The organism is Nostoc sp. 'Peltigera membranacea cyanobiont' 232 (assembly GCF_002245985.1).
In the GTDB taxonomy this organism is placed as follows: domain Bacteria; phylum Cyanobacteriota; class Cyanobacteriia; order Cyanobacteriales; family Nostocaceae; genus Nostoc.
Window position 1 is genome coordinate 1 of the sequence record NZ_NOLK01000017.1, and the last position, 57,671, is coordinate 57,671.

General features: G+C 41.7%; 46 protein-coding genes and 1 pseudogene (1 of these 47 running past the window's edge). 29 read left to right on the top strand and 18 right to left on the bottom strand.

The genetic code is table 11. The features are described 5' to 3' along the window. Nucleotides 1-79: 79 nt before the first annotated feature. Entirely contained in the window at nt 80-2,068 is a 1,989-nt protein-coding gene (gene htpG, locus CDG79_RS08080) for a molecular chaperone HtpG (protein ID WP_094341682.1), read from the bottom strand. Nucleotides 2,069-2,325: 257 nt separating this feature from the next. Continuing rightward, the gene (locus tag CDG79_RS08085; RefSeq protein WP_094341683.1) at nt 2,326-2,964 is read right to left on the bottom strand and encodes a class I SAM-dependent methyltransferase; all 639 of its coding nucleotides are present in this window, start codon (nt 2,962-2,964) and stop codon (nt 2,326-2,328) included. A 442-nt stretch (nt 2,965-3,406) separates the two neighbouring features. Between CDG79_RS08085 and CDG79_RS40850 the strand changes: the two are divergent. Next, a pseudogene (locus CDG79_RS40850) lies at nt 3,407-3,526 on the top strand (ATP-binding protein); the annotation flags it as partial. A 30-nt stretch (nt 3,527-3,556) separates the two neighbouring features. Continuing rightward, nucleotides 3,557-3,859: a hypothetical protein gene (locus tag CDG79_RS42160; protein WP_189524921.1), complete on the top strand. Its 303-nt coding sequence runs from the start codon at nt 3,557-3,559 to the stop codon at nt 3,857-3,859. Between the two features lie 108 nt (nt 3,860-3,967). On the opposite strand, the gene clpB is transcribed toward CDG79_RS42160, so the two are convergent. Together clpB and gloA are read right to left on the bottom strand one after the other, a co-directional pair. After that, a complete protein-coding gene (clpB, locus tag CDG79_RS08095; protein ID WP_094341684.1) occupies nt 3,968-6,610 on the bottom strand; it encodes an ATP-dependent chaperone ClpB in 2,643 nt (880 codons plus the stop codon). Nucleotides 6,611-7,159: 549 nt separating this feature from the next. Beyond that, nucleotides 7,160-7,579 (bottom strand): lactoylglutathione lyase, encoded by a 420-nt coding sequence (gloA, locus tag CDG79_RS08100; protein ID WP_094341685.1) that lies wholly within the window; start codon nt 7,577-7,579, stop codon nt 7,160-7,162. A 597-nt stretch (nt 7,580-8,176) separates the two neighbouring features. On the opposite strand from gloA, the gene eno reads away from it, so the two are divergent. Further along, nucleotides 8,177-9,466 (top strand): phosphopyruvate hydratase, encoded by a 1,290-nt coding sequence (gene eno / locus CDG79_RS08105; protein WP_094341686.1) that lies wholly within the window; start codon nt 8,177-8,179, stop codon nt 9,464-9,466. Nucleotides 9,467-9,568: 102 nt separating this feature from the next. On the opposite strand, the gene argC is transcribed toward eno, so the two are convergent. After that, the gene (argC, locus tag CDG79_RS08110) at nt 9,569-10,627 is read right to left on the bottom strand and encodes an N-acetyl-gamma-glutamyl-phosphate reductase (protein ID WP_094341687.1); all 1,059 of its coding nucleotides are present in this window, start codon (nt 10,625-10,627) and stop codon (nt 9,569-9,571) included. 356 nt (nt 10,628-10,983) lie between these two features. On the opposite strand from argC, the gene ribBA reads away from it, so the two are divergent. Continuing rightward, complete coding sequence (ribBA, locus tag CDG79_RS08115) at nt 10,984-12,657, top strand: bifunctional 3,4-dihydroxy-2-butanone-4-phosphate synthase/GTP cyclohydrolase II (RefSeq protein WP_094341688.1); 1,674 nt, start codon at nt 10,984-10,986, stop codon at nt 12,655-12,657. A 61-nt stretch (nt 12,658-12,718) separates the two neighbouring features. On the opposite strand, the gene CDG79_RS08120 is transcribed toward ribBA, so the two are convergent. The 4 genes from CDG79_RS08120 to CDG79_RS08140 form a co-directional block, all read right to left on the bottom strand. After that, nucleotides 12,719-13,597, bottom strand: a complete 879-nt coding sequence (locus CDG79_RS08120; protein WP_094341689.1) for an N-acetylmuramoyl-L-alanine amidase — start codon at nt 13,595-13,597, stop codon at nt 12,719-12,721. Nucleotides 13,598-13,891: 294 nt separating this feature from the next. After that, nucleotides 13,892-14,821, bottom strand: coding sequence for a leucine-rich repeat domain-containing protein (locus CDG79_RS08125; protein ID WP_094341690.1), 930 nt, complete (start codon nt 14,819-14,821; stop codon nt 13,892-13,894). Between the two features lie 561 nt (nt 14,822-15,382). Then, on the bottom strand, nt 15,383-15,805 hold the full coding sequence (locus CDG79_RS08135; protein ID WP_094341692.1) for a DUF488 domain-containing protein: 423 nt from the start codon (nt 15,803-15,805) through the stop codon (nt 15,383-15,385). A gap of 31 nt (nt 15,806-15,836) precedes the next feature. Beyond that, a complete protein-coding gene (locus CDG79_RS08140; protein ID WP_094341693.1) occupies nt 15,837-16,616 on the bottom strand; it encodes a hypothetical protein in 780 nt (259 codons plus the stop codon). 168 nt (nt 16,617-16,784) lie between these two features. Here CDG79_RS08140 and metH point away from each other — a divergent pair, with 168 nt between their 5' ends. From metH to CDG79_RS08225, 19 genes are all read left to right on the top strand, one after another. Continuing rightward, nucleotides 16,785-20,366 carry a methionine synthase gene (metH, locus tag CDG79_RS08145; RefSeq protein WP_094341694.1) on the top strand — a complete coding sequence of 1,194 codons (3,582 nt, stop codon included), beginning with the start codon at nt 16,785-16,787 and terminating at the stop codon, nt 20,364-20,366. 253 nt (nt 20,367-20,619) lie between these two features. Then, nucleotides 20,620-20,769 carry an endonuclease domain-containing protein gene (locus CDG79_RS44750; protein WP_262985782.1) on the top strand — a complete coding sequence of 50 codons (150 nt, stop codon included), beginning with the start codon at nt 20,620-20,622 and terminating at the stop codon, nt 20,767-20,769. Further along, nucleotides 20,726-20,896: an endonuclease domain-containing protein gene (locus CDG79_RS44755; RefSeq protein WP_262985780.1), complete on the top strand. Its 171-nt coding sequence runs from the start codon at nt 20,726-20,728 to the stop codon at nt 20,894-20,896. Before CDG79_RS44750 ends, CDG79_RS44755 begins: the two co-directional genes overlap by 44 nt. A gap of 711 nt (nt 20,897-21,607) precedes the next feature. Continuing rightward, entirely contained in the window at nt 21,608-26,431 is a 4,824-nt protein-coding gene (gene hpsA / locus CDG79_RS08155) for a hormogonium polysaccharide biosynthesis protein HpsA (RefSeq protein ID WP_094341695.1), read from the top strand. Nucleotides 26,432-26,455: 24 nt separating this feature from the next. Next, nucleotides 26,456-27,166: a hormogonium polysaccharide secretion pseudopilin HpsB gene (gene hpsB, locus CDG79_RS08160; RefSeq protein WP_094341696.1), complete on the top strand. Its 711-nt coding sequence runs from the start codon at nt 26,456-26,458 to the stop codon at nt 27,164-27,166. Between the two features lie 398 nt (nt 27,167-27,564). Next, entirely contained in the window at nt 27,565-28,590 is a 1,026-nt protein-coding gene (hpsC, locus tag CDG79_RS08165; RefSeq protein WP_094341697.1) for a hormogonium polysaccharide secretion pseudopilin HpsC, read from the top strand. A gap of 36 nt (nt 28,591-28,626) precedes the next feature. Then, a complete protein-coding gene (locus tag CDG79_RS45135) occupies nt 28,627-29,316 on the top strand; it encodes a pilus assembly FimT family protein (RefSeq protein WP_317616574.1) in 690 nt (229 codons plus the stop codon). Between the two features lie 223 nt (nt 29,317-29,539). Further along, complete coding sequence (hpsE, locus tag CDG79_RS08175) at nt 29,540-30,499, top strand: hormogonium polysaccharide biosynthesis glycosyltransferase HpsE (protein ID WP_094341698.1); 960 nt, start codon at nt 29,540-29,542, stop codon at nt 30,497-30,499. 17 nt (nt 30,500-30,516) lie between these two features. Beyond that, nucleotides 30,517-31,500, top strand: coding sequence for a hormogonium polysaccharide biosynthesis glycosyltransferase HpsE (gene hpsE, locus CDG79_RS08180; protein ID WP_317616575.1), 984 nt, complete (start codon nt 30,517-30,519; stop codon nt 31,498-31,500). Between the two features lie 15 nt (nt 31,501-31,515). After that, the gene (locus CDG79_RS08185) at nt 31,516-32,508 is read left to right on the top strand and encodes a glycosyltransferase (protein ID WP_189524922.1); all 993 of its coding nucleotides are present in this window, start codon (nt 31,516-31,518) and stop codon (nt 32,506-32,508) included. A gap of 27 nt (nt 32,509-32,535) precedes the next feature. Next, complete coding sequence (locus CDG79_RS08190) at nt 32,536-33,102, top strand: type II secretion system protein (protein WP_094341700.1); 567 nt, start codon at nt 32,536-32,538, stop codon at nt 33,100-33,102. Nucleotides 33,103-33,134: 32 nt separating this feature from the next. Next, a complete protein-coding gene (locus tag CDG79_RS08195; protein ID WP_094341701.1) occupies nt 33,135-33,776 on the top strand; it encodes a TIGR04282 family arsenosugar biosynthesis glycosyltransferase in 642 nt (213 codons plus the stop codon). A 384-nt stretch (nt 33,777-34,160) separates the two neighbouring features. Beyond that, nucleotides 34,161-35,003 (top strand): hormogonium polysaccharide biosynthesis protein HpsJ, encoded by an 843-nt coding sequence (gene hpsJ-B, locus CDG79_RS08200; protein ID WP_094341702.1) that lies wholly within the window; start codon nt 34,161-34,163, stop codon nt 35,001-35,003. Between the two features lie 126 nt (nt 35,004-35,129). Continuing rightward, nucleotides 35,130-36,038 (top strand): glycosyltransferase family 2 protein, encoded by a 909-nt coding sequence (locus CDG79_RS08205; RefSeq protein ID WP_094341703.1) that lies wholly within the window; start codon nt 35,130-35,132, stop codon nt 36,036-36,038. Nucleotides 36,039-36,570: 532 nt separating this feature from the next. After that, nucleotides 36,571-37,311 (top strand): DUF502 domain-containing protein, encoded by a 741-nt coding sequence (locus CDG79_RS08210; protein ID WP_094341704.1) that lies wholly within the window; start codon nt 36,571-36,573, stop codon nt 37,309-37,311. Between the two features lie 146 nt (nt 37,312-37,457). Next, nucleotides 37,458-38,099: a transcription antitermination factor NusB gene (gene nusB, locus CDG79_RS08215; RefSeq protein ID WP_094341705.1), complete on the top strand. Its 642-nt coding sequence runs from the start codon at nt 37,458-37,460 to the stop codon at nt 38,097-38,099. A gap of 344 nt (nt 38,100-38,443) precedes the next feature. Further along, on the top strand, nt 38,444-40,072 hold the full coding sequence (gene ftsY, locus CDG79_RS08220) for a signal recognition particle-docking protein FtsY (RefSeq protein ID WP_094341706.1): 1,629 nt from the start codon (nt 38,444-38,446) through the stop codon (nt 40,070-40,072). A 301-nt stretch (nt 40,073-40,373) separates the two neighbouring features. After that, nucleotides 40,374-40,520: a hypothetical protein gene (locus tag CDG79_RS42165; protein ID WP_189524923.1), complete on the top strand. Its 147-nt coding sequence runs from the start codon at nt 40,374-40,376 to the stop codon at nt 40,518-40,520. Nucleotides 40,521-40,958: 438 nt separating this feature from the next. Continuing rightward, nucleotides 40,959-42,347, top strand: a complete 1,389-nt coding sequence (locus CDG79_RS08225; RefSeq protein WP_094341707.1) for a PP2C family protein-serine/threonine phosphatase — start codon at nt 40,959-40,961, stop codon at nt 42,345-42,347. A gap of 554 nt (nt 42,348-42,901) precedes the next feature. On the opposite strand, the gene CDG79_RS08230 is transcribed toward CDG79_RS08225, so the two are convergent. Beyond that, a complete protein-coding gene (locus CDG79_RS08230) occupies nt 42,902-44,185 on the bottom strand; it encodes an ankyrin repeat domain-containing protein (RefSeq protein ID WP_094341708.1) in 1,284 nt (427 codons plus the stop codon). A gap of 297 nt (nt 44,186-44,482) precedes the next feature. Here CDG79_RS08230 and CDG79_RS08235 point away from each other — a divergent pair, with 297 nt between their 5' ends. Next, nucleotides 44,483-44,953, top strand: a complete 471-nt coding sequence (locus CDG79_RS08235) for a DUF4079 domain-containing protein (RefSeq protein WP_094341709.1) — start codon at nt 44,483-44,485, stop codon at nt 44,951-44,953. Nucleotides 44,954-45,024: 71 nt separating this feature from the next. Here the strand turns inward: CDG79_RS08235 and CDG79_RS08240 are convergent, their stop codons facing one another. Further along, entirely contained in the window at nt 45,025-45,696 is a 672-nt protein-coding gene (locus tag CDG79_RS08240) for a DUF1997 domain-containing protein (protein ID WP_094341710.1), read from the bottom strand. A gap of 178 nt (nt 45,697-45,874) precedes the next feature. Here CDG79_RS08240 and CDG79_RS08245 point away from each other — a divergent pair, with 178 nt between their 5' ends. After that, nucleotides 45,875-46,531, top strand: a complete 657-nt coding sequence (locus CDG79_RS08245) for an NAD(P)H-binding protein (RefSeq protein WP_094341711.1) — start codon at nt 45,875-45,877, stop codon at nt 46,529-46,531. Between the two features lie 484 nt (nt 46,532-47,015). On the opposite strand, the gene CDG79_RS08250 is transcribed toward CDG79_RS08245, so the two are convergent. Next, complete coding sequence (locus CDG79_RS08250) at nt 47,016-47,663, bottom strand: SMI1/KNR4 family protein (protein ID WP_143855445.1); 648 nt, start codon at nt 47,661-47,663, stop codon at nt 47,016-47,018. A 336-nt stretch (nt 47,664-47,999) separates the two neighbouring features. Here CDG79_RS08250 and CDG79_RS08255 point away from each other — a divergent pair, with 336 nt between their 5' ends. Then, a complete protein-coding gene (locus tag CDG79_RS08255; RefSeq protein WP_223278054.1) occupies nt 48,000-48,650 on the top strand; it encodes a glycoside hydrolase family 24 protein in 651 nt (216 codons plus the stop codon). A 14-nt stretch (nt 48,651-48,664) separates the two neighbouring features. Here CDG79_RS08255 and menH read toward each other — a convergent pair whose 3' ends face one another. From menH to metG, 5 genes are all read right to left on the bottom strand, one after another. After that, a complete protein-coding gene (gene menH, locus CDG79_RS08260) occupies nt 48,665-49,483 on the bottom strand; it encodes a 2-succinyl-6-hydroxy-2,4-cyclohexadiene-1-carboxylate synthase (RefSeq protein WP_094341739.1) in 819 nt (272 codons plus the stop codon). 231 nt (nt 49,484-49,714) lie between these two features. Then, entirely contained in the window at nt 49,715-50,116 is a 402-nt protein-coding gene (locus CDG79_RS08265) for a metal-sensing transcriptional repressor (RefSeq protein ID WP_094329730.1), read from the bottom strand. 117 nt (nt 50,117-50,233) lie between these two features. Then, nucleotides 50,234-51,442: an LPS export ABC transporter periplasmic protein LptC gene (gene lptC, locus CDG79_RS08270; RefSeq protein WP_189524924.1), complete on the bottom strand. Its 1,209-nt coding sequence runs from the start codon at nt 51,440-51,442 to the stop codon at nt 50,234-50,236. Then, nucleotides 51,442-52,071, bottom strand: coding sequence for a LabA-like NYN domain-containing protein (locus tag CDG79_RS08275; RefSeq protein WP_041565095.1), 630 nt, complete (start codon nt 52,069-52,071; stop codon nt 51,442-51,444). Before CDG79_RS08275 ends, lptC begins: the two co-directional genes overlap by 1 nt. Nucleotides 52,072-52,237: 166 nt before the next feature. Then, the gene (metG, locus tag CDG79_RS08280; RefSeq protein ID WP_094341714.1) at nt 52,238-53,842 is read right to left on the bottom strand and encodes a methionine--tRNA ligase; all 1,605 of its coding nucleotides are present in this window, start codon (nt 53,840-53,842) and stop codon (nt 52,238-52,240) included. A 379-nt stretch (nt 53,843-54,221) separates the two neighbouring features. On the opposite strand from metG, the gene CDG79_RS08285 reads away from it, so the two are divergent. After that, nucleotides 54,222-54,947 carry a lysophospholipid acyltransferase family protein gene (locus CDG79_RS08285; RefSeq protein ID WP_094341715.1) on the top strand — a complete coding sequence of 242 codons (726 nt, stop codon included), beginning with the start codon at nt 54,222-54,224 and terminating at the stop codon, nt 54,945-54,947. A gap of 96 nt (nt 54,948-55,043) precedes the next feature. Continuing rightward, nucleotides 55,044-55,871 (top strand): alpha/beta fold hydrolase, encoded by an 828-nt coding sequence (locus CDG79_RS08290; protein ID WP_094341716.1) that lies wholly within the window; start codon nt 55,044-55,046, stop codon nt 55,869-55,871. A 200-nt stretch (nt 55,872-56,071) separates the two neighbouring features. Here CDG79_RS08290 and CDG79_RS08295 read toward each other — a convergent pair whose 3' ends face one another. Then, nucleotides 56,072-56,875, bottom strand: coding sequence for a M15 family metallopeptidase (locus CDG79_RS08295; RefSeq protein WP_094341717.1), 804 nt, complete (start codon nt 56,873-56,875; stop codon nt 56,072-56,074). Nucleotides 56,876-56,977: 102 nt separating this feature from the next. Here CDG79_RS08295 and CDG79_RS08300 point away from each other — a divergent pair, with 102 nt between their 5' ends. Then, nucleotides 56,978-57,671, top strand: the 5' portion of a protein-coding gene (locus CDG79_RS08300) for an AEC family transporter (RefSeq protein ID WP_094341741.1). 224 nt of this gene lie beyond the right edge of the window; 694 of the gene's 918 nt are visible here — the first part of the coding sequence; it begins with the start codon at nt 56,978-56,980; the stop codon falls past the right edge of the window.

The following is a 57,671-nucleotide window of genomic DNA, read 5'->3' on the forward strand; positions in this document are numbered from 1 at the left end:
GGGGAAGCAGGGGGAGCAGGGGGAGAAGAATTAACCAATTCCCAATTCCCAATTCCCAATTCCCAATGCCCAATTCCCACTATTTACTAGCTTGTTCCGTCAGCTTAGTGAGTACCTCATTCGATCGCTCGACGAAAGATTTCATTCCCTCAGCGTCAAATCCTTTCTGAGACATCAACGCTAAATCATAGACGTGTTGACAAATCAAGTTCACTAACTGATCGGTAGGCGATTGTCCGTCACCTTGGATAATACTACCTTGGTTAAGATTTGCCAGATTTTGAATGAGTGGATGAGCAGTATTCACCAGCAAAATGTGATCTTCGGGAAACTCTGCTGTCCCCTGCTGCATCATGGCATTCATTTCTCGCAGACGGCGAAGAATCTCTGGTAAAAGCACGATCGCAGGTGGTGTACCTTGAGGATCGTCTGATTTCAACGCTTCGGTACGGATGTTGAGTTTGGGTTTGTTGAGCGATTTCTCAAATAACTCTTTAATCGTCTCACTGCGGGTTTTGTTTGTGTTAGGATCGACAATTTCCTTATCTTTATCTTGTTCCAGCAGAGTATTATCTAAATCTGAGTCTACCCGCGTAAACTTGACATCCTGATATTCCCGCTCTAGGAAGTTGATAAAGTGGGTGTCGATAAAGGAGTCCATAAATAGGACTTCCAAACCTTGATTTTTGTGCAGTTCTATGTATGTAGATTGGGTTGTTTCATCGGTGCTGTAGAAAACCCGGTTTTCGTTGCGTTCTTTGTTGCGTTCTAAATACTCTTTGAGTGTGGTGTAAGGAGCAGTGGGTGTTGAGTTCTCAGCACTGGGTGAAGGAGTCACATCTTGCCAAGCATCCCCGTCTGAAGACTGGACTTCAACCACCGGAGTTTCAGCCGCAACTTTTTCTGTCAGCTTGGCGGTGGTGCGGAAGACGATGATATCTTCGATTTGTTTTTTGAATTTATCGTCGTTGAGAACGCCGAATTTGACAAAAGTACCAAGATCCTTCCAAGCACTGATGTATTGTTCGCGGTTATCGCGGAAAAGTTCTTTGAGGCGATCGCCTACTTTTTTGGCAATGTAGTCACCAATTCGCTTCACAGTGCGATCGCCTTGCAAAGCACTCCGCGATACGTTTAACGGAATATCGGTACTATCAATCACACCCCGCATCGGCATCAAAAATTGCGGGATAATTTCTTCGCAGTTGTCACTAACAAAAACTTGATTGCAAAATAGCTTGATCTGCCCTTTGGTAACATCTACATCCGGCCTCATTTTGGGGAAATACAAAATCCCGTTGATGATAAAGGGATAGTCTGTATTTAGATGCACCCACAACAAAGGTTCTTCCTGAAAAGGATACAGATAGCGGTAAAACTCTAAATAATCTTCTTTGCTCAGATTACTTGGAGACTCTCGCCACGGTGCTTTTTGCTTATTTACTACCTCACCGTCGAGTTTTATTGGTACTGGCAAAAAGTCGCAGTAGGTCTTGACAAGATTCTTAATCCGTGCAGACTCTAGAAATTCCTCCTCTTCTCCTTCCAAGCTAAGGGTAATAGTAGTACCGCGAGTTGTCCGGGACGAATCTTCCAGGGTGAAAGCTGGGGAACCATCGCAAGTCCAGTGAACCGCCTGCGCCCCTTCTTGGTAGGAAAGGGTATCGATTTCTACCTTTTGCGCCACCATGAAGGAAGAGTAGAAACCAAGACCGAAGTGCCCGATTATGGGTTGATCTGATTTGCCTTCATATTTATGAATAAATTCTTCAGCACTGGAGAAGGCAACCTGATTGATATATTTCTTAACTTCATCTGCGGTCATTCCGATACCGTTATCGGAGATGGATAGGGTTTTGTTATCTTTGTCAATGGCAAGTTCAATTTCCGGTTCGCCGATTTCTCCAGCGTAATCTCCGGCGCGGGATACCATTTTCAGCTTTTGGATGGCATCTACAGCGTTGGATACCAGTTCCCGCAAGAAGATTTGGTGATCTGAGTAGAGCGACTTCTTAATGATCGGGAAAATATTATCAGTATGAATACTGATAGTGCCTTGTTCTAGCATAATTGGTAATTTTCGATGTTAGTATCTGAAATGATGATAGCGGCTAATACAGCCTATCCCTCCGCTTTCCAGGATAAACCCGGAGAACACAGAAGGACATGATACCAATTAGGATTTTAAAAGAATAGCTTAGGCGATGTCTACTACGGGCTGCGCCTACGCACCTTTTTTGAGCATTGTTTGCCCCCATTCTCTGATTCGGATTTCCCTACTCCCAATTTTTAATGCAGGTTTATTAGCCTACTTGAGACTGTCATCTAAGTATTATTAGTTTTTTCCAGCACCAAAAAATAGTGATACGGATAAGTCGGATCGATAAATTCTTGCTTGATAGTTAAGCCAGCATTAGCAACAGAGTTTAAAATCCGCTCTTTGGGATATCCTTTCAAACCCATTTCCCAGTAATGCTCGTCACATACTGGCGTTGTACTCCAGAATTTTGGCACATTGAATAATAAATGCCTTGGTCTACCTGAGAAAGAGGTTTTGACCTGAAATGACAAGTATTGAGTGCAATAAGGAATCGAAATCACCAAAAATTTCTTTGTTGCTTCTGCCAGTTTTTTCAGCGCTTCTTCTGACTGTTCGTAAGGAAAGTGTTCCAGCACTTGAAACAGAGCGATCGCATCAAATTTATCTTTCGGTAAAGTAAAATCTGTGGTCAAATCCAAAATTATTTCTGGTTTAAGGTTGGGATCGACATCAGCAGTAGTGACATTGTATCCATTGTTCTTCAAGATGTCTGTTAACAGAGAATTAAAAATCCCAATTTCTAGAACGTTTTTTACCTGATTACCCAGCGAAAAAATTAGACGCAACTGGTGGTGATAACTAATCAGCCGATTTTTAGATAAATATTCCGAATTTCTAATATCTAACGAAGTGATAAGTTGCATAAACAATGCCTACCTAATCTGATGGACTGACAAATATAGTGGGTATACAACTACAGGATTCCCCGGAAAACAGTGAAAATAACAACACCTTGCCCCGACGATTGAAACAATACTGGTGATTTATTTTACTTTTTACTGATTTAGAGCTTACGCATAAGAGATCCCCCAACTCCCTTAAAAAAGGGGGGATTTCAAAAGCCACCTTTTTAAGGCTACGGTTTACACATAAGTCTTTTAGAGTTGTTTTATAGCATTTAGATCCTCCTAAATCCCCCTTAAAAAGGGGGACTTTGACTCCGGTTCCACCCCTTTTTAAGGGGGGTTAGGGGGGATCTAGGCTCCAGGTTTTGAATGCGTAAGTCCTGTAATTTCTTCTTTTGCCAAGCACCTCAATTCTCTATAATCTCCATTATTATCAGCAAGATTGCAATATTTTTTACCTATGGTTAATAGTTGTGACTTACTCGCAAAACTCTATAATGCCTTTAACCCCTTTGAACCCTTACCCGCAGGCGATCCAAAATATGTAGATTGTCAAGATGTGCGCGGAGATGCGGATATTAGCTAACCCATCTTCAGGAAATTAAATCAAATGTCAGAAAAGGTGCAAGAGCCAAAACATCTATCTTTCCAAAAAATTGCTAGCCTATCTTTGGCAGAAGGTCACAAAATACTAGAACCTTTTATCGCCGCCATAGCCGAATATTTTTTAAATGACCCGGAATTAACAGAATTCTCAGTTTTGGATTGTGAAGACTGGGAAAATGAGAATGAAAACATAATTCATGTGGAAGAACTTAAAAACATCCGTAACCATGATGCCTTTTTGAATGGCTATACATTAGAAGATGAAGGGCTTTATGAGGACTATGTAAATCAGAAGGGAAATGCTTAAAAGAAGTATGGGATTTGTATATTAAGCCTCAGTTTTAAGCAGCTTAAATTAAAAGCGATCGCACACAAATTACTAAATATAAATTCATGTAGCGATCGCCTTCTCTGACTATGTAGCAATCTGTGGTACTGACACCTTCACTGGGACTTTTTTGCTAAAAGACAGACCATTTTCATTTTTGTCAATGATAATCGTGTCTCCAGAGATAAAAGTGTTCTCCAATAACTTGGTGGCGAGAGGGTTTTCTACTTCTCGCTGAATTGCGCGTTTGAGTGGACGCGCACCATAAACTGGGTCATAGCCTGATTCGACAAGGTGATCGCAAGCTGCTTGAGATATCTCAAAGAAGATTTTTTGCTCTCGCAGGAGATTTTCTACCCGCTTGAGTTGAATACGGATGATATGCCGCAGTTCCGTGCGGCTGAGGGCATGGAAGAGAATAATATCATCAAGGCGGGTGAGAAATTCTGGGCGGAAATGCGATCGCAAGGCTTCCATAACCCTAACCCGCATCGTTTCATATTTGGAATCATCACCAGATACATCCAAAATATGTTCGCTACCTATGTTACTGGTCATCACAATAACGCTGTTACGAAAATCTACCGTTCTTCCTTGAGAGTCAGTAATTCTCCCATCATCTAATACCTGCAACAAAATATTGAACACATCGGGGTGTGCCTTTTCGACTTCATCCAGCAGCACCACTGAGTAGGGACGGCGGCGAACCGCCTCGGAAAGTTGACCGCCTTCTTCATAGCCTACGTATCCTGGAGGCGCACCCACTAACCGAGAAACTGAGTGTTTTTCCATATACTCAGACATATCCAAGCGCACCAAGGCATCATCAGAATCAAAGAGAAACTGAGCTAAAGCACGGGCGAGTTCGGTTTTGCCCACTCCTGTGGGGCCCATGAACAAAAATGAACCAATGGGACGCGAGGGATCTTTCATCCCCGCACGGGCGCGGCGAATCGCTGCTGATACCGCTTCTACAGCCTCTTCTTGCCCTATGACTCGTTGATGCAAATGACTTTCTAGTTGCAGCAATTTTTGCCGTTCTGATTCCAATAGGCGATTGACGGGGATTCCTGTCCATTTGGCGACGATTTCGGCAATATCGGCTTCGGTGACTTGTTCTCGCAGCAACGTGGAACCTTGGTTTTGAATTTCTAAAAGACTGGCTTCTTTGGCTTCGCGTTCGTGCTGTACTCCTTCCAATTTGCCATACTTCAGTTGAGCAGCTTTATTGAGGTCATAAGCACGTTCCGCTTGTTCAATTTGCACTCGCAGCGCATCCTCTTCTTTCTTTAAGGCGCTTATTGCCTCTAATATCTGCTTTTCACCTTGCCATTGCTCGTTAAATACTTGCTGTTTTTCGGTCAAATTAGCGATTTCTTGCTCAATTCGCTGCAAACGTTCTTTCGTTTGGGGAGTACCCTTTTCTTCGCCAGCTAATGACAGCTTTTCCATTTCTAACTGCATGAGGCGGCGATCGATGGTTTCCAATTCTGCTGGTTTTGAGGTAATCTCCATTTTCAACTGGGCTGCGGCTTCATCTACCAAATCGATGGCTTTATCTGGTAAGAAGCGATCGCTAATATAACGTGCTGACAGGGTTGCTGCTGCTACCAAAGCCGAATCAGAAATTTTGACATTATGATGCACTTCATAACGTTCTTTCAACCCCCGCAGAATGGAAATAGTATTTTCCACACTTGGCTGATCGACAAATACTTGCTGAAAGCGGCGTTCTAGGGCAGCATCTTTCTCAATGTGTTTGCGGAACTCATCGAGGGTAGTTGCACCAATGCAACGCAGTTCTCCCCGCGCCAGCATTGGTTTGAGCAAATTTCCGGCATCCATTGCCCCTTGTTGGCTGGAACCTGTGCCGACTACGGTATGTAGTTCGTCGATAAACAGGACAATTTGGCCGTTAGAGTCCATAACTTCCTTGAGGACAGCTTTCAGACGTTCTTCAAATTCTCCTCGCAATTTTGCCCCAGCAATTAAACTACCGATGTCTAAAGAAATGAGTTGGCGGTTTTTTAGAGATTCGGGAACGTCACCGTTTACCATCCGTTGTGCTAAAGCTTCTGCGATCGCAGTTTTACCTACTCCAGGTTCACCAATCAATACGGGGTTATTTTTGCTCCGACGAGACAATACTTGAATTACCCGCCGAATTTCGTCATCCCGCCCAATTACCGGGTCGAGTTTTCCAGCTTTTGCCTGTTCTGTCAAATCTCTACCAAATTTTTGTAAGGCTTCATAGCGGGATTCTGGCGTTTGATCTGTCACCTTTTGGCTACCGCGAACGGTTTTGATGGCGGCTTCTAGTTTAGCTGCATCCGCACTAAAGCCTTTGAGTAGCCTTCGGCCAATGCGATCGTCTTCAGCAAAGGCTAAGAGTATGTGTTCTACAGAAATGTAAGAGTCTTTCATCCTGACTCTAGCTTCCTCGGCTCGGTCTAGTAAAACATCTAAACTACGGCTAAGATAAAGCTGATCGCTTTTACCAACTTTGGGCTGACGTTGGATAAAGGCTTCTAGCTGCTGTTGAAAGCGAATTGGATCGACCTCAGATCGAGCCAGAATGCGTATTGCTAAACTGGTGGGTTCTTCTAACAGGGCAATAATTAAATGTTCAACATCTAGTTGCTGTTGTTGATAAGCACGAACTATATCCTGAGATTTAACAATTGCTTCCCAGGCTTTATCAGTAAATTTATTTGGATCTGTAGGTTGCATCTTTATAATTTTGGAATTTTGATTTTTAGTTTAGGGATTGGGGGTTGGGTATTGGGTATTGGAAAAACTCTTCCCCAGTCCCTAATTATCCAGACATTCTCAGAGGATATCCGCGTGTATCTCCGGTGGCAATTTAGGATTGGTAATTTGGTGATAGTTTAATCTACTACCTATTTCCTAATTTAAAACGAAAACACTGTTCTGAGCGGACTTTGCCAGATGGTGTTATTGGAGCGATGTCTATGACGGGCTATGAAGCTCTCTTCGAGACGCTGTTCGCGATCGCTATCGGTGTCGCTTTTAGTGTTGCTGATACTAATAGGATTTACGCAAAGGATATCCCCTAACCCGCCTAAAAAGGGGAGGCAAAAAGGGAAAAGTCTCGCGCATTAGGGTTTATCGGCACGAAACGCCAGTGTGCGGGAAAAATCAATCGACCCGCGTCTGGTTCAACTTTCCAAGACATCGGTGGGTATTTTCCTACAGTTTTATTGCCTTCAACACAGAAGCGCTACATATTCTTAATTATAAGAATTACTGACTCACAAGTTACTCTTGTGATTCCTGTTTGGCTGGCGATCCTTGAGTTCCCAGTTGAATCAGTTCAATTTTATACCCATCTGGATCTTCCACAAAAGCAATTACTGTCGAACCATGTTTCATCGCCCCTGGTTCGCGCACGACTTTACCACCCTGATTGCGGATTTCCTCACAGGTAGCGTAAATATCATCAACCCCAAGGGCAATGTGACCGTAAGCATTACCCAATTCGTACTTTTCCACGCCCCAGTTGTAGGTTAGTTCGATTACCGCGTTGTCGCTTTCGTCACCATAGCCCACAAACGCTAGGGTAAATTCTCCCCCTGGATAATCTTTTCGGCGGAGTAATTTCATTCCCAGAAGTTCACAGTAGAACTTTAAGGATTCTTCCAGGTTGCCCACTCGCAGCATTGTATGTAGTAATCGCATATTGACCTTTTCTCTCTAGTTGATTTAGTGTTATTCTCTGCCAACATTTTACAGAAGTTGCCAGAGGCGATCGCATTTGGACAAAATTCAAAATTGTTCAGCTTCAGCAAAGGCAGGGTTTTTGCCGGATAAAGAAAACCGAGTTCTTAATTTTGGATAAAGTTGAGCTTAGGGACTTCCAAGAAATAAATTATCCAAATAAACGTAGACGCGGAGCGGCTTGCCGCAGGCTACCACTCCAGACGCAGAGAACACAGAGGAATAAGGAGGAGAGAGTTTTTTTTTAAGTATTTTTTTATTTGGAAGTCCCTTAGAGGATGTTTTAAAAGCTCAACTGTCGAGTAAAAAGGCTCAACTGCCGAGTAAAAAGGCTCAACTGCCGAGTAAAAAGGCTCGTAATGAATAGAAGACTCACCTTGACAGCGCTAATCTTCAATCCCTAATCTCAATCCTTGGGCAAAGCGCTTTAACCCAATGACTGGAAATATTCTTTAATCTCAGCCTATAAAGCTTCCTAAACGCCTATGCTAGCGATTGGGTTAGCCACTAAAATATATCGGCGCTAAGAACGCAATCGAAGTAAAGGACTAAGTACAGATGAGTAACATTCTAGATACTGCAATTGAAGCGATCGCAGCCCGTGAAATTCTTGATTCACGCGGTAGACCGACAATTGAAGCCGAAGTGCATTTAGCCAACGGTGTTGTCGGACTAGCCCAGGTTCCCAGTGGTGCTTCCACGGGCAGTTTTGAAGCCCACGAACTGCGTGATGGCGATAAAAGCCGTTATGGGGGCAAAGGTGTACTCAAGGCAGTACAAAATGTCAGAGAAGCACTTGCGCCAAAATTGTTAGGCTTGGATGCCCTCAACCAAGAACTACTAGACCGCACAATGATCGCTATAGATGGTTCTCCGAACAAATCCAATTTGGGGGCGAATGCGATTTTAGGGGTTTCCCTAGCGGCAGCCAAAGCAGGTGCTGAATCTCTAGATATTCCTCTATATCGCTATTTGGGTGGCCCTTTAGCGAATTTGCTCCCAGTGCCGTTGATGAACGTGATTAACGGTGGCGCACACGCATCAAACAACGTCGATTTTCAAGAGTTTATGATTGTCCCAATTGGCGCAACTTCCTTCCGGGAAGCGTTGCGCTGGGGTGCAGAGGTGTTTGCTACCCTCAGCCAGGTGTTGGATGAAAAGGGTTTGCTGACTGGTGTAGGCGATGAAGGCGGTTTTGCCCCTAACCTAGAATCTAATCAGGTGGCTTTAGAATTGCTAGTTGCTGCCATTAAGAAAGCTGGTTATAAGCCAGGGGAAGAAGTAGCTTTGGCTTTGGATGTGGCAGCTAGCGAATTTTACAAGAATGGTCAGTATGTTTACGATGGTAAACCTCACGCCCCGGCTGAGTTTATTGATTACTTAGGACAACTTGTTGACCAATATCCAATTGTGTCAATTGAGGATGGTTTACATGAGGAAGATTGGCAAAGTTGGCAATTGCTCACCCAAAAGTTAGGTTCGCGGGTGCAATTGGTAGGGGATGACTTATTTGTGACCAACGTTACTCGTTTACAAAGAGGCATCCAGGAAAAAGCCGCTAATGCTATTTTGATTAAACTCAATCAAATTGGTTCTCTCACCGAAACCTTAGAAACGATTGATTTGGCAACTCGCAACAGCATTCGTTCAGTAATTAGCCATCGTTCTGGTGAAACCGAAGACACAACGATCGCTGATTTAGCTGTAGCAACCCGTGCCGGTCAAATCAAAACAGGTTCCCTCTGTCGCAGCGAACGGGTAGCAAAATACAATCGCTTGCTGCGAATAGAAGATGAATTAGGCGATCGCGCCGTTTATGCTGGTGCTATCGGTTTAGGGCCGAAGTAGGGAGTAGGGACTGGGGACTAGGGACTGGGGACTAGGGACTGGGGACTGGGGACTAGGGATTGAGAGTAGAATTCTTCCCAATTCCCAATTCCCAATTCCCCATTAAGGATAAAACCCCAACTTGGGCAACCCCAGAGTTTCATCCCAGCCCATCATCAGGTTTAGACATTGAATCGCTTGACCCGCTTGCCCTTTAATTAGATTGTCAATTGCCGACATGACAATCACACGACCTGTGCGCGGGTCAACTTCTACACCGATGTAACAAAGATTGCTGCCGTTAGCCCACTTAGTTTGGGGGTAAATGCCGCTACCGCAGACTTTTACCCAAGGAGAGTTGCGGTAGAAGGCTGAGAAAATTGTGGTTAAGTCTTCTCGCACTAGACCGGGATCGCTCAGTGTGGCATATACCGTGGCCAAAATTCCGCGTACCATTGGTACAAGGTGCGGTGTAAATTGAATCATGAGTTCGTGACCAGCTAAGTCACTGCAAATTTGCTCAATTTCTGGGGTGTGGCGGTGACGGCCGATATTGAAAGCTGCAATGGAATTATCTGCTTCAGCTAACAATAAGTTGGTTTGAGGTTGCCTTCCACTGCTAGATGTGCCAGCTTTGGCATCGATAATAGCTGTTTCTGGTAAGATTAAGCCTTGCTTTAAGAGTGGCGAAAGTGCAAGGAGACTAGCAGTGGGATAGGAACCAGGACAGCCAATGAGTTGAGCTTCGGCAATGCGATCGCGATAAAGTTCTGGTAATCCATAAACTGCTGTAGCTGCAATGGTGCGATCGCTTCTTTCAATACCATACCAATTTGTATAAGTTGTCAAATCATGGAACCGATAATCTGCACTCAAATCTAGTACTTTACATCCTTTTTCTAATAGTTTGGGCGCGATTTGGCAAGCCAGACCATTTGGTAAAGACAAGAAAACTACTTCACAGCGATGAGCAATTATTTCTGGTTCTACCGCTTCTATGAGCAAGTTAGTTGCATGAGCCAGATGCGGGTACAAATCCCCGAAAGATTTCCCGATACTACTCTCACCGCCTAAATAAACCAGTTCGACTTCTGGATGATCCATCAGTAGCCGTACTAACTGTACTCCGCCATAGCCCGACGCGCCAACAATCCCAACGGGTACGCGTCTAAATTTGCCCATGATCTGAAATCCTTATCCCATGAATGATTAATTCGTTCTCAGCTATCAACAATATCAGCGACTAGACTCACAGCGTACAAAACTTCTATTACCCCTCTACTTTATTTTGAGGAGTAGGGAGAGATGAGAGAGAAAAGCACAAGAAGAAATAAATTTTTAGCATTACTTCCTCATCCCCCTCATCCTCCTCATCCCTCGATCCTTTCCTGTATTGCAATATATCCTCATTTTTAATGGCAGAAACTTTTGCTCCGTTATCAAATCATTGCTAGTCTACTTCTCTGCCTTATAAAGGAGCTACAATCTAAAAGAAGAAATTGTAAAAAAAATTTACGTTGGTAGCTGGAAATCTATCTGTGTCACAGCCTAATACTACCCAAGCTTTTAAATTTGATTCGATTGATGCCGCTTTAGCAGACCTAAAAGCTGGTCGTGTAATTGTAGTGGTAGATGATGAAAATAGAGAAAATGAAGGCGACTTAATTTGTGCCGCCCAATTTGCCACACCCGACACGATTAATTTCATGGCGGTGGAAGCTAGAGGGCTGATTTGTTTGGCAATGACAGGCGATCGCTTAGACGAGCTAGACTTACCTTTGATGGTAAGCAACATTACAGATACTAACCAAACTGCCTTCACTGTCAGCATTGATGCTGGGCCAGAATTGGGTGTCAGCACTGGCATCTCAGCCGAAGACCGCGCCCGCACTATCCAGGTTACTCTCAATCCAGCTACAAAACCTACCGATTTACGTCGTCCCGGTCATATTTTCCCGATTCGGGCGAAAGCTGGAGGTGTACTCAAACGCGCAGGACATACAGAAGCGGCTGTAGACTTATCTCGATTGGCAGGGCTATATCCAGCCGGAGTAATTTGTGAAATTCAAAACCCCGATGGTTCAATGGCGCGGTTGCAGCAGTTAGTTGAATATGCCAAACGTCACAATTTAAAAATAATTAGTATTGCGGATTTAATCAGCTATCGCCTAAAGCACGATCGCCTAGTCTATCGGGAAGTTGTTACCAAGCTGCCTAGTCAATTCGGCCAGTTTGAAATTTACGCCTATCGCCATACCTTAGACAATACAGAACACGTTGCAATTGTCAAGGGAGATCCAGCTAACTTCAAAGATGAGCCAGTAATGGTGCGGATGCACTCAGAATGCTTAACTGGTGATGCTTTGGGATCTTTGCGCTGCGACTGTCGGATGCAGTTACAAGCCGCACTGAAAATGATTGAGGCGGCTGGTCAAGGTGTAGTTGTATACCTGCGTCAAGAAGGGAGAGGAATCGGCTTGATTAACAAGCTGAAAGCCTACTCATTGCAGGATATGGGACTGGATACAGTAGAAGCAAATGAGCGTTTAGGATTTCCGGCTGACTTGCGAGACTACGGGATGGGCGCACAAATGCTCATGGATTTGGGCATCAAAAAGATACGTTTGATTACCAATAATCCCCGTAAAATTGCTGGAGTTAAGGGCTATGGGTTGGAAGTAGTCGATCGCGTGCCATTGTTGATTGAGGCAAATGACTACAATTCTTATTACCTGGCGACAAAGGCGAAAAAGCTGGGTCATCTGCTGTTACAAACTTATCTGGTGACAGTAGCAATCCATTGGCAAGATGACCCAGAAGCTGCAACAGAACGTTATGAACGCTTAGAGAAACTGCGACATTTAGCGAAAAGTAACGATCTATTGTTGCAAGAAGAAGCGCGTCCGTTAGCGATCGCTATATTTGACGAGCCATCTTTAACAGTCCACTTGGGTTTCGATCAAGCAAAAGTTGCTAGCTCTGATTGGTATCAACAAAGTGGTCATCCTTATATACACGCTATATTCCAAATTTTGGATAACCTCGCAACCTTGCCATACATCCAAAAACTAGAATTTCTGATTTCCTCTGGTTGCGATCCCTTAAGTAATTTACAAGTGCAACTAGATCGTCAGACATTCCCCGATGGTACACTGCCTTCATCAATTAGCGATCGCCTAGAAAAGCAGCAAATCTATAGCTTTAGCAAATAGCTTAGTTCAATAAATTTTGTCGGGTGTGTTATCGCGTAGCGTAACGCACCTTACGAATAAATTATTTATTTACTCTATAAATAGGTCTAACCTGACGATAAGTATTAAGTAAGTTCAGAAATTTATTCCCATCAAAATTTATCGGGTCAACTTTTTTCCCAGAACGGTCTACTAAATGGTGCGTAGTGATGCGATCGTCTGGGACTTGACTTTGAGCAACTAACCAAGCAAGAGAATGATATTGAGCTTCGCTGTAGCCGCTATGGGTTTGTTGACTGCTAGCGTCATAACTATCTGGCGGTGTTTCTAAAGAAACGTGATAAGCAAAATTATTCACAGACGCGGGTAAAGTCGGATTAGTCTGCACAGTTTCCACTCCTTGAGAACCATCAAACACAGAGTTAGCTGCACCAAAAGCCCGCTTTTCTGGTGGTACTAGATAAACCACTGTTCCGTCTAACTTGACTAAAGCGTGGTAACTTGCTTGCACACTTTCATCAGTATGGGCTACTTGAAAAAAATTAACGGCGCTAGAAGCAGAATAACCAGTTTCATGGAGGACGATAATTGGTTGGTTGTGGAGAGTTACGCCATTGACATCTTGGGCGTACCGTTCACCATAGTTACTTGGATCGACTGAAGCAACTTGATAACTAGGTCTGTAGCGTGCAAAAGCTTGAGTGGTTATATACCTTGCTACAGGCTGGTTAGTCTTGACTGGGGACTTGATAGCATTTTGAAATTTCTTCTCTGGCTCTTTCGCTGATTGGAATTGCGCCTGGGGATATTGACTGAAAGCTGTAACCTGTGGATTGGATGCACGGGATATTGTCGGATTGTTGTGTAATTTTGTCGCTCGTCCAATTAGCAGCACTACAATTAGAGTGGCGAACATCAGCCAGATTAGTAGTACCCTAGTCACCCAGTCTGTAAACTTCATTTTTCTAATACCCGTAAAACGGTAGATATTAATTTATAGCTAAACTGGCGTGTCAGTTGTAGAGGCGCATTTCTGTAAACCCCTACCGCTTATGGTATCCAAATAATAATCGCTATAATACCTTAATTCTAGTTAAATATACCTTGATAATCCCTGCAATAGTGCTGTTAAAAGCTATTTAATTTCAATGCCGTGGGTAGTGGATTGGTGCGTGTGAAAGTCTTCATCGTGTAGCGCTCTTAATGATGTTTTACCTACAACCCCTTCACCAACTACTGGCAGTTTAGAAAGATATTATCCTTTAGCTTCTAACCTGGCTCGAAGATAGTTCAAAATCGCCTGCGTTCCCTGCTCAACAATTTCAGGCGGTGGCGAGCTTAATTGTGGATTGTTATTCACGGATAGGCTTGTCAAGTATGAGAGTTGGCTGATTTCTGGCGGCAGACTGCTAAGTTGATTACAAGAGAGGTCTAGCCATATTAAGTTTGAGAGTTGGCTGATTTCTGGCGGCAGACTGCTAAGTTGATTGCCAGGGAGGTCTAGCCATTCCAAGTTTGAGAGTTGGCTGATTTCTGGCGGTAGACTGCTAAGTTGATTACAAGAGAGGTCTAGCCATATTAATTTGGAGAGTTGGCAGATTTCTGGCGGTAGGCTGCTGAATTGATTACCAGAGAGAAATAGCTCAGTCAAGTTGGAAAGTTGGTTGATTTCTGGCGGTAGGTTGCTGAGTTGATTTTCATTGAGGAATAGCTCAGTCAAGTTGGAAAGTTGGCTGATTTCTGGCGACAGGCTGCTGAGTTGATTTTGATTGAGGTTTAGCCATGTCAAGTTGTAGAGTTGGCTGATTCCTGGCGGTAGGCTGCTGAATTGATTACCAGAGAGGGATAGCTCAGTCAAGTTTGAGAGTTGGCTGATTTCTGGCGGCAGCCTGCTGAATTGATTGTTCTCAAGGGATAGCTCAGTCAAGTTTGAGAGTCGGCTGATTTCTGGTGGCAGGCTGCTGAGTTGATTTTTATCGAGGTATAGGTGAGTCAAGTTTGAGAGTTGGCTGATTTCTGGTGGCAGACTGCTGAGTTGATTGTTAAAGAGGGATAGTTCAGTCAAGTTGGAGAGTTGGCTGATTTCTGGTGGCAGACTACTGAGTTGATTGTGATTGAGGTTTAGCACCGTTGCCTTTTCCCTGGCAGCTTTTTCTATAATTTGCAACAGTTCTTCGTTTGTCATCAGCAAACCTCACCAACTCTGTAGCGATATTTACCAGCTTAGTGTATCGCAGGTTATGGGGAGTGAAGCTAGATTAATGTGTTCTATCTGCGTAGAAAGGGCTGTAATGTTTAAATTAGCAGGGTGCGTAGGACGCAGTACTTGCCGTAGGCGATCATCTGACAATAACATTCACTCATTAATGGAGTTCAAAGTCTCATTAATGGAGTTCAAAGACTCATTAATGGAGTTCAAAGCCTCATTAATGGAGCTAAAAGACTCATTAATGGAGTTCAAAGACTCGTTAACGGAGCTAAAAGACTCATTAACGGAGCTAAAAGACTCATTAACGGAGCTAAAAGACTCATTAACGGAGCTAAAAGACTCATTAATGGAGCTAAAAGACTTGTTGAGTCTCAGGCTTATCAGGATTGGGTAAGCCCTGAAAATGATATTTACGACGAAGTATTTGCTGATGAACTTACAGCGCGGTGATGTTGTCTTGTGTCGAGTCCCCATGCCTTCAACCGGATTGGCACAGTTTAAAGTTCGCCCTGCAAGTATTAAAGAAATTGTAGTTTACTACTCTAAATGCTTAACAGGCATTGATACCAGTTTTCCTAAGCAATGAGCAACTTCTTTCCGATGACAGCGATTCGGGTTCATTTCAGCACACAACAGTAAAACATTACCCGTTTGAGCAATTTGTGCAATTTCATGTAGAGCTATATCTGCTTCTTCTTGATTTACTGGAATCCAATTTTCTTTACCAGATGTGTTACCTAAAGCGGTTTTAGAAATATACTCAATATTATTTAATTCACAGAATAGTTTAATTTTGTCGCCGTACCATTTACGACTCCAAGCACGAGGAACCATCCTCACATCAACAACACATTCCACATCAAACTTTTGCAGGTATTCCAAGAAGGCATCGTAGTCTTTGCGATTGCCATATCCAAAAGTAAGTATACATCTTGTTTTAGCAATATCTTTAACTTTCATTTTTAATTCCTGGAACAATCAAGTTTAAATATTAGATTTTTATTAATGGTGGATAAAATATCCCAATAATCATAAAGCTATTTTTATGAGTTTTTAGGTTTCCCATGATAAAGTATAAATCTTTTTTGTTTAAAAAATCGTCTTCTAGTTTCTGGCGTACTTTTTCTAAAGCCTCCTTTTCTTTATTGTCCATACTTGTTTCATTTGACCTATCTCTACAATTTCTATAAAGTTGTTGATTTTCCCAATCGCTTATTGTACAACGATGCTTATCTCCATCTTGAGAAATAAATTCGTAACCAAAATTGTAAGGGATTTTATCTAACTGCACTGAAGGCTCAAACAAGTCTAGTTGATCCAAGATTCCTTGTTGTTTTGGGTTCCATTCTCGTTCTGTTTCGTTACAGAAGTATTTTTTTATAGTTTGTGGTTTGATAATATTGAGAGACTTACCTTGTTCTTTAATCTCCCGAATAGATTTGAATTCTAGTGGCAGAACCAAGGCTTTTCGCTCTTCCCAGTTTTTGCGAGGATCAATTTTTCGTATTACTTCTATCGAAGAATCATCTATACGAAAACTTTCTTCTCTATAATCTTTGTCATTTCTTTCTATTTTAGCACTTATAATTGACCATCTTGGATAACGTTGATCAAAATCTAATTGACGAAACCGAATTGGATAAATGCGAATCCACTGAACTGGTTGATCGTCTTCATCTAACAAAACTCCTGCTGTACAGACTGTTTCTTGATATTTGGTGCTAATTGAAGGGTATGTTTTAGTTGCAATTAAAATTTTCCTTCTTTCCATACAACAACCTCTATATGAACTAGCTAATTAAGTGATATTATAGACACATTACTATTTTAAGTATGGTATCAAAATTTTCCATTATATACTGGCGAAACTCTCAAAATTTGGGAAAATAATAAAGTAAGTCGAATATTATACGACTAACCCAAATTATTCTCGGAAAATATGACTCATCCTTTCCTTGAACGCCTGCGTAGTCCAGATAGCCCAGTCCTCGTTTTCGACGGGGCGATGGGAACCAATTTACAAACCCAAAACCTGACTGCTGAAGACTTCGGCGGCGCACAGTATGAAGGTTGTAACGAATACTTAGTCCACACGAACCCCGAAGCTGTGGCTAAGGTTCACCGCGACTTTCTCGCTGCTGGTGCTGATGTCATTGAAACCGATACCTTTGGCAGTACGTCTCTGGTGCTGGCAGAATATGACTTGGCAGATCAAGCCTATTACCTCACCAAGACAGCCGCAGAATTAGCCAAGCGTGTGGCTGCGGAATTTTCCACGCCAGAAAAACCCCGGTTTGTGGCAGGTTCCATCGGCCCCACAACTAAACTCCCTACCTTGGGACATATTGACTTTGACACCATGAAAGCGACTTTTGCTGAACAAGCAGAAGCGCTGTGGGATGGTGGTGTCGATTTATTTCTGGTGGAGACTTGCCAAGATGTGCTGCAAATTAAGGCGGCGCTGAATGGAATTGAAGAAGTATTTGCTAAAAAAGGCGATCGCAGACCGTTGATGGTTTCTGTGACAATGGAAAGCATGGGCACAATGTTGGTTGGTTCAGAAATCAGCGCTGTGCTGACAATTTTGGCACCTTATCCAATTGATATTCTCGGTTTAAACTGCGCCACTGGCCCAGACTTGATGAAACCACATATCAAGTATCTGGCAGAACATTCACCTTTCATCGTTTCCTGTATTCCCAACGCGGGTTTACCTGAAAACGTCGGCGGTCAAGCGCACTACCGCCTGACACCGTTGGAATTACGGATGTCATTGATGCATTTTGTTGAAGATTTGGGTGTCCAAGTGATCGGGGGTTGCTGTGGGACGCGTCCAGAACACATTCAACAATTGGCAGAACTCGCTAAAGACCTGAAGCCAAAAGTTAGACAACCAAGTTTAGAACCAGCAGCAGCATCAATTTACACCACTCAACCCTACGATCAAGATAATTCCTTCTTGATTGTTGGCGAACGTCTTAACGCCAGTGGTTCCAAAAAGTGCCGCGATTTGCTAAATGCGGAAGATTGGGATGGACTGGTTTCAATGGCGAGGGCGCAAGTCAAAGAAGGCGCACACATCCTCGATGTCAACGTCGATTATGTCGGACGCGACGGCGTGCAAGATATGCACGAATTAGTTTCGCGCATTGTTAATAATGTCACACTGCCCTTAATGCTTGACTCCACCGAATGGGAAAAGATGGAGGCGGGTTTAAAGGTTGCCGGTGGTAAGTGTTTGCTGAACTCCACCAACTACGAAGATGGGGAACCGCGCTTTTTAAAGGTCTTGGAGTTAGCGAAAAAATACGGTGCTGGGATAGTCATTGGTACTATCGATGAAGATGGGATGGCGCGAACAGCAGACAAAAAGTTTGCGATCGCACAACGCGCTTACCGTCAAGCTGTAGAATATGGCATACCTCCCACCGAAATATTCTTTGATACCCTCGCGTTACCCATTTCCACCGGGATTGAAGAAGACCGAGAAAACGGTAAAGCTACCATTGAATCCATCCAGCGGATTCGTGAAGGATTGCCTGGATGTCATGTGATTTTGGGTGTTTCCAATATTTCCTTTGGTTTAAATCCAGCCTCGCGGATGGTGCTGAACTCGGTGTTTTTGCACGAGGCGACAACGGCGGGAATGGATGCAGCCATTGTCAGCGCTAACAAAATTTTACCCCTTGCGAAGATTGACGCACGCCATCAAGAAATTTGTCGGCAGTTGATTTATGACGAGCGCAAATTTGAGGGTAACGTCTGCGTTTACGATCCCTTGGGTGAGCTTACCACAGCGTTTGCTGGGGTGACAACTAAGCGCGATCGCTCTTTAGATGAAAGTCTCCCCATCCCCGAACGTCTCAAACGCCACATCATCGACGGCGAACGCATTGGCTTAGAAGAACATCTGAAAAAAGCCTTAGAAGAACATCCCCCCTTAGAAATTATCAACACCTTCCTGCTAGATGGGATGAAAGTTGTCGGGGAATTATTCGGTTCTGGACAAATGCAACTACCCTTCGTTTTGCAATCTGCGGAAACCATGAAGGCGGCAGTGGCGTTTTTAGAACCTTTCATGGAAGTGTCAGAATCAGGCAACAATGCGAAGGGAACCTTTATCATTGCCACAGTCAAAGGCGATGTCCACGACATTGGTAAAAACTTGGTAGATATCATCTTATCCAACAACGGCTACAAGGTGATTAACCTGGGAATTAAGCAGCCAGTAGAAAACATCATCAACGCTTACGAACAGTACAAACCTGATTGTATTGCCATGAGTGGTTTGCTGGTGAAATCCACCGCCTTCATGAAAGAGAATTTGGAGGTATTCAACGAAAAGGGAATTAGTGTCCCCGTAATTTTAGGAGGTGCGGCGTTGACTCCCAAGTTTGTCTATGAAGATTGCCAAAAAACCTATAAAGGTAAAGTTGTTTATGGCAAAGATGCCTTTTCTGACTTGCACTTCATGGATAAATTAATGCCAGCAAAAGCTGCTGATAACTGGCAAGATTTGCAAGGATTTTTGAACGAAGTCGAAACGGCTGAAGTTTCGACAAATGGTCACAAAGAATCAGTAACTACAACTGCTAAGGAAACTGTATCTGCTGAACCAAAAGAAGTAGATACGCGGCGTTCTGATGCTGTGGCGATAGATATTGAACGTCCCACACCGCCTTTCTGGGGAACGAAGTTGTTGCAGCCTAATGATATTCCCATTGAGGAAATATTCTGGCACTTGGATTTACAAGCTTTGATTGCTGGACAGTGGCAATTCCGCAAACCAAAGGAACAATCTAAGGAAGAATATCAAGCTTTCTTAGCTGAGAAAGTTTACCCAGTTTTAGAAACTTGGAAACAGCGAATTATTGAAGAGAATCTGTTACATCCGCAGGTGATTTACGGATATTTCCCTTGTCAAGCCGAGGGGAATTCTCTACATATATATGACCCAGAGAACCAATCACAACAGATTGCAACTTTCGAGTTTCCCAGACAGAAGTCGTTAAGGCGGCTGTGCATAGCAGATTTCTTTGCACCGAAGGAATCGGGAATTATTGATGTCTTCCCGATGCAGGCGGTGACTGTAGGGGAGATTGCCACAGAGTTCGCCCAAAAGCTGTTTGCTGCCAATCAATACACCGATTATCTGTATTTCCACGGCATGGCGGTGCAGGTGGCGGAAGCTGTGGCTGAATGGACACACGCCAGAATTCGCCGGGAGTTAGGTTTTACTGCTGATAGCGTTCGCGTAGCGTCTCGTAGAGAAGCGGTAGCGAGTAATCGAGCGTCTGAACCCGATAATATTCGGGATATATTGGCACAACGCTATCGTGGCTCGCGGTATAGTTTTGGGTATCCAGCTTGTCCAAATATCCAAGACCAATACAAGCAACTGGAATTATTGCAGACTGATAGAATTAACTTGTATATGGATGAAAGTGAACAACTTTATCCAGAACAATCTACCACTGCGATTATTGCTTACCACCCAGTAGCAAAATACTTTAGTGCCTAACCCATATCCCCTCTCCTTAATAAGGAGAGGGGTGCCCGAAAGGCGGGTTGAGGTTATTGTATTGTGGGCAATTCAAGGTTGGATAAACATTTAGAGTTAGCGCTTGACCTCACCCTACCCCTCTCCTTACTAAGGAGAGGGGACTAGAATTAGAAATAGAAATGACTCAACCTTATAACAAAAATTGTGAAATAAAAAAAGGCGACAATTACGCCAAAATATAATAAAAGCCGAGAAACTTGTTTGGGATAAAATAAGAGATAGGCAACTTAAAAACTGCAAATTTCGCAGGCAATATAGTGTAGATAAGTTTATTATAGATTTTTATAGTTCTGAATTGAAGTTAGCTATAGAAATTGATGGCGAAAGCTATTTACAAAAAGGTACTGCTGAATACGATTAAAGCAAGACAAGATTTTATTGAATCAGCAGGAATTAAGTTTATTAGATTTACGAATAATGATGTATACGCTAATTTGTCTGGCGTGCTGGAAAGTATTGCTCAAAATATACGAAATTTAAGAGGATAGTAGTTGAACCTGACCCCCAGCCCATCTTCTTATTAAGGCTACTGTGTACATAGAAGTAGAAGTCATCAAATTACCAAAAATATTGATAAACCTCACTCTGCCCTATCTTTAAATCCCTCTCCTTACTAAGGAGAGGGACAGGTTTTGCATAGCAAAACCAGGGTGAGGTATCTCACGGGCTATGCGATAAATCGTAAATTGCGTCACCAAAGACTTGTGTACACACCGTAGATTAACGAGACGCGAGTATTTGCGTCAGCAAATACGGGCTGAGGTTTCGACACTATTGCACCGAAGTTAGAACCCCTATATCTGATTATTTTGCACCCATTTGCACCCAACTGATATCTTTCATTTAACAGTTGGGTATTATAAGCTTACTCTGTAACATCTTCATAAATTTGCCTTTAGATAAAATACATTTCCGCAAATTCACTGTAAAGCTATGTTCTTACTATTCGTCAGTCTTGAATTAAATAATTCTCAAAAAATCAGTATTTCCCGAATAAAATGAACAATTCATAAATGATATAACTTGAAGAAATTAAATTGTTTTTTGTTGTAGCTACTTTCTTTTAAAGTTAGTCTAATAACATGTACTAGTTCAATAAATACAGCTTAAAATTATGCCTGCACAAAGACTTTCTATACATAGTCCAAGAGCCTAAAAAATAGAAAATCCGCTACAAAGCACTTTAGAGGGAAGCAGATATGTCTCGAAAATTTCAACTACTCAAGGCAATTCAAAAAACCTTACAACAAATTAGGAAGCAGTTTATCTCAACAATTAACAAGCAAATAATTTGGCTACTACGGACTTTTTTTGGTACTCGAAGAAGACGCGGGTCGGAAAATGCTGGGTTTTTATTGCCCACAGTGGCAATGGTATTAATAGTAGTTGTATTATTGACTGCTGCCATTTTATTTAGGTCTTTTGAACGCTCCAAAAATGCCAGTAATGTCCGAGTCAATGAGGCTGTGTTAAATGCCGCAGCACCAGCCCTTGACAGAGCTAGAGCAAAATTAAACAAACTATTTGCTGACGGACGACTGCCACGAGCCGTACCTTCAGATACAGTTTTAGAGAGTACTTTAGCATCAAGTACTAATTTGAGTGAATATACTTTAGGAGACGAAACTCCACTAAAACTGCATTATGCTTATCCAACTGTACCAACAGGAGAAAGTCAGCCAACAGATTTGTCAACTGCATGGATGTTCCCAATTGATACAAATAACAATGGAAAATTTGACAGCTATACTCTTTATGGAATCTACTTCCGAACTCCGCCTATAACTAGTGGCACATACAGCCGCCCTAGAAATCCTCTAGAGGCGAGAACTCCGCCCATGACTGCTGGTAGTGTAAGCAACGGTTGTAAAAATAGTGTGGGAACAAGTGCTGCTTTGGTGGGGAGTACAGGCTGGGTTAGTATTGGTGGTAAACTCCAAAAAAGCTTTTTTGTTTATACTGCTAATGTTCCCATCACTAACCCACCAACTGGTACTGATGCAGCTAATTACGAAGCTTTCACCGGGAATAAAGGTTTTTCAGGTTTAGAATATCAACAAGACCGTGTACAACTACCGCTAGTTAATAATGCGGTGGTTTATAACGATGATATAGAACTTACCCCTGGTACCGCATTTAACCTAAATGGACGGATATTGACTAATAGTAACTTCCTGGCTGGTAGCAATAATGTGAGACTTTATCAGGTTAGTAGTCCAAATTCCTGTTTCTATAATGAGGACAATTCCAAAATTGTTGTAGGTGGCAATTTAGCATCTGGTGGTTTCACTGGTAATGCAAGTAACGGTACTCAAGTGGATTTATTCAAAGGGCAAGGAACTGCTCCTACCCAAAATGGTGATACTAACACCGACAAATCTATTACTACTGACACATCGAATAATATTGCCTACAATAGCCTAGCTTATGCACAGCGGATCAATTTCTTGGTGCAAGCACAGATGGCTAATGCTCCATCTACCGATCCACAGGATGTCACAGATGGCATTACACAGCAACTACAACTATTAAATCTAACTACAGCTACTGCCAGTGCAGCGCAACAATCCACTATCCGTAATAACCAGTTAGTACTTTACTTTCAAGACCGTACCCGCCGTGTACCCTATGCTGAAGTTCCTTTTGGTGGAAATGCAATACAATATCCTCCTCCTGGGACTACTTCTGCTAGTGGTACAAATTATACGACTAGTACAGTCTTCCCAGTAACTGGCGCACTGCGTCCACCAGACCCTTGGGTGTATCCCTTTGCTACTAGTGATGGTAAAACTAAAACTAATTATTCCAATTTAACACTGAATATACCTACTACTGATACTACTACCCTACTACCTAAAGCTACAGAACCAACAAAGCAACAAACACTAGGTAAAGAACAATACGTTGGCGATCGCATTTTGCTTGGCAATAACCTACCTGCATTGTGGTGGAACGGAACAACATTTGTTGGTTCAGATACTACCACAGATACCCAAAATATTACAGGTATTGTCTGGAGCCCTCCTGATTTATCAGCACCGACAGTTGCCTCTACTGTAACTCGTACTCGCAGCAGTCGTGTACAGCAACTAGCTGATTTAGGAACTGTTGACCGAGATGGAGATTGGGAATCATCATCTGCTAAAGTTCCAACTACTCCCGACGAGCCTGTGGGTGGCTTGCGGGTAGTCACTGGTGCAGGAATTTATTTACCCAGTGGTTCGATTGCTAGTAGTGCTAGCTTTAGCGGTAGCCGAATCTGGTCAGATATGATGCCAGTTCCTTCGGGAACAGCTACCGTTGCAACAAGCGTTGATGCTAGAGGTGTAATAGGCGGTTTTGACTACTTAACAATCCAAGTACCATCAAATCAAGCATATTTACGGATGCGGGCTACAGCAGTCTATCACTACAAAGCGAGTGGCTACAATGCGGCAACCCCAACACCAATTGCTTGTATAAGTAGTTACTATGATCCGACTAATAGTACTACGGCTCATAACCTCAATAGTCTTCCGTCTGTGACAGGTTTTATCTATGATAAAGCTACAAATGGTTTATCCAACAATGGTATTGTCTACGGAGCTCCAACAAGGGGTGTTTCTGACTATTCAACTTTACTAACTTACCAAGGTAATTTAAGGTATCCCAATGGGCGGTTGGTAAATCCAGTACTGAACAGCGCTATGGCACTAGTCGCCGCCTCTGGGACACTTACAATCTCACAGCAGTCTGCTATTGATGCTTCTATTTGTGCCATCCAAATATTAGATGGTAGTATCTCTCCAAGTAATAGCATCATCCCTCACGGTGCAATTTACGAAACTGCTTTTTTAGATGCCAGACAGATTAAGGCAATTCATAAAGATGTAACACTTGGTGTAGAAACATTCACCAATGCTGATGGTGTAGCTGGAGATGGAACTGGGACAACAATAGCAAACGTACCAAATCCATCTGCTGGTTCTTCGGCTCCAGACTATGAACTCGCCAAAGAAACCCGCCAACCTCTGGAGATTCGCGCCACTGTATTAGATCTTAATCTGTTGCGGACAACAACTTATGGCAGTAGCACTGGTACTGGCATAACAGCAACACAAGAATACTTACTGCCCAATAGCGGTATTATTTACGCTACTCGTGATGATGCACTGCCAGATTTGAGTTATCCTGCTGGAATTTTAGCAAGTGATACAGCGACACAAAAACAAACAAAAATAGATACTCAAAAATCACAAAGCCCTGTAGACTTCAAACTTGACCCAACTCGCCGTCCCAACGCCATTATGTTAATCAATGGCAACCCACTCTGGCGTGGGACTACTCAGGCTTATAGAGATGTAGAAAAAGGCTTGATTCTAGCTTCTAATTTGCCTGTATATATTCAAGGCGACTTTAATAAACATACTGAACAAGAGTTTACAGACGCTACAAGTACTGCTTTTTACGATCGCAGTACCCTTAATACAAAGTTTGCTTGTCGTACTGGAGACCCTAGACTACCAAGCTGCGGCACTGGGGATGACTGGCGACCTGCCAGTGTGCTGTCAGATGCGATTACACTTCTTTCTAGTAACTTCCAAAGGGGCTACCGTAGCGATGGAGACTATGACCTGAATAATAACTTGGGGAATCAGAGTTCCATTACCGCATTTCAGAACAATGGGTTTGCTAGCAACAACAGTAATATCGTCAATGCAGCTTGGTATGGTAGTGACAGCTATCCCCTTGCCAGTAAAAGTAGTTCTTACCTCAATAACTTTGTTACACCCATCCAGCGAAGGATAATTGATACAAGTAATTTAAAACCAGAATATTTAATGGAAGTATGTCCGAAACTACCTGTTTCAGCTTGCGATCCGGCTACTGATTGGTGGGTAACACTACCCAGTGATGTTGCTGCATATCCATTAGGTCTAAAAGCGTCGGATGTTACTGCTACTGCTGGTCCTCCTGACACTAGACAGACTTTTTCTCTGACTACCCATTTAGCAGGTACAACAGCACAATCACAATCACCAACTAATCCCGATCCTAAATATACGAAATATCTGAGATATCCTCGGCGTGTTGCCTTTCTCCGTGGGACATTAACAAATCCTGTAACAAGAGGAATACTTCCAACACTTCCAACACTTCCAACAATTTATACAAATGGAGAGCTAGCGCTTGATTCCAATAATAAACCAACCATTATAGGTATCAAGGGCGGGAAAATAACTTCATTTCCAATCAGTACTTTTAATAGTAGTAGTCCAGATCCCGCAGCCAATGCTCTATGGTTCAAATCAGGCAACAGTCTCACTACTCCCCCAACATTTTCAACAACAACATTTATTACTAATACAACAGCCCAACCAATTTTATTGCCAGTGTTACAAATTAACGTTGCTTTCAGCACTACTGATGAGGGAGCATCACCATCAGGACAGAATAACCTAATGGGCCCTGGCAATCAACAGGGTAGTTACTGGATGCAATGGGCAACACCTACCACCTTTAACTTAGTCGCAGCAGGAGGGGACACACCAGCTCGCCCTACAGAAGATAATGGTGGTCTACACAACTTTGTACGCTTCTTAGAAAATTGGAACCCAACGACCAACTCAACAAGCCTCGGTGTCCAAACAGGCAATAATAGCGACACCAATCTAGCTTATGCAGCTACAATTAACGGTTCTTTTATCCAAAGAACTCGTAGTGCCTATGCTACTGCACCATTTGTAGCATATTTATCTACTGGATCATCTATCACAGCATATCCGATCGCTAATTCTGGTGGTCAAGTACCTTTTTACCTAGCTCCCAAGCGGCTGTGGGGTTATGATGTCGGCTTATTATCGCAATCACCAGACGCATTTTCGCAAAAGTTAGCGATAACGCCAAATAACAAACCCAATGAGTATTTCCGGGAAGTTGGTCGAGATGATTCATGGATGCAAACGTTGTTGTGTGCCAAAAAAGCCTCAGATAGTGGTTATATCGTCGATACCACTCAACGTCCTACTACCTGTTCATCATAAAATTTCAAAAACTGTTTAGTAACTATGATTAAGCGCAAACAACAGCAAATAATTCACCCATCTGGTGAAGGTGGTTTTACGATCATTGAGTCACTAGTAGCAATAATCGTGGTTGCTATTTTATTGGCAGCGATCGCACCTACCATCGTCATTGCAACAGCAACTCGCGTCCAATCAAAACGTGTAGAACAAGCCACCCAAGCTGCCAGAAGTTTCATTGACGGGGTAAAAACGGGAGCAGTGACAGCCCCTGCTACCACTACTGCACCCAATGGAACATTAGCTGGTAATTTACTTAATCCAAGCTCTACAAGTATGCCACCTCCTACATCATCAACATCAACATCGCTATATTGCGCGATCAAAGATACAAATAACAACCTAACTATTAGTAACCCAGACTGTACAAGCAACACAAGCAAAATATTTTACATTCAGGCTAAAACAATTACAGTAGCCACAAGTACCCCAACTGATAGCACAGGGCTACCAAAGGATGGCTACCGTTTGGGAATCCGAGTTTATCGGTCAGATATTGACTTTACTAAAACTGTCTACGCTAGCAACGGTAGTGACAAAAAAACACAAAGAACTTTCACAGGTACTTTAGGCGATCCTCAATCCCCACTAGTGGAAATGACAACAGAGATCGGCTCTAAAAATACTTCCTTCAATGCTCTGTGTCAGCGTCTTGCTATTACTGGCAGCACCACGAGTAACAGCACTTGTAATTAATTATGTGCCATTAATTAAGTGGGTTGGTGTGAAAATATCTAACTATTTCATTGCGATCGCAATGCAGCAAAGTGAAGTAATCACAAACCTTTCAATACTTTTACATTGCGTTAGATCGTTAAGTTAATTTATCCCTGCCTAAAGGAGATACATCATAGCCCTCTCCTCGCTTGCGGGGAGAGTTGGGGTGGGGTTCTTGGACTTCACTCAACTGAGAACTGCTTTAACGCTCAATCGCTAACTACGAACTTAAATTTATTTATATTTGACCACTTTCATTAAAATATTTATATTTTAAATCGGTGTGTGTTCAACAAATATAATTATTCCCCTTACTGATAAAGTTTAAATCACAATTTATTAGATGTGTTTCTCTCACTAAAGGGCAGACCATAGTTATGAAGAATATACTCAGCTTTTTTATCAAAATTCAGATTAAAAGCCCTAAATTTGTTCAGCAAGTTAATGGCTTTACCCTGATAGAACTTTTGGTAGCCTTATTGCTGGCATTCCTCGTGCTTACACCACTGCTAGGATTCATGGTTAATATTCTCAGCACAGATCAGAAGGAGCAAGCCAAGGCAAATTCTGAACAAGAAATCCAGACAGCACTTGATTACATTACCAATGATTTACAACAAGCTATCTATATATATGATAAAAATGCACTAACTACGAATTCAAACAGTGTCGCAGCAAGCTCAGGAATTCAAGACCAAATACCCCCTGTTAAACCAGCTGGTGTTTGTACTAGTTCTTCTACTTGCCAAGCAATTCTGGTGTTTTGGAAACGCAAGTTTGTCTCAGGTGCAATTACACTTTCTAGCAGCACTACATCAAACACAAAAGATGATACTTTTGTTTACTCATTAGTTGCGTACTATTTAATCAAAGATAGTAGTACTACTTGGTCAAAGGCGGCTCGTATTGCCAGATTTGAAATTAGTGATGGAGTTCTGGCTGCTAGTGGTACTACTACTGGTACTGCTGGGAATTGTACTGGTTATTCAAATGACATATATATTGACACAAGCCACTGCCCCGATGTAGGTTTTCAGCGTTTTAACCTGAATCTAGCAGGAGCAACAGGTCTAACTAACCAAATGAATTCATGGAAAGCTACAGCCTCGGCAACTTACACTCAACAACCTTTAGTATTAGTCGATTTTATCGATCAAACCTCTATTCCAACAAGTACAGATCCATCATATCCTACTTGCCCTACTGGAACACTTAGCCCAGTTAGTCTCATGGGCTTTTATGCTTGCATTGATGTTGCTAACACCACAGCACAGGTGTTTTTACGAGGTAATGCACTAGCTCGGTTGCAAAATAGCAATTTTGATTACTCTCAAAATAACCAAACATACTTTCCGACAGCAAACCGCCGCGTACAGGGACGTGGATATTTATTTACTAAATAAGCTTGATATACACAGCACAACTATTGGTGGGGCATTATGGGCAATCTAACTTTAAAGTTATTCCACACTAAGATGTGTAATAAAGATACCAAGGAGCGATTTCATCCTCAACAGGATTCTGGCTTTACCTTAATAGAAATGCTTGTAGTGGTGCTAATGATCGGAATTTTATCAGCGATCGCAGTTCCTAGCTGGTTTTCCTTTGTGAACCGACAACGCTTGAATAAAGCTCAAGATGCTGTTTTAGCCTCCATACAGCAAGCACAGCAAACAGCTAAAAAGACCAAACTTAGCTATAGTGTCAGTTTTACAACTAATAGCACCAATGTAATAAAAGTTGCTGTTTATCCTAGCAGTTCTTCTGGTATTGCCTTAACTGACAATAGCTGGCAAAGCTTGGGCGGAGATTTGCAAATTCCAGCAGGCTCAGTGGTATTGAGTACTAACATTGCTACTCCAAACACAATTGGCACTACAATATCCGACACTAAATCTACACCATACGCTTCTACTCAACCACACACTATTACCTTTGACTATCTCGGTACTCTACCAAATGCCAACTTTGGTACAATCGCGTCAGGTTCAACAGATGCACCAGGTTTAAAAATTGTGCTGGCTTCTGCTGGAAGTTCTGTATCATCCTCTAATAGCTTAAAACGATGCCTCATTGTCGATACTCTCTTGGGTGCAACTTTTAAGAAAAAAGATGGTGACTGCAATTAAATATTCACTTGTAGCAATAAAATAAAAAAGATACCTAAAAATACGGTATATAAAATGGCAAAATTGATAGCAAAATTGATAGATAAGTTGCAGTCTGCCCGATTTTACATATTTGACTGATTATTAACCACCAGGAATAATTTGTAATATTTTGTCGTATTTTCATTACTTGAGCATACTATAAAGAGCATCACATCACACTTAGAAATATAATTTTAGAGCAATGAACAATTGCCTTGACTTTACTGTAGCTATCCCAACTTACAACGGTGAAAGTCGTTTGCCGGAATTACTAGAGCGACTACAAAAGCAACTTCACACAGAAAACTTATCTTGGGAAATTATAGTTGTAGACAATAACAGCACTGATAATACAGCTAAACTTGTTCAAGCCTATCAAAAAAATTGGCAATGTCCTTACCCTTTAAAATATTGCTTTGAAGCGCAACAGGGAGCAGCTTATGCCCGAAAAAAGGCAGTTGCAGAAGCTAAGGGTAGATTCATAGGTTTTCTAGATGATGACAACTACCCAGTATCAAATTGGGTATCCGCAGCTTATACTTTTGGTGAAAAGTATCCCCAGGCGGGAGCTTATGCTAGCCAAATTCATCCTGACTGGGAAGTAGAACCACCAGAAAACTTTCAGCGAATCGCTCCATTCTTGGCAATCACAGAGCGAGGTAATTTACCACTATTATATGAAGCGTCCAAAAAATTACTACCTCCTTCTGCCGGTCTTGTTGTCCGTAAACAAGCATGGTTAGAAAGTGTCCCAGAAAAATCTATTCTAACTGGGAGAGTTAAAGGCAATATGCTTTCCAGTGAAGACTTAGAAATGCTGTCTCATATCCAAAAATCAGGATGGGAAATTTGGTATAACCCAGAAATGGAAATTTCTCATAAAATTCCAATTGCTCGGTTACAAAAAGATTATTTAATCCCCTTCTTTAGAGGTATTGGACTTAGCCGTTATGTAACTAGAATGGTTAGTATAAAACAGATATATAGACCAATTGCTCTTTTATCTTACACGATCAATGACCTGCGTAAAATTGCTTTGCATTTACTCAGATATCGAACTAGGCTCAAACATGATTTGGTACTTGCTTGTGAAATGGAGCTTTTCCTAAGTAGTTTGATTAGCCCTTTTTATCTTTGGAAAAACGGATACTTTAAAAAATAAATTATCAAAAAACAGGTATGATGAGCAAATTAGCGGTTGAAAGTTTAGATATTAGCGTAGCTATCCCTGCATATAACGGAGCAACCCGTTTACCTAAAGTTTTGGATAAGCTATTAACCCAGACAGGAGTAGAAAAACTTAACTGGGAAATTATTATTGTGGATAATAATAGTTCGGATAACACATCTGAAATAATCCAGAATTACCAAAAAATATATAATGGCAACTGTCATTTAAGATACTTTTTAGAAACCGAACAAGGAGCTGCTTTTGCACGACTGCGGGCAGTCCGTGAAGCAAGAGGTGAGCTAATGGCGTTTTTAGATGATGATAACTTACCTGCTCCTGATTGGTTAGCTCAAGCATATACTTTTGGATTAGAGCATCCTCAAGCAGGTGCTTGGGGTGGACAGATTCATGGAGATTTTGAAGTAAAGCCACCAGAAAATTTTGAACGAATTCAAGCTTTTTTAGCTATCAGAGAACATGGCTCAAATCCACATTTATTTGATGCGGAGAATTTAAGACTTCCTCCTGGAGCAGCGCTTGTTGTCAGGAAACAAGTATGGTGTGAGAATGTACCACAACGCCCGACTTTAAGCGGGAAATTACCTGGTATTTTGGTGCAGGGAGATGACTATGAACCTTTGCTTTATATACATTATGCAGGCTGGCAAATTTGGTATAACCCTACCATGCATACTTATCATCAAATACCACATTGGCGACTGGAAAGAGATTATCTACTAACTCTGGCACGTGGCTGTGGATTGTGTATTTTTCAGCTGCGTTTGATAAACACGAAAAATTGGCAAAAACCAATAGTTTTTGTGAAAACTATTTTAGGGAATTTACGTCGAGTATTACAACACCTTATTCAATATAGAGGGCAATTTAAAACTAATCTAATTGCTCTTTTTGAGATTGAGTTTTACTTGGCTAGTATGATGAGTCCTATTTACTACTTAAAATGTAATTTAGGCAGAGGACTAAAAAATTAAAATAGCCTGTTACTAATGATTGATTTTACTCCAAATTTGCCCAAAATATCTGTAATCATACCTACTTACAATAGTGAAAAAACTATTAGCTACACAATTCAATCTGTTTTACATCAAACTTTTACTAACCTAGAACTAATTGTAATTAATGATGGTTCCCAAGATTCAACTTTAGAAGTTATCACACAAATCTCTGACTCACGAATACAAGTCTTTTCCTATCCCAACGCCGGCGGAAACGTTAGTCGTAACAGAGGTCTACACCGTGCAGTTGGAGAATTTGTTAGTTTCTTGGATGCAGACGATCTGTGGACACGCGACAAACTTCAGTCTCAATTAAAGGCTCTGCAAGAAAACGTTACAGCAAAAGTAGCTTACAGTTGGACTGATTATATTGATAAAAATGGTGAATTTATACTTTCAGGCAAACGCGTCAATGTTAAGGGAAATGTTTATGAAAATTTATTACTAAATAATTTTCTAGAGAATGGTTCCAATCCCTTGATTTGTAGAAAGTCTTTAATTACATTAGGTGGCTTTGACGAATCTTTAAGTGCAGCTCAGGATTGGGATATGTGGCTACGATTAGCCTCTAAGTTTGATTTTATCTGTGTACCATCTGTACAAATATTATATCGTATAAGTGGTAATTCAGTTTCTTCAAATCTTATCAGACAGGAAAAATCCTGCTTGCAAGTGCTTAAGAAAGCCTATAAAGAAAAACCTTCTACACTTAAGAATAGTTGGAATATAAGCCTAGCTAATTTATACAAATACCTGACCTGCAAAGCTTTACAGAAGCCATTTAATCGACAAAGAGGTTTAGCATCCGCTAGATTTTTGTGGAATTATTTTATTAACGATCCTTCAAAACTTAAAAATATAAATTTCACCTCCAAACTGTTATTGAAAATCATCATAATTCTTATAGTACCAACCTTACTCTACAGCTTTACTAAGCAACGCGAAGTAAAAAGTCAAGAAACTCAAATATTGATCAACAGTTAAATTACTGAAACAAGACTAGAATACAAAATGAATACACGGGTGCATTTACCGTTTATAGTTAATGCAAAAAATGTTTTTAATAAGCACTCCAATAGTGGTTTTACTCTACCAGAAATTTTAGTGGTTATTTTATTAATTGGTATATTAGCCACGCTAGGAATACCCAATTGGCTAGCTTTTGTGGAGACTCGCCGCCTCAACACTGCACAAAACCAAGTTTACCTTGCTATGCGCCAAGCCCAAAGCCAAGCCACCAAGGAAAAATTGACTTGGCAAGCCAGCTTTCGTGAGCAAAACAGCATAGTTCAATGGGCAGTTCATCCTGCTACAGTAAATCCATCTGGCGCTAACTGGAATAACTTAGATTCAAATGTGCGTTTAGATGCGGAAACGACCTTACAAATTTCAAATGGCGTTAGGCAAATTAAATTTGATTACAGAGGTAATATTATTTCGCTACCTCGAAGTATAACCATTTCTAGCAAGTATGCTGGTAAGGCTAAACGCTGCGTCTATATTTCGACTATTTTAGGAGCAATGCGAATGGCAAAAGAACACGCTACAACCAACAACGAGGGTGATTATTGCTATTAAGATATTTTTAGTTGAATCAAACAAGGTATTTTGTGCTGAACTTACCAGTAAAACCAAAACAGCACCTGATTATTTTTACTCGCTATCCAGAACCAGGTAAGACAAAAACTCGATTGATACCTGCTTTAGGAAATCTTGGTGCTGCCAATCTTCAACGGGAAATGACTGAACATACAATATTTCAAGTTCAAGAATTGCAAAAGAAAATTGCCATATCTATGGAAGTGCAGTTTGCAGGTGGCAATTTGCAACTTATGCAAGACTGGCTAGGATTGGATTTGGTTTATCACTCTCAAGGTGAAGGGGATCTAGGTTCGCGGATGGCGCGATCGCTTTTTGATGCTTTTGAATCTGGTGCAGACAAAATAATTATCATCGGTACAGATTGTCCTGGAGTGAATGCCCAGATTCTAACAACAGCCTTTGAGAAGTTACACAGCTTTGACCTCGTACTCGGCCCTGCGCTCGATGGTGGATATTATTTAATTGGTTTGTGCCAACCCATACCGGAGTTATTCGCTAACATCGAGTGGGGAACTGCTCAAGTATTCCAGAAAACCTTGGAAATTGCCCGGAATATTAATTTATCACACGTTAACTTGTCGCCTTTAGCTGATATCGATCGACCGGAGGATCTGCCCATTTGGGAACAAGTCCTTATGGGAGAAATGTAAGGATGAGGGAGATATTGACACTCCCCGCTCTTACAAACTAAGAGAGTTGTGTGGACTAATGGAAAATTAAGATTTTGAAACCCGCGTAGGCAGGTTTTATCTGTGTAGCTGAGACTTCCAAGCCATTGCTGCAAGATGTTACATATTCAATGAGTCGTATTCCACATCTCTACATTAGGTTAGTATCTTAAAACACCAGGAATTTCCTGAAGACACTGTACATCACAAATGTTACTGTGGCCTAGTTGAAAACCAAGAGGCAGATAGCCTTTGCCAGTATTGAATCTGCTTTGTGTTTCTACACAACAGTCACGGTCATGGGCACAATATTCAAGTAACTTGAAATATGAAAATCACTCATATTCACCGCCAGTTTGAAAAATTATGGTTAACCGTTTTACTTCCGTGAGTACTGCCCTCACAGTTAAGGTAGTTGGAATAATCTGCATATTGTCCTTTTTTGTGGACTTTTTGATTCTATTGTTACCCTTTCAACCGACCGATCGGGTATGGCAAATCAACTTGGCAACAGCGCTAGTCGATCGGGGAATTGTTCCTCTGGTAGGACTGGGGCTGCTATTTGCTGCCTATTGGATAGAAAGCGCTGATGCAGGAAGCGATCGCCCCCAAGGCATCGATTTAAGATTTACCGCCGCGATCCTCTCAAGTATTTTAGGGTTGATGTTCTTGCTGATTTTTCCCCTGCACCTCAATAACGTCAATCAAGCTAAGACTCAAACACTTAACCGCATTACCCAAGAAGCAGATCAGGCAGAAACCCAACTGAACACTCGGTTATCGCAATTGCAAGCACAACTGAATACCGATCAAGGAAAAGCTCAACTAGAGCAACTGCGAAACCAAACCAAAACTCAGTTTAGTGAAATCCTTAAGGACGATCAAAAATATAAGCAAGCACTGGAAAGCTCTCAAATTCCCGCAAATATCAAAGAGTTACTGAAGAAGGCTAAAACAGATCCCCAAGCGCTTGACAAAGCTATCGAACAACAAACAGATATTCAGACGCTACGAGCTCAACAACTGAGCCAGGTTCGCCAGCGCAGAGACGAAGCACTACAACAAGCAAAAGATACTGCTTGGAAGTCTGGGCTACGGATTGGGATTAGCAGTTTGCTGTTATCCATTGGTTACATTATCATCGGCTGGACAGGCTTAAGAGGTAGGGGTGCTGTACAAGGTGGTAAAGCCAGAGCTACCGCCCGCTAATTAACTATTAGCATGGCAGTAGGACGGATCCAAAAATTATTGACGGCTTATACTGCCATGCTCCTAGTAGCTAATAAAAATAAAAATGCAATTATCACTGAGTAAAATCGCTATAAAACTTGGGTAATGTTTTCAATTTACATACTGACATATAACGAAGAACTAGATATTGCTGCTTGTATTGAATCGGCTATGCTATCGGATGACATCATTGTTGTGGATTCATGCAGTAGCGATCGCACTATGGAAATCGCTAGTCGCTATCCCATCCGCGTCGTCCAACACGCTTTTGAAAGCCACGGCCGCCAGCGCACCTGGATGTTAGAGTCTATCCCCCCGAAGCACGAATGGGTTTATATTCTCGAAGCTGATGAGCGGATGACACCAGAACTATTCGCGGAATGCGAAAAGGCAAGTCAGCATCCAGACTATATTGGTTACTACGTGGCTGAACGTGTCATGTTCATGAATCGTTGGATTCGCTACAGCACACAGTATCCCCGTTACCAAATGCGCCTCTTCCGCCACGGTAAAGTGTGGTTTACAGACTACGGTCATACTGAACGAGAAGTTTGTGAGGGTGCAACTAGCTTTTTAAAGGAAACATACCCCCACTACACTTGTAGCAAAGGTTTGAGCCGTTGGATTGACAAACATAACCGTTATTCTACAGATGAAGCTCAAGAAACCCTGTATCAGCTAGAACAGGGAAACGTCAACTGGCAAGATTTATTCTTTGGCAAATCGGAAGTCGAAAAACGCCGCGCTCTAAAAGATTTATCTTTGCGTTTACCTGCTAGACCGTTGCTACGCTTTTTATATATGTATTTTATCTTAGGCGGCTGTTTAGATGGACACGCTGGACTTGCTTGGTGTACATTGCAGGCATTCTACGAATACCTGATTTTGCTCAAAGTCTGGGAAATGAAGTATCTACCACAACCTAATTTAGGCACAACAGCAATTCTTGCACAAGAAAGTACACAACAATTACAGAGTGCGGATTCGGAAACTACGCAGATTGACGTAGCATGAAACGACTGTATAAGAAGGTTTCTCAGTAAAATCGACAAGCAGCGATCGGGTGGGTAGGCGATCGCAAAATCGGACTTTTTCCGAAATAGGGTAGCACAGCTAGCTGTACTACCCTAACGTGCTTTACATTTAAACAAAACCACCATAATAAATTAATATTTTTAACAGACCATTTTCATAAAAGTCACTCCCGATCAAAAGTGAGTGACTGACCCAATAAAATAACTCCTCAGTTTACCTGGTGCTACTTTCACAATCATGAGCAGCTTTTGATTGAGCGCGATAGATTAGTAATACCTCATGACTTGCAACAATCATTTACAAGTCTTACAAGGAAAAGTAACATCCTCTGAGAATAACCGGCCGCCATCGGATTGGTTGATATCTATGTGTATGCTTGTAGGAAAATAGCTGATTTACAGCAACAAGTACGTGTTTTTGCCGTAGCAGCCAGGCTGCTAGTATTTCGGATAGTTACTTGAAGCAACTTCTGCTGCAAGTAAGGCCTTTGCTATTTGACAAATTTGCTGGTATGGATACCAATAACAAAAGTTCCTCTAGCTTAAAACAGGAGAATCGGGGCTTGGTAGTCGATCGCCTAAAACAGGACTTAAAAAACGACCTGATTGCTGGTTTGTTGGTAGTAATTCCCCTAGCAACTACTATCTGGCTGACAATTACCATTGCTAGTTGGGTAATCAACTTCCTCACCCAAATTCCCAAACAACTGAATCCCTTTGATGGGTTAAATCCAATTCTAGTAAATTTACTGAATTTATTAGTAGGATTAGCTGTACCACTACTGTGTATTTTATTGATGGGCTTGATGGCTCGCAATATTGCTGGACGGTGGTTGTTAGATTTTGGCGAGCGATTATTACAGGCAATTCCTTTAGCAGGACAGGTATACAAAACTCTAAAGCAGCTTTTAGAAACAATACTAAAAGATTCTAATGGCAAATTTCGTCGGGTAATTTTGGTAGAGTATCCCCGCCGAGGAATTTGGGCGATCGCCTTTGTCACTGGTGCAATCAGCAGTGATATCCAAGCCCAGATGTCCCGCCCCGTCCTCAGTGTTTTTATCCCCACCACCCCAAATCCAACTACCGGATGGTACGCAGTCGTTCCTGAAGATGAGGTAGTGAACCTCTCCATGTCCATTGAAGACGCTTTTAAAATAGTTGTATCAGGTGGCATTGTCGCCCCCAATACGCCTTTGCTTTTCCCCAAAGAGTCTAATCTGGAGGTGAAACACGACGAAATCAAGCGGTAGGTTATTTCCGTTGAAGAAACTTAAATTCAATCTGGCAAAGTCACAAGCAAATGCCTAATGTTGTTGTTTGACTGTGCCAAAATTGATAGACTTGTAAGTTTGCCCGGCCTAGTTAATCATTTCTCGCACAATCACCCCTCACTTTTATGCAACCTCGTAAACCTCAGCAAATTGCTCGTGAATTGGCACTTTTAAGCCTTAGCCAATTGCCAGTCAACCCAAAGAAATTAGATACATTACCAGACGATCAACTAGTATCCAAATTGGTGCTAGGAGCAGTACGCACCCTGACCTCAGAAGTGCAAGATACCCTCGATAATGCCGCAGGTGAACTGCAACGCAGTAACGATCGCATTTTAAGTAGCCAAACTCGGGCCTCCGATCTCAATTCTGCTAGAGCAATGCTTCAAGAAGCGATCGCCTGCACCCAGACAGCAATCAATCAATTGGGTACAGCAGTTGATTTCCCCGAATTGATTCAACTGGCTAATCAGGATAAGGGAGTCCGTAATTATGCTAAAGAGCTTGTGATTACCGTCAACGAAAATCGACATATTATAGATGAACTCATTTCTACTGCTTTAGTAGATTGGCAAGTAACTCGCCTCGCCCAAATTGACCGCGATATCCTGCAAATCGCTGTGGCAGAAATGAAGTTCTTAGGAGTTCCAGATAGTATCGCCATCAACGAAGCTGTGGAGCTAGCCAAACGCTACAGTGGAGACGACGGTCATCGATTTATTAACGGTGTTTTGCGCCGAGTCACTGAGCAGAAAAAAACAGCATAGTACCCTACCTGAATTCGTAATTCGTAATGACGCTCTCTACGAGACGCTAAAAGCGAACGCAGGCTCGCTACCGCTACGCTAACGTAATTCGTAATTCCTATATTGCTATGGAGAAAAGTCTGTAGTCGCTTCTGCGGCTTTCTTGGCGCGGAACTTCTCTCCTGGCTCTAGCCTCTTTCTTTGGGAGAAGAGGAGACGGTACGCTGAACCAAAGGAAGCTGATTCTGTTTAAAGTGGCGATAAAAGGTGAGGATAACCGGGAAGCTTTCACCCCAAGAAAAAGTGCAAAGTTAAATTAAACTCATAACTTATAACTTATAACTCATATAACTAATACTGCTGCAATGGTTTTTAATTGGTTCCGTCGTCAACATAACGATTCCTCTGAGACTCCTTCTGATAAAAAACAGGAAGAAATTCCTGCACAAGAAACCCAACCAGAGCCAGCTGAAATCTCAACTGCTGAAACTGCACCAGATTTGTTGGCTTTTGCTAAAGCTGCTTACAAAAATATTCAGCAAAAACAACAGGCTGAGGTAGTCGAAACTCCACCTGATACAGCAAATGCCTCAGCAGAACCTGAAACTGTAGAAACGGCAATTGCGGAAATCACTGAATCAGAAGCAACAGAGGAATCTGTCAGTACAACCCTAGAAATATCACAGCCAGAAGTAATCCAAGTAGCTACTGAAGAAGAAAGTAGAGAAGATTCTTCTGTAAATACAATTGTTGAAGAAACAGATGTTGAAAGCCCAGAAATAACGGCAAATGAAGTTGGAAAAACCCTTACACCAGAAGCAACGCAGCCAATAGTACCAGCTAATTTATCCTTCTTAGAACGGGCGGCGGCAGAACGGCAAGCAAAACTGGATCAACTAATAGCCACCGCCATTGAAGTTCCAGAACCAGAGATAGTACAGCCAATCGCTGCAACCTCAGAAATAGGAGAGGAAATTCCCGGACTGGTATTTGATGATGGATTTGTCTGGTCGGCAAAAGTCTTAGCAGCTCAAGGTAGAAATCCAGAAGACGTTTCTATTGAAGAAATTACCTGGCTGAAAAAGCTCCGGCAAGGGTTAGACAAAACTCGCCGGAGTATTCTCAACCAACTGAAGGCGATCGTTGGTCAAGGGCCCCTTAACCAAGCTGCTGTAACAGAAATTGAGGCATTACTGCTGCAAGCTGATGTCGGTGTAGAGGCGACAGATTTTATTATCAATGCCCTACAAACAAAACTTCGAGAAGAAGTTACTGCACCAGAAGAAGCGATCGCTTATCTGAAAAAAATTCTCCGGGATATGCTGGATGCACCAAGCATTGCATCCCACAAAACTAGCTTTACCCCAGAAAAAGAAACCTTGAACATTTGGTTAATTACTGGGGTGAATGGTGCCGGTAAAACCACCACCATCGGCAAAATTGCCCACTTGGGACAAAAATCTGGCTATAAATGCTTAATTGGCGCAGCAGACACCTTCCGCGCCGCCGCCGTGGAACAGGTGAAGGTTTGGGGTAGTAGAAGTGGTGTAGAAGTAATTGCCAATCCTGGGAAAAATACAGATCCGGCAGCAGTTGTGTTTGATGCGATCGCAGCTGCCCAATCGCGGCAAACAGAATTACTTCTGGTAGATACAGCTGGACGACTGCAAAACAAGAAAAATTTAATGGATGAACTCGGTAAAATTCGGCGAATTATCGACAAAAAAGCCCCAAATGCCAAAGTAGAATCCCTATTGGTTTTAGATGCAACTTTAGGTCAAAATGGACTACGGCAAGCCGAAGTTTTCTCCCAAGCTGCCCAACTGAGTGGCGTTGTCTTAACCAAGCTAGATGGCACTGCTAAAGGCGGCGTTGCCCTTGCCGTTGTGCAACAGCTAGGTTTACCCATTCGCTTTATTGGTGCTGGCGAAGGAATTGAAGACCTGCGCCCCTTTTCGAGCTATGAATTTGTCGAAGCTCTCTTGAGTGGCTAATTGAAAAATTTGGAGTTAAAAATTTTTCTTGACAAAATCATGAATTTAGGGATAGCCGATCTGGTATTATCACTTGAACTAACTAGAAATAGTTAAAGTCGTAAAATCACAAGTTTGTCACAAGAAATGGGTGACTTTTGCTAAAATCTCAAGCTAATGCCCTTTTTTCACCCCCCGAAGGGCTTTTGTATATAACAGGACAGACATTTCGTTGCTAAATACAAAAGCCCGTAAACTTACATTTTGTAGCCGTTTCAAGGGCGCGCGAGATGCTAGCTCCCACAAACACAACTATTGTGGGATGGACAGCCGTATAAGCGGTGAACAGTGTGTTGGGGAGCCAGCGCGGGTGAGTCCAGCACTACGGGATGGTTTCCCTCCGCAGTTAATTTATATTGGCTATGGCGATTTCAAGACTTATTTACATATTCTCAGCTTTGGGAATTAATATAAGTCTGTTATTTATCAAACCAAGCTCGATTTGAGCGCTTATAGAGGTTTTCACTGAAGAGACTTCTAGTTTTTTAGTTGCTTACACCCAAACAGTTACTCTGAAAGCGTTATAAATTATTCTTTGAATAAAGTATTCTTATAACTTTAGAGATATGCTTTGGGAATTAAGTTATGAAAAAATGAAAGTTTTTCTGAACTATTACTGCAACTAGTAATTTTTACGGGTTGAGTTTTAACTAAAAAGACATGATTTGAAATGACTAATATTCCCTCAAAAATCCAATAAGCAGATAAAATACCGATAAAAGTTGCCTGTTACGTCTTTATACTCTTGCTAAAGTGGCAAGTCTTGTCTAAATATGGTTTAGCAATGCCAAAGCCAAAAGGTTTATAAGTAATCTAAAATCTGCCAATATAAAGTGCAATAATACCTGTGCCTGTGTCTCAACTGCCCTCTCAACCCACTGACAACAATAGTGCTGCGACAGATGTCACACCAGTCGTAGCACTCAAAGAACTCGTGGCAAGGTTGCACCGGGAACAGAACAAAATTCAAGATTTGCTCAGTTCTTTAGGATTTGCCCTGAGAAGTTTCAATAATTTGAATCAGTTTTTGGAACTGATCCCACTAATGGCAACAAGAGTGACAGATGCAGACGGCAGCGCCCTGTTTCTCTACAAACCTAATGGTCAAGTAAGGTTAGAACAGTTACATTGGCAAGATAGTGGCCAGCGCAAGAATATCCGCAAAGCGCTAGAAATAGCCAGCAGTCAAATCACGCTTTTGCCGAATACTGCTCCTCTAGCCAATGCGACAGGAATTTTAGATGACCAGATGCATCGCTATTTGGGGCCAGATGTACAAATCTTTGGTACGGCGATTCTGGTGAAGCATACAGAACGGGGATGGCTCTATGTATTGAGCCGCGATCCAGAATATAGTTGGACAGAAACTAGGCAAAAGTTAGTTAGATTAGTTGCAGACCAAACAGCAGTAGCGATCGAAAACGATGAACTAGCTGTAGAACTAAGAAAAAAAGAACGCCTAGACCAAGAACTAGAAATTGGCGCAGAAATTCAACGGCGACTTTTACCACGTCAATGCCCCACAATCCCTGGTGCAGTGCTAGCCGCACGTTGTAAACCTGCAAATCGCGTCGGCGGAGACTACTACGACTTTATTGCTACCAATCAGAATAAGATTCGGCTCAAGACTAAAGGCGATATAGAAACTAGTCGCTGGGGTTTGGTGATTGGAGATGTCATGGGCAAAGGTGTCCCTGCTGGGCTGATTATGACGATGATGCGGGGAATGCTACGGGGAGAAGTGCTACATGGGAATTCCCCAGCAAAAATTCTGCAAAACTTAAATAGAGTTATGTATGCGGATTTGGAAAATTCCCACCGCTTTGTAACGCTATTTTACTCAGAATATAATCCCCATAGTCGAATTTTGTCTTATAGCAATGCGGCACACAATCCTCCCTTGTGGTGGCACGCAGCCACGAAAACTGTTAGCCGTTTAGATACTCTAGGAATGTTAATCGGTTTGGATGCTAGCAGCCAATATGAAGATGCTCAGGTACAGTTAGAGCCTGGGGATACAATTATTTACTATACAGATGGTTTGACCGATGCGGCAGCAGCTGGTGGCGATCGCTTCGATGAAGATAACTTTGTCGCTGGCTTCAATACGGCTTGCAAGTACTGCAATGGCCCAGAGGAGATTGTGGATTACCTATTTGACCAAGTTCAGCAATTCATTGGTGATGATAAGCAAAACACTGATGATATGACACTAGTTGTTCTACAAATTTTATAGATTGTGCTTAAACTCCAACCGAAAAGTGGTTCGGTAACTGGGGATTCACCGCACTAAATTTAATTTTTAATTTATTTTTTCTGGGAATTTCCATAGCGATCGCCCAAATAGTCGCACATTAACCTTTTTTCAGGATTCATTTGTATTTAGCCTTTCGGATAATACATAAAAAATGATCCTTAGAATACATTTCCGTTCAAACAAAAACTATATATTTTGCACATCTAGCACAGTAGGAAACGTCAAGGGGGAGAGCAGGTAAAAGGTAAAATGTACAAGGTAAAAAGTAAAAAGTAAATTTACTTCTTCATTTTTGCTTTCTTTATATCCTTGTCACGCAAGCATTTAGCCTGCTCACTTTTGACGTTTTAATTTTTCTTTTCTCCGGCGTAGTAAGTTCACAACAGCTACGACGGAGTTTTGCTTTCTTTGTTTCTCAGGTCTAAACTTAGTTGTTTTAAACTTCCTTTATATTTGATTTAACAACTTTCATTTAATGATTTTTCAAGATATTTCTGAAAAGATTTTAGTTGAAAAATTCAGAATTAAAATGGCTATTCTTGCGCCCCAGCTTTTTGCAGACTCTGTACTATATTTTTATAACCATTAAATTCTGCAATCATCAAAGCAGTATAACCACCCCGATTTTTCAAATTCACATCTGCCCCAGCTTGAAGTAATAACTGTACAATTTCGCTATAACCTGATGAGGCAGCCCACATCAATGATGTTGCCTTGGCTGAATCTTGAAAATTCACATCTGCCCCCTTTGCCAGCAGCAAATGTACGATCTCTGTGTGCTTGCGTTCGATTGCTTTAATCAAAGCGGTTTTGCCATCATCCCCCGCAGTGTTGACATCAGCGCCATAGTCTAGCAACACTTTCACTGTTTGGGTATGTCCTTGTGATGCAGCTAACGTCAAAGGTACTTCGCCAAGATTTTTACCATTAATATCTCCCCCAGAACGCAGGAGTGCCTCGACAATTTTGCTATGTCCCTGCAATGCTGCTACCAGCAGTGGCGTATCACCCAGGTGGTTCCTAATTTGGGCATCTGCACCCCTATTCAGTAATACTTGCACGACATCAATGTAGCCTTCCACAACGGCAATATGTAGGGCAGTTTCACCATCTTGGTCTTGGAGATTAATTTCAGCACCTCGATCGAGTAAAGCTGTTGCGATCGCACTATGTCCACTTGCTGCTGCTGCCGATAATGCAGTTCCACTGTCAGCGTTTTTCATATTCACATCAGCCCCTGCTGCTAGCAGTGCTTCCACAACCTCCAGATGCCCCAAGTCTACCGCTAATGTTAAGAGTGTCTCACCTTCTCGATCTGGGATATTGACATCAGCACCAGTTTGGAGAATTGCTTCTAAAACTTCGATGTTTCCCTGCTTAATGGCAAGTTTCAACGCAGTATCATCATCTTTATCGGCGATATTCACCTTTGCACCAGCAGCCAATAAGACTCGTACTACATTAATATGACCTTTGAGGACTGCTGCCATTAAAGCTGTGCTGCCATCTTCATTAGTGGCATTAACATCAGCACCTTTAGATAGTAAAAGCTGCAAAATGTCAAGTTGTTTGCCACTAGCCGCCAACATCAAAGCCGTCAAACCATAGAGCTTTCTGGGCAAGTTGATATTTGCCCCGGCATCCAGCAGCGATCGCACAATTTCGGTGTAACCTAAATTGGCAGCAAACATTAACGCCGTCGTACCTTGGCGATCGCACGCGTCCACCCTCGCACCAGTAGCTAGTAGCGCACACAGCCCCTTGATATCGCCACTTTTAGCAGCTTTTAGCAGCAAAGTATCGTTGTTTTCAGTCATGAATGATATCCCACACAGGGGTTTTGTTCGTCTACCCTCAAAACTCAGTCTGAGATTGTTTATCCACTTTGGCAAGAGGGTTATGCAATTAAAAATTAAAAATTAAAAATTAAAAATTTAGAAATGCAGTCTTGGCAAGCATTCTATCTATTGACTGGATGCAAATTTAAGCTAAGGCAGGCTTCACTCTTGTCTTCTCTCCTCATCCCTTAATCTCTTTTAATTTGTGCAACTTTAAGCACAGAGAATAGAGTTATGCTAATTTTTATGAAGATTTAATAATTAGGCGAGAACACTATGAGTCTGGAACTTTCTGCGTCGGTGAAATATTGGCTAAACTTCTTCCATCCGGTGCTGATGTGGGCACTATTAGCACTCTCAATTTATGCTGCCTACTTGGGGCTGAAAGTACAGCGTACCAGAAATGCTCAGGGGGAAGAAAAGAAAGAACTGATTAAAGGTAGATATAACCTCAGACATTACCAAATCGGGTCTATACTCTTAGGTTTGACCGTAGCAGGTGCGATTGGTGGTATGGCTGTCACCTACATCAATAATCAAAAGTTATTTGTGGGGCCTCACCTGCTGGCAGGACTGGGCATGGCAGGTCTGATTGCATTTTCTGCTGCTTTGTCGCCTTATATGCAGAAAGGGGCAAATTGGGCACGTGCAACTCATATTTTGCTAAATTTCACGCTTTTGGGACTTTTTGCTTGGCAAGCTGTTACTGGAGTGCAAATTGTCCAAAGACTTCTTACTAAAGCGTAGTCATTTGTCCTTTGTCATTAGTCCTTTGTCCTTTGTCATTAGTGTATGAGCAATGACAAAGGACTGTTAAATCACTGCTTTTGTTTAGAATTAACAAGAAGAGATTTTTCCAAAGATTTCTGAAAATCTTGCTGAACTTTGCGAGTTAAGCGGCGGGAGACTTGGCGGACAATTTGGTTAAGTAAGCGATCGCCTGTAGATTGAATTATAGATTTGGGTAATCGCTGAATAAACCGGGGAAAGTGCAAATCAACTACTAAATCTAACTCCCATTCAACTCTCGTAACCTCGGCGCTACTGCAAGCATTGTTTTCTATTAGCTGTAGAGATGCCTTATAATCTACGTCATAACCAGGCGCTTGGTAATCAGGAATGGGGATTGTACGGATGCGGTAAATACCCTCCTCTGGGGGCAATAATTCCAAACCAATTTTCGGTTCTACTTCATAACCGAAAGCACCAAAACGACCAATTACTAAAGCATAGCCATTTTCCCCAAGTAATTGCACTTTCATGGGTTGAGCGCAACGAGAAAACCATGAAGCGTGAGCATTAAGATACTCAGCAACCTTCTCTGCCGAGGCAGGCATTTCCATAAAATCTTGATAACGACCGTAAAATTTTGTGAGCGTCGCTACATTTACGTCTGTTAATGTATCCTTAGCCTCTTCTTGGCTGGACGCTACAGGTAAAACTGCTTCTGTTATTTCCCAGGATTTATATTCGCCTTGTCTTGAAAGCATAAATGCATTACTGTATATTTTGGCGTTCGTCTATATTAATAGTTCCCCACGTGCCTGGGTCATTTTGCATCAATATCCCATTTTGACCAAAACCTCATTAATCTGCCATCAACTCCATAGAATTACTAAAATAAAGAACTTAACAAGCACACAATAGTTTCCCAGGATAGCATTTCTTATGAAAGCATTTGTAGCAGGGGCAACGGGTGAAACAGGTCGCCGAATTGTGCAAGAGTTGATAGCGCGGAATATTCCCGTTCGGGCTTTGGTGCGGGATATAGATAAAGCTAGGGGTATTCTGTCTCCTGAAGCCGAGTTGGTTGTAGGCGATGTATTACAACCAGAAAGTTTAAATACTGCGTTGGGAGACAGCACAGTTTTGTTGGTTGCGACTGGTGCAAAACCTAGTTTTGACCCCACTGGCCCTTATAAAGTAGATTTTGAAGGGACTAAAAATTTAGTAGATGCTGCCAAAGCAAAGGGAATTGAGCATCTTGTTTTTGTTTCTTCTTTGTGTACTTCGCAGTTATTCCATCCACTGAACTTGTTTTGGCTGATTTTGGTGTGGAAAAAGCAAGCTGAAGAGTATATCCAGAAAAGTGGTCTGACTTATACGATTGTGCGACCTGGTGGGTTGAAGAATGAAGATAACCTCGACGCGATCGTGATGCAGAGCGCTGATACACTGTTTGACGGTAGCATCCCCAGGCAAAAAGTTGCCCAAGTTGCTGCTGAGGCGCTGTTTGAAGCAGATGCACGCAATAAAATTGTCGAAATTGTTGCTAAACCTGAAGCAGCCTCAAAAAGCTTTAAGGAGCTATTTCAACAATGCTGATATCCTAGAGGATTCTATTTCCCAAAATGATGTCTACGACGGGCTATGACGCTCGCGGACTCGCTATCGGTGTCGCACTTTGTCGAGTAGCTTGCTTCATCTAAATTGAACGCCCTTGATTTCACTTTCTGAAGCGATCGCTCCATCCTACATCTAAAATATAGGGTTAAGGCGCATTGCTCATACGGCGCTTTAACCCAACACTCATTTATGATAGACAAAGCGATGGGAGCATCCCACTTTTTTGCATGTCATTGCGAAGCGTTACGAAGCAATCGCAAAATCTCCAACTAAGTGCGAGTCCATGCGATTGCTTGTCTGCGACACGCTCTTGCGAACGTCGTTCCTCCTCTCTACGAGACGCACTTGCGTTCACAATGACATTTATTCTTTCATTGGAAAATAAAAACTGAGATGCACCCTAATATAGGAGATCCTTATCCCAATTAAGAAGAAAATTTTCGCTTCTTCAGATGATCTTTAACTATGAGTTATATTTTCGATATATCTCTTTTTCAAGTTCAAGTTTGTCTTCATCTATCCGTATTATCATATCTTCTTCTTCACCGTATTCATCTGGAATAATTTGATATAAACCCAACTCACAACATTCTGCAATTACAGATATCATACTTATGAGACTTTTATAAACTCTTAATGGATTATCAAGAAAAATATAATCGACAAGATAAATTGGAGATGGATCGAGATCGCCAACTATATATAGAATTCTTTTATTCTCGAATGAGGCAATAGGAAACCATTTTTGATCCCATTCTTTATAACTATCATACGGCTTATTTATCATAATCGATTGCTCAAGTTGCCATAAATCATGATAATTTGAGATCGAGTCTTGTAAAGTACAGAATAAAGTGGGCGAATTACTAAATAATTGATCTGGAAATAAGAATTCAACCAGTGGATAATAATTGTTAAAACCAAGGTCAGCTATTCCATTTCGCCATTGATAAAGTTCATAAAATTCATCAGATAATTTGAATGGCATAACTTTGACAATCTCATCAACTTGTTGACGAGTTAAGCCCTGATTGTAGCAATCAACAAATTCGAGACTCGTTGATTGTAACCAACCCCAAATATAATCGAGTTCATCTGTGAGTTCAGACATATAATCCACGTAATGTAATCGTTATAGAATCATCAAATCCTAAACAACATTTTATATATTTCTTTTTCAAGTTCAACTTTTTCTTCACCTATTTGTCTTATCATTGCATCTTCTGCTCCATACTTATAGGGCATGAGTTGATATAGTTCTGGTTTACAGCACTCAGGAATAACGGATACCATGTAACTAACAATCAGGTATGAACTTTACTGGAATAAGTTCGTCGATGATTTTTGTTAGCAAAGAGAGCGAATTTGAAGGAGTCGGACTCTGAAAGGCTTTGAATTCAAAGGTGTTGAAAAACTTATTGGGCCAATAGCTGCGCTTCTTGGCTTTGTGTATTTGTTGCAATGGTATATTGGAGACTTGCGATCGCCTTCCGATCCCATCTTTGCAGATAAACAGCCGCCTTTGGTGATGAAACAGGGCGACCCCTATATCCGTGCTTTAATGCGAACCATCTCCGCAAGTGAAGCCAGTGGGAACCGTCCCTATTCGCTATTGTATGGTGGACAGCAAGTTAACGACCTGAGCCGACATCCTGAGATATGCGTCACAATTGTCACAGGCCCCAACACAGGTAATTGTTCTACAGCTGCTGGTAGGTATCAAATTATCAACATTACTTGGTATCGTTTAGCTCCGCGTTATCACCCAAAGCCAATGCAGATGATGTTTTGGACTGCTTATAGTTTTGAAGCAGAGGATCAAGATATAGTAGTTTACCGTTGGTTAAGTGATTCTAAAGTTTGGGGAACCGATCTTTCTCAACTGTTGCGTCAGGGAAAGTTAAATGATGTTTTGCGGCGACTCTCTCCGACTTGGACAAGTCTAGGATATGGTCTAGAAACTAATTCTGTTAGTAGCTCTTTGCCTAAAGTTTATCAGAAAATGTTGAAAGAGGAATTAACCGCAGCGAATCAACGAACAGCCCCGAAATTAACACCATCTCCAACTCCTTCCAGCAAGCCAATAAATAAGCAGTGAGGTTATACTAATTTTTAACTTGCTGCGAACAAAAATCTTTTGATATTTTCTACAAATGCCAAGGTATTCTCAAAATGAATATTATGTCCAGCATTTCTAATTATTCTTACCTGTGCAAATTCACATATTTTAGCCATTTCTGTATTAATATATATAAATTTTTCATCATATTCACCAGCTAGTAAGAGTATATGAATTTTATTATCTCGTAGCTTTTCCCATAAAGAAGGTTGGCATCCAGTCCCCATGAAGCGCAATGATTTCTCTAATTCCTGCGGGTTATTCTGTAAGCGACTTTCTATCATGCAATCGTATTCTGGATGATTTTTTATATAACCAAAAATTGGTTGATTGTACCAATTTGACAGAAAAGCAGCAAAATCAGTTTGAATAAGACTTCTGCTAATTTTTCTAGCTATTTGAGCATCACGCCTAACTCGTTCTAATCGTTCTGCTCCTGTTGCTAAACCTGGAGAAGCTGATTCTAATACAACTTTAATAAAACGTTCTGGGAAATTTAGAGTTAGGTATAAAGCTAACCTACCGCCCATCGAATAACCAATTAAGTGGCATTTATTTATTTTTAATTCATCTAATAAATTGACTATTGCTTGAGCAATAGGTTCCATTTTATAGTATTCATCACCTTTTAAAACTTCGGTTTTACCATGTCCTGGTAAGTCAAGGATAAGATAAGAAAAATCTTCTGCTAAAAATTTTATAGCTTCATCAAATTCATTAATATTTCCCATGAAGCCATGAAAAAAAACAATTAGAGGTTTATTAGTATTTACATTTAAATAATAGTTTAATTGATACTTTTTTAAAGTCATTTTTGGAAAATATGTATAAAATCCAAATGCCAAAATATCCACGTCCTAATATACTTTCGAGGGTATATTTACCCCCTGACAACTGCTTTGGAACTCCCAGAACCTCAGTTATGACTATGAAATACTTGTGTTAATTTTGGCATAAAGAACCCTTGCCTGAGTCAATACACCAAATATTGCATCTCTACAAAATGTATTGTCATACCGGTTAATTTTTTATTTTTCTAATTTCTAAGGTAAAAACCGATCTAAAGCTGCTTTTAACTGTTTAATTTCAACGTCAATATTACCCTCTTGTGCGGCTCGACCAATACACTCAGTTAAATGTTCATCCAAAACAATTCGTGCTACCCTATCCAATGCACCCCGGACTGCGGCAATTTGTAGTAAAACATCAGGACAAGGACTATTTTGCTGCACCATTGCCTTAATGCCACGAACATGTCCTTCTATACGCGATAATCGATTGACAATTCGCCGTAAAGACTCTTCGCTATGGACATGAGGATGAGCCACCTCTCCAGTCCCATGAGTCCGATCTATATGGTCGTGGTCTGTGTCATCATGCTGGGAATGTTCTGCTTGCTGGGATGTTGGCAAGGATTCCTTGCCTAATCGGTTTGATCCATTCATGGGTTATCAAAAGACTCGTATTAGTAAGATCCTAGCCTAGAGGGTAATGGTTAATCGTTAATTAGTTTACGCCCATACTTGCCAACTGATGGAGTGATATAGGTTGGGGTAGTTCATCTACTGACGATTGACTTTTTCTTGGGGAATAATTTCTGTTACTACCCTACCGCTAGAACTACCACCTTTGACAACAATATTTTCTGTTTGCAGATTCCCAACGGCTGTTTCACCCGTAAAATTTAACGGTGGGTCAACTTGTCGATAAACCACATTTCCTTGAGCCTCAACTAACTTATTGTCTAAATACCAAGTTAATGTATTAGACCTCAAAGACTGGCGACGCTGACCAATGGCATTGACGTTACCTGTTAAATAAACCGTTTTTTGCGGTATTCTCATTTCACCTTTATTGGCGGTTACGGTAAGATTTTCGACACGCTGAAACATCCGCACAGGGGTATTTGTAATAACAGTTTCTGCGTTCATGTTCCAGGTCATAGAGTTACTAGCTATTTGCACCGGTGGGTCTAACAAATCTAATTGAGCATTCTGTTGAATAGTGGCAATTTTTGTTTTTAAGTTGACTTCGGCAGAATTTCCCTTACCGCGATCGCTAATCTTACCATTTTTGTAGCGGTCAATTTGGATGGGGCGATCGCCAATCAGTTTTTCTTGTTTAATATTCCAGATTAAATGCTCGGTTCTTACTTGTAATTGGGGATCGGCAGAATTTGCTACTACTCCTCCAGAAAATTCCATCCGCTGTTCGCGGGTTTTAACTCGTGCTTCTTGCGCTACAGCTTGTAGTTGTTTGTGAGTCCCATTAATCTGCTTGCGGACAATCAGCAAATCTTCTTTGGGTCGCCATTCTAATTCATTGCCTTGCAATACAACACCATTAGTAGGGTCTGTGGCAAATATCTTACCTTTAAGAAACAACTGCTTTCCATCTTGTTCAATATCTGCAACATCTGCCTTGATTTGGTAAACTACTTTACCATCTTGATATAGTTCACCATAAGGACTTTCAGCTTGACCAATTTGTTTTTCTTTGGTGTATTTTGCGGTTTTAGCCCTGACTTTCCAAATCGGTCGTCCCACTTCATCTGCTTGTTCTAGGGTGACATCAAAGAATGTCAAATTGCTATCTTGGTTTGATGAAGCCGCAGGATTTTCTTGAGAAGCTGGAGGGGCTTTCCCCCCACAACTTACTAAACCAAATATCAATAAAAAAATCAAAGGTAAAAAAAGGAAGGAGGGAGTGGGGAAGTAATTTTGAATTTTTCTCTCCCCCTGTCTCCCTCTTTTATGAAATTGATACGTCATTATTCTTGGATTTCTAGGTGTCCATCACTAGTTCTTGGGTCTTCCAAAAAACCGATACCAGATAACGGGCGGTATGGATAGCTTTGGCGAGGGGTTTTTTGAATGTCTTCTTTGATGGCTTCTAAATCGATGTAGCGATCGCTTACATTAATTAAGCTGTCGCTGGTCATCGAACGCAAACTTACCACCTCTACCCGCACGCCCCGATAGCTAACTGAATTGACCGCATAAGCCAAATCCCCATCACCGCTAACTAAAACTGCGGTATCATAAGAATCTACTAGCGCCATCATGTCTACAGCTATTTCTACATCCAGGTTAGCTTTTTTAGAGCCGTCTGGTAGCTGGACTAAATCCTTAGCAATGACTCGATAGCCATTGCGACGCATCCACAGCAGGAATCCCTGTTGCTTCTCGTTTGTCCGGTCTACACCAGTGTAGAAAAAAGACCGCAGGAGTCTAGAACCTCCGGTTAACCGACACAATAGCTTCGTGTAATCGATCTCAATCCCTAGTTGCAATGCAGCGTAAAATAGATTTGAGCCATCAATAAATATGGCCACCCTGCCCCGATTCTCCAAAACTTGTTCTGGCGTAAATATTGAATCGGTTTCAAAATTATTCAACATCATTGTGATACCTCGATTTTTATCCCTGTTATTTTTGATACAAATTACGAACTTTTAGATGCTAGTCACAGCGGCTTATGATAATGTTCCGGGGTTAATATAAATTAAGCCCCGATAAATTTTTTGAGAGAATAAGAGATTGAACAAAATCAGAGTTTGATAAGGACTAATCGTTTTTCGGGGATTCTATTCGCTGAAAAACCGGTTGGTGTCTACCCAAAGGTTGTTTACTAGATAGTATTCCCCATGTAGCATGGATGGTAAAAGGAGCGGTTAGTGAACTTTGTATTTGATCGTTAAAGTTTATTCCAAAGCCCAGTTGCTGATAAATATCGCTACTGATGTTCGGAATAATTGGGGAAAGCAGATAAGCTGCTAGTCTAACTGATTCTAGAACTGCGTAGAGAACCTTTTCCACCGACTCCTGCTGTCCCTGTTTATATAATGACCAAGGAGCTTGTTCATCAATAAACTTATTGCTGGCTTGCGCCAGTGAAAGGATAGCCCCGCAGGCTTGACTGAAAGCTAGCTCCTGGTATGCTTGTTTCACCTGTTCCCCTAGACGTAAACCAATTGTTTTCAAAGGATTTTCGTCAGGAATTCCTTCATTGCCGATTGATGGGACGTTATTGTCAACGCAGTATTTTTTCACCATGCTCAAGGTGCGATTGAGCAAATTACCTAAATCATTTGCCAAATCTGCATTCAGAACATTAATGAACCTTACTTCATTAAAATCTCCATCCTTGCCAAATTCGATTTCCTTAAGGAAGTAATAACGAACGGCATCACTACCATAGCGCTGAACTAACGCAACAGGATCGAGGGTGTTACCCAGACTTTTGCCCATCTTTTGACCATCTTTAGTCAAAAAGCCATGCCCAAATACTCGGTCTGGCAAAGGTAAGCCAGCCGACAACAACATTGCCGGCCAATAAACTGCATGGAAGCGCAAAATATCTTTACCAATTAGGTGTAGGTTGATTGGCCACCAAGTTTCTAAAGCATTTGCTAAAGTCGGTTCTGCATCTGGTTCGAGTAATGCTGTGACATAACCTAGCAGCGCGTCAAACCAGACATAAAGGGTGTGTTTGGGATCGACTGGTACAGGAAAACCCCAATCTAGATTCACCCGTGAAATAGAAAAGTCTTGCAGCCCTTGATTGACAAAGCTGAGGACTTCATTTCGCCGACTTTCTGGTTGAATAAAATCTGGTTTAGATTGATAAAATTCTGTCAGCTTAGTTTGATATTTGGATAAGCGAAAAAAATAGTTTTGCTCGTCTCGCCACTCGACTTCTTTGTTAATATGAATCGGGCAACGATGTCCTTCTAGCAGATCCCGTTCTTCTTTGAATTCTTCACAGGATACGCAGTACCAGCCTTGTTGTTGTCCCTGGTAGATATCACCAGATTTCCAAACTCGCTCAAAGAATTCTTTGACGATCGCTTCATGACGAGGCGCAGTAGTTCGACTAAAGCGATCGTATTGAATGTCTAGTAACTGCCACAAACTCACAAAGCTAGGGACAATTTCATCGCAAAACTCTTGTGGTGCTTTGCCTAAACTTTCTGCCGATCGCTGAATTTTTTGCCCGTGTTCATCTGTACCTGTAATTAGTAATACCTCATGCCCTAGTAGCCTATAAAATCGCGCTATTACATCTGCCGCGATCGTCGTATAAGCACTGCCTATATGGGGAACATCGTTTACATAATATAGCGGTGTTGTCAATGCAAATGTTTTCTCTGTTTTATTCACTAGATTCATACAAAATAAAAATCAACTTATTAAAACGTTTTACATCTTACTTTTATCGGCAAAGCCACGCGATTATACAATAATATTTCCATTTTTTCCAAGAACACCTTAATAGTAGCAAATTTATTATGTCAAGAATTGTTTTGTAAGATGAATCAATTAAGCGAATCTCTGACTAAAAGATGGAAACTAACTAATCATAATTTTTTTGAATAGTTTCTATTAGATATTATTGTGATCGAGAATACATAATCCAGGATGCAGAAAATCTAGCTGGTTTTGTGGATTAGATATTTCTATCTTAAGACGGTCATGGCAGTAGTAAAGAAATGTAAAAATCAAGTTAAGACAAACCCCCATATTTACCGGAAAAATATATTGATTAGGTATGAGTCGAAATAGCCCCCTAGAGATTTCTCGCGCTTTGGTGGCGGCACTCTCAACCCAAATGTTTCGCTATTATGAGGATCGTATTCCCCAGGATGCTAGCGTTTTGGTAGTTAGCAATCACCGCAGCTTCATGGATGCACCGATTTTAATGGCAGCGTTATCGAGTCCGATTCGCTTTGCTTGCCACCACTACATGGGACAAGTACCAGTAATGCGGGAGATTGTCACCGATCAATTGGGGTGTTTTCCTTTGGAGGAAACTCAAAACCGCCAACAAAACTTTTTTTCGCAGTCGCAGTTGCTATTGCAGTCTAAGCAGATGGTAGGAGTCTTTCCAGAAGGGACTGCACCAATGGTGAAATTTACTCAACCAAAGCAGATGGGTGAGTTTCAACGGGGATTTGCCCATTTAGCATTGCGAGCTGATGTGCAAGATTTAGCAATTTTGCCGATCGCGATCGCATCCTTAGAAGAGGTAAACACCAATGGTTTTCCCTTAAGGTTTTTGAGTGTATTTGACCCTTCAGAACCTTTATTTAATCAAGCTGGCTGGCATCCTCTGGTAATTTATCGTCGGGTTGCGGTGTTAATCGGTCGCCCTTATTGGATTACACCCCAACATCAAAAAAAATATCACGGGAAACAAGCTAGAACTGTTGTGGCTGAACTGACAGAACACTGTCATGGTGAAATTAGCAATTTACTGCGTCAGGGTTGCTATTAGAGCCATTCAATTTGGGATTTGGGATTGTCGGAACAATCAGCAGCCCAAAAGTTTTATACCATTGACTAATGACCAATGACAAATGACCAATGACCAATGAGTATCTCTGAAGTTGAGCTAAACCCCTGTTTCCTGACTCCTGAACGAGTACAACCAGAGTATCCACTATTGGTATATTTGCCAGGAATGGATGGAACAGGGCAACTGTTGCGATCGCAAACTGCTGGATTAGAAACTGGTTTTGATGTCCGTTCTTTGGCGCTCCCCCGTAAAGACCTGAACGCTTGGGATGTCCTAACTAAGAGTGTATTGGACTTGATTGACACTGAATTAGAAAAAAGCTCTCAGAGACCAGTTTACCTGTGTGGTGAGTCCTTTGGTGGTTGCTTGGCAATGAAAGTAGCCATCCAAGCGCCGCATTTATTTAAGCGAATTATCTTAATTAATCCAGCTTCGTCTTTTCATCTTCGGACTTGGTTGAGTTGGGCATCTCAACTAACTTACTTAGTGCCATCAGGATTGTATGATATTGGCGCACTGGGGTTGTTGCCGTTTCTGGCATCTTTGCCTCGCATTTCTCGGAGCGATCGCCATGAACTGCTAAAAACTATGCGTTCTGTACCAGTAGAAACCGTTCTTTGGCGGTTGTCTTTACTGCGAGAGTTTGAAGTTGATGAAGAACAGTTAAGTCGTTTAACTCAACCAGTTTTGTTGATTGCCGGTGCTAGCGATCGCCTTTTGCCTTCTGTAAGTGAAGTCAAGCGGATAGGAAATATCTTACCAAATAACAAGATTGTGGTGCTGCCCCATTGCGGACACGCTTGCTTGCTAGAGAAAGATATTAATCTCTATAAAATTCTTGAACATAACGACTTTTTAGAAAATAATGCTGATATAAGTACAGGGTTAGAGGTGAGAAGATAAGGTGAGAGGCGATCGCATTCCCAGAAGTGCAAATCGCCCATACTACTCCTGTCTCCTAACTCTAACAATTTTGGATTTTGGATTAACCTATCCCACCCCTACGAAAACCATCGTGGTTCTCTTGAATTGCCGTAGGAAAATCGAAGTAAGTTATTGATACAAATGACCAATGACCAATGACCAATGACCAATGACCAATCCTATGGCGATATCTTAGCGGGTTTCAAATTTCTGGCTTTGTAGAACATTTCCAAGCTATCGCGATCGCCGACAAAACGCCAGTGCCAAGGCTCATAACTCACGCCTTGAACATTATTTTTAGGAAATGACATTTCAAAGCTGAAACGCGCTGCATTTGCTTGCAGCCACTGATAAGCCTTGGTATTGTCAAAGTTAGTTTGGAGATTAGTTGCTGGTACTCTTCCGTCTCCAACATCCACAGCATAACCTGTGTGATGTTCGCTATGACCAGGAGGAGCGCTGAGGGCGGCTCGTTCTGCTGGTGTTTGATTTCGTTGGGCACTAACACCAAAAAACAACTGCTCTTGGTCTTTAACTGAGCGGAAGCCAGAAATTGGCACTATAGTTACACCGGCACTGTGCGCTGCGGCTACCATCTCCTCAAACTTTTGGGCAGCAGATTTTCGCATTCTAATGCCCCTATTTGCGGAGATGGTTACTAGTTCTGACTGAGGCGCTTCTGGGTAGGGGAAATGCCCTAACACAGTATCGTTAGAATTATTAGATGGTGCTGGAGTTGGAGGAGCAGAAGTAGCTGGTAAAGGTTGAGAATCGGCGGTTTTTTTGGGGGCGGTGACGAAAAACAAAAAAACGCTAATTAAAGCCAGCAGGATAAATCCCGCCACTCCCCCAATCATCAAAATTTGGGGTTGCAACCACATTTTTGGCGTTGCAACAGGGGTATCGCGTACAGCCACTGGAATATCATCACCAAGGTCATTCGATGAGTTTCGCGGTTTTCCAGAAAACCCAGCCTTATTCAAAGGTAAACTCCTGTTTTTGTGGGATAGCTATAACAGATTTTGCACTGGACAAAAGTAGACGTAACAGGTAGCATTTTACATCTGTGGTTCTTAGGCGCAATCTTGACAAACCTTTTAGAACTATACGTCAAGCTGGGAGGATTAGTCCTGGGAGGTTTTATTCTGGGACGTAAACTACCTGTGACAGTTCCTACACATTTAGGACAGTTTCTTTTTTGGGTGGGAGTACCCATAAGCATAGTATCGTTTTTGCGCCAATCTAGCTTGTCAGGTCAGATTTGGATTGCACCTGCGATCGCTTACCTAGCCATTTTACTAGGAGCATTTTTAGCTTGGTTAGCCATTAAAGGACAAACCTATTTTAGAAAAACCGTCCCCCAACCACAAACTCAGGCTAGCTTGATATTAGCAGCAATGTTGGGTAATACAGGTTATCTTGGTTTTCCCATCACTCTAGCAATGGTAGGCAAAGAATACTTTGCTTGGGCGTTATTTTACGATTTACTCGGTTCATTCCCAGGAACTTATGCCTTGGGTGTATTAATAGCAGCGCGTTTTGGCAGTGGTGTCCAAAATAATTGGCAGATTGCTAAATCTATCTTAATTAATCCTGCCCTGTGGGGTTTTGGATTTGGCTTGCTGTTTCGACAAGTGACAATACCTACAGTAATGGAATTCTGGCTAGAGAAATTTGCTTGGAGTGGTGTAGCTTTATCTCTGGTATTAATTGGAATGCGCCTAGCACTGCTCAAATCTTGGCATAGCTTACCACAAGTAGGGATGAGCTTGGGAATCA

Excerpts from the sequence above, each read along its gene's own strand:
- htpG (WP_094341682.1), bottom strand. The coding sequence starts at position 2,068 with ATGCTAGAACAAGGCACTATCAGTATTCATACTGATAATATTTTCCCG.
- CDG79_RS08085 (WP_094341683.1), bottom strand. The coding sequence starts at position 2,964 with ATGCAACTTATCACTTCGTTAGATATTAGAAATTCGGAATATTTATCT.
- CDG79_RS42160 (WP_189524921.1), top strand. The coding sequence starts at position 3,557 with ATGTCAGAAAAGGTGCAAGAGCCAAAACATCTATCTTTCCAAAAAATT.
- clpB (WP_094341684.1), bottom strand. The coding sequence starts at position 6,610 with ATGCAACCTACAGATCCAAATAAATTTACTGATAAAGCCTGGGAAGCA.
- gloA (WP_094341685.1), bottom strand. The coding sequence starts at position 7,579 with ATGCGATTACTACATACAATGCTGCGAGTGGGCAACCTGGAAGAATCC.
- eno (WP_094341686.1), top strand. The coding sequence starts at position 8,177 with ATGAGTAACATTCTAGATACTGCAATTGAAGCGATCGCAGCCCGTGAA.
- argC (WP_094341687.1), bottom strand. The coding sequence starts at position 10,627 with ATGGGCAAATTTAGACGCGTACCCGTTGGGATTGTTGGCGCGTCGGGC.
- CDG79_RS08120 (WP_094341689.1), bottom strand. The coding sequence starts at position 13,597 with ATGAAGTTTACAGACTGGGTGACTAGGGTACTACTAATCTGGCTGATG.
- CDG79_RS08125 (WP_094341690.1), bottom strand. The coding sequence starts at position 14,821 with ATGACAAACGAAGAACTGTTGCAAATTATAGAAAAAGCTGCCAGGGAA.
- CDG79_RS08135 (WP_094341692.1), bottom strand. The coding sequence starts at position 15,805 with ATGAAAGTTAAAGATATTGCTAAAACAAGATGTATACTTACTTTTGGA.
- CDG79_RS08140 (WP_094341693.1), bottom strand. The coding sequence starts at position 16,616 with ATGGAAAGAAGGAAAATTTTAATTGCAACTAAAACATACCCTTCAATT.
- metH (WP_094341694.1), top strand. The coding sequence starts at position 16,785 with ATGACTCATCCTTTCCTTGAACGCCTGCGTAGTCCAGATAGCCCAGTC.
- CDG79_RS44755 (WP_262985780.1), top strand. The coding sequence starts at position 20,726 with ATGGCGAAAGCTATTTACAAAAAGGTACTGCTGAATACGATTAAAGCA.
- hpsA (WP_094341695.1), top strand. The coding sequence starts at position 21,608 with ATGTCTCGAAAATTTCAACTACTCAAGGCAATTCAAAAAACCTTACAA.
- hpsB (WP_094341696.1), top strand. The coding sequence starts at position 26,456 with ATGATTAAGCGCAAACAACAGCAAATAATTCACCCATCTGGTGAAGGT.
- hpsC (WP_094341697.1), top strand. The coding sequence starts at position 27,565 with ATGAAGAATATACTCAGCTTTTTTATCAAAATTCAGATTAAAAGCCCT.
- CDG79_RS45135 (WP_317616574.1), top strand. The coding sequence starts at position 28,627 with ATGGGCAATCTAACTTTAAAGTTATTCCACACTAAGATGTGTAATAAA.
- hpsE (WP_094341698.1), top strand. The coding sequence starts at position 29,540 with ATGAACAATTGCCTTGACTTTACTGTAGCTATCCCAACTTACAACGGT.
- hpsE (WP_317616575.1), top strand. The coding sequence starts at position 30,517 with ATGATGAGCAAATTAGCGGTTGAAAGTTTAGATATTAGCGTAGCTATC.
- CDG79_RS08185 (WP_189524922.1), top strand. The coding sequence starts at position 31,516 with ATGATTGATTTTACTCCAAATTTGCCCAAAATATCTGTAATCATACCT.
- CDG79_RS08190 (WP_094341700.1), top strand. The coding sequence starts at position 32,536 with ATGAATACACGGGTGCATTTACCGTTTATAGTTAATGCAAAAAATGTT.
- hpsJ-B (WP_094341702.1), top strand. The coding sequence starts at position 34,161 with ATGGTTAACCGTTTTACTTCCGTGAGTACTGCCCTCACAGTTAAGGTA.
- CDG79_RS08205 (WP_094341703.1), top strand. The coding sequence starts at position 35,130 with ATGTTTTCAATTTACATACTGACATATAACGAAGAACTAGATATTGCT.
- CDG79_RS08210 (WP_094341704.1), top strand. The coding sequence starts at position 36,571 with ATGGATACCAATAACAAAAGTTCCTCTAGCTTAAAACAGGAGAATCGG.
- nusB (WP_094341705.1), top strand. The coding sequence starts at position 37,458 with ATGCAACCTCGTAAACCTCAGCAAATTGCTCGTGAATTGGCACTTTTA.
- ftsY (WP_094341706.1), top strand. The coding sequence starts at position 38,444 with ATGGTTTTTAATTGGTTCCGTCGTCAACATAACGATTCCTCTGAGACT.
- CDG79_RS42165 (WP_189524923.1), top strand. The coding sequence starts at position 40,374 with ATGGACAGCCGTATAAGCGGTGAACAGTGTGTTGGGGAGCCAGCGCGG.
- CDG79_RS08230 (WP_094341708.1), bottom strand. The coding sequence starts at position 44,185 with ATGACTGAAAACAACGATACTTTGCTGCTAAAAGCTGCTAAAAGTGGC.
- CDG79_RS08235 (WP_094341709.1), top strand. The coding sequence starts at position 44,483 with ATGAGTCTGGAACTTTCTGCGTCGGTGAAATATTGGCTAAACTTCTTC.
- CDG79_RS08240 (WP_094341710.1), bottom strand. The coding sequence starts at position 45,696 with ATGCTTTCAAGACAAGGCGAATATAAATCCTGGGAAATAACAGAAGCA.
- CDG79_RS08245 (WP_094341711.1), top strand. The coding sequence starts at position 45,875 with ATGAAAGCATTTGTAGCAGGGGCAACGGGTGAAACAGGTCGCCGAATT.
- CDG79_RS08250 (WP_143855445.1), bottom strand. The coding sequence starts at position 47,663 with ATGTCTGAACTCACAGATGAACTCGATTATATTTGGGGTTGGTTACAA.
- menH (WP_094341739.1), bottom strand. The coding sequence starts at position 49,483 with ATGACTTTAAAAAAGTATCAATTAAACTATTATTTAAATGTAAATACT.
- CDG79_RS08265 (WP_094329730.1), bottom strand. The coding sequence starts at position 50,116 with ATGAATGGATCAAACCGATTAGGCAAGGAATCCTTGCCAACATCCCAG.
- lptC (WP_189524924.1), bottom strand. The coding sequence starts at position 51,442 with ATGACGTATCAATTTCATAAAAGAGGGAGACAGGGGGAGAGAAAAATT.
- CDG79_RS08275 (WP_041565095.1), bottom strand. The coding sequence starts at position 52,071 with ATGTTGAATAATTTTGAAACCGATTCAATATTTACGCCAGAACAAGTT.
- metG (WP_094341714.1), bottom strand. The coding sequence starts at position 53,842 with ATGAATCTAGTGAATAAAACAGAGAAAACATTTGCATTGACAACACCG.
- CDG79_RS08285 (WP_094341715.1), top strand. The coding sequence starts at position 54,222 with ATGAGTCGAAATAGCCCCCTAGAGATTTCTCGCGCTTTGGTGGCGGCA.
- CDG79_RS08290 (WP_094341716.1), top strand. The coding sequence starts at position 55,044 with ATGAGTATCTCTGAAGTTGAGCTAAACCCCTGTTTCCTGACTCCTGAA.